54 protein-coding genes (1 of these 54 only partly in view) are annotated in these 56076 nt (G+C 64.7%); 32 read left to right on the forward strand and 22 right to left on the reverse strand.

Features of this window, described 5'->3' with window-relative positions; translation table 11 throughout:
* The first annotated feature begins 284 nt into the window (after positions 1-284).
* Positions 285-530 (forward strand): DUF6723 family protein, encoded by a 246-nt coding sequence (locus tag F6X39_RS11330; RefSeq protein ID WP_090809892.1) that lies wholly within the window; start codon positions 285-287, stop codon positions 528-530.
* Positions 531-577: 47 nt separating this feature from the next.
* Here F6X39_RS11330 and F6X39_RS11335 read toward each other — a convergent pair whose 3' ends face one another.
* Positions 578-814 carry a hypothetical protein gene (locus F6X39_RS11335; RefSeq protein WP_184035304.1) on the reverse strand — a complete coding sequence of 79 codons (237 nt, stop codon included), beginning with the start codon at positions 812-814 and terminating at the stop codon, positions 578-580.
* A 198-nt stretch (positions 815-1012) separates the two neighbouring features.
* On the opposite strand from F6X39_RS11335, the gene F6X39_RS11340 reads away from it, so the two are divergent.
* The 5 genes from F6X39_RS11340 to F6X39_RS11360 all read left to right on the forward strand — a co-directional run bounded on the left by F6X39_RS11340 (position 1013) and on the right by F6X39_RS11360 (position 5143).
* The gene (locus F6X39_RS11340) at positions 1013-1339 is read left to right on the forward strand and encodes a hypothetical protein (protein ID WP_187616692.1); all 327 of its coding nucleotides are present in this window, start codon (positions 1013-1015) and stop codon (positions 1337-1339) included.
* Between the two features lie 60 nt (positions 1340-1399).
* Positions 1400-1576: a hypothetical protein gene (locus F6X39_RS11345; protein WP_187616693.1), complete on the forward strand. Its 177-nt coding sequence runs from the start codon at positions 1400-1402 to the stop codon at positions 1574-1576.
* A gap of 53 nt (positions 1577-1629) precedes the next feature.
* Positions 1630-2175: a cupin gene (locus tag F6X39_RS11350; RefSeq protein ID WP_187616694.1), complete on the forward strand. Its 546-nt coding sequence runs from the start codon at positions 1630-1632 to the stop codon at positions 2173-2175.
* A 265-nt stretch (positions 2176-2440) separates the two neighbouring features.
* Complete coding sequence (tkt, locus tag F6X39_RS11355) at positions 2441-4522, forward strand: transketolase (RefSeq protein WP_187616695.1); 2082 nt, start codon at positions 2441-2443, stop codon at positions 4520-4522.
* 162 nt (positions 4523-4684) lie between these two features.
* Positions 4685-5143 (forward strand): bacterioferritin, encoded by a 459-nt coding sequence (locus tag F6X39_RS11360; protein ID WP_018425186.1) that lies wholly within the window; start codon positions 4685-4687, stop codon positions 5141-5143.
* On the opposite strand, the gene F6X39_RS11365 is transcribed toward F6X39_RS11360, so the two are convergent.
* Positions 5140-6204, reverse strand: coding sequence for a DMT family transporter (locus F6X39_RS11365; RefSeq protein ID WP_410450051.1), 1065 nt, complete (start codon positions 6202-6204; stop codon positions 5140-5142). The genes F6X39_RS11360 and F6X39_RS11365 overlap by 4 nt on opposite strands.
* On the opposite strand from F6X39_RS11365, the gene F6X39_RS36755 reads away from it, so the two are divergent.
* Positions 6125-6382: a hypothetical protein gene (locus tag F6X39_RS36755; protein ID WP_262413944.1), complete on the forward strand. Its 258-nt coding sequence runs from the start codon at positions 6125-6127 to the stop codon at positions 6380-6382. The genes F6X39_RS11365 and F6X39_RS36755 overlap by 80 nt on opposite strands.
* Positions 6383-6528: 146 nt before the next feature.
* Here the strand turns inward: F6X39_RS36755 and F6X39_RS11375 are convergent, their stop codons facing one another.
* A complete protein-coding gene (locus tag F6X39_RS11375; RefSeq protein ID WP_187616697.1) occupies positions 6529-7362 on the reverse strand; it encodes an oxidoreductase in 834 nt (277 codons plus the stop codon).
* A 154-nt stretch (positions 7363-7516) separates the two neighbouring features.
* On the opposite strand from F6X39_RS11375, the gene F6X39_RS11380 reads away from it, so the two are divergent.
* The 3 genes from F6X39_RS11380 (at position 7517) to F6X39_RS11390 (ending at position 11359) form a co-directional block, all read left to right on the forward strand.
* Positions 7517-8428 carry an AraC family transcriptional regulator gene (locus tag F6X39_RS11380; RefSeq protein ID WP_260321133.1) on the forward strand — a complete coding sequence of 304 codons (912 nt, stop codon included), beginning with the start codon at positions 7517-7519 and terminating at the stop codon, positions 8426-8428.
* Positions 8429-9744: 1316 nt separating this feature from the next.
* Entirely contained in the window at positions 9745-10161 is a 417-nt protein-coding gene (locus F6X39_RS11385; RefSeq protein WP_187616698.1) for a TadE/TadG family type IV pilus assembly protein, read from the forward strand.
* A gap of 10 nt (positions 10162-10171) precedes the next feature.
* A complete protein-coding gene (locus tag F6X39_RS11390; RefSeq protein ID WP_187616699.1) occupies positions 10172-11359 on the forward strand; it encodes a pilus assembly protein TadG-related protein in 1188 nt (395 codons plus the stop codon).
* A gap of 213 nt (positions 11360-11572) precedes the next feature.
* Here F6X39_RS11390 and F6X39_RS11395 read toward each other — a convergent pair whose 3' ends face one another.
* The 5 genes from F6X39_RS11395 to F6X39_RS11415 form a co-directional block, all read right to left on the reverse strand.
* A complete protein-coding gene (locus F6X39_RS11395) occupies positions 11573-11863 on the reverse strand; it encodes a hypothetical protein (RefSeq protein WP_187616700.1) in 291 nt (96 codons plus the stop codon).
* Between the two features lie 228 nt (positions 11864-12091).
* Entirely contained in the window at positions 12092-12520 is a 429-nt protein-coding gene (locus F6X39_RS11400; RefSeq protein ID WP_187616701.1) for a VOC family protein, read from the reverse strand.
* A 250-nt stretch (positions 12521-12770) separates the two neighbouring features.
* Complete coding sequence (gene zapE, locus F6X39_RS11405) at positions 12771-13871, reverse strand: cell division protein ZapE (RefSeq protein WP_187616702.1); 1101 nt, start codon at positions 13869-13871, stop codon at positions 12771-12773.
* Positions 13872-14109: 238 nt separating this feature from the next.
* Positions 14110-15945: a thiamine pyrophosphate-requiring protein gene (locus F6X39_RS11410; RefSeq protein WP_187616703.1), complete on the reverse strand. Its 1836-nt coding sequence runs from the start codon at positions 15943-15945 to the stop codon at positions 14110-14112.
* 96 nt (positions 15946-16041) lie between these two features.
* On the reverse strand, positions 16042-16944 hold the full coding sequence (locus tag F6X39_RS11415; protein ID WP_090809917.1) for a YihY/virulence factor BrkB family protein: 903 nt from the start codon (positions 16942-16944) through the stop codon (positions 16042-16044).
* 159 nt (positions 16945-17103) lie between these two features.
* Between F6X39_RS11415 and F6X39_RS11420 the strand changes: the two genes are divergently transcribed.
* The 8 genes from F6X39_RS11420 (at position 17104) to F6X39_RS11455 (ending at position 26310) form a co-directional block, all read left to right on the forward strand.
* Complete coding sequence (locus F6X39_RS11420; RefSeq protein WP_187616704.1) at positions 17104-18186, forward strand: ligase-associated DNA damage response exonuclease; 1083 nt, start codon at positions 17104-17106, stop codon at positions 18184-18186.
* Positions 18187-18196: 10 nt separating this feature from the next.
* Positions 18197-19870: an ATP-dependent DNA ligase gene (locus F6X39_RS11425; protein WP_187616705.1), complete on the forward strand. Its 1674-nt coding sequence runs from the start codon at positions 18197-18199 to the stop codon at positions 19868-19870.
* Positions 19871-20313: 443 nt separating this feature from the next.
* Positions 20314-20790, forward strand: a complete 477-nt coding sequence (locus F6X39_RS11430; protein ID WP_187616706.1) for a response regulator — start codon at positions 20314-20316, stop codon at positions 20788-20790.
* Between the two features lie 270 nt (positions 20791-21060).
* Entirely contained in the window at positions 21061-21927 is an 867-nt protein-coding gene (locus F6X39_RS11435) for a glucose 1-dehydrogenase (RefSeq protein WP_187616707.1), read from the forward strand.
* 87 nt (positions 21928-22014) lie between these two features.
* Positions 22015-22332, forward strand: coding sequence for a hypothetical protein (locus tag F6X39_RS11440; RefSeq protein WP_187616708.1), 318 nt, complete (start codon positions 22015-22017; stop codon positions 22330-22332).
* Between the two features lie 155 nt (positions 22333-22487).
* On the forward strand, positions 22488-23048 hold the full coding sequence (locus F6X39_RS11445; protein WP_090809927.1) for a (2Fe-2S)-binding protein: 561 nt from the start codon (positions 22488-22490) through the stop codon (positions 23046-23048).
* The gene (locus F6X39_RS11450) at positions 23045-24052 is read left to right on the forward strand and encodes an FAD binding domain-containing protein (protein WP_187616709.1); all 1008 of its coding nucleotides are present in this window, start codon (positions 23045-23047) and stop codon (positions 24050-24052) included. Before F6X39_RS11445 ends, F6X39_RS11450 begins: the two co-directional genes overlap by 4 nt.
* Positions 24049-26310: a xanthine dehydrogenase family protein molybdopterin-binding subunit gene (locus F6X39_RS11455; protein ID WP_187616710.1), complete on the forward strand. Its 2262-nt coding sequence runs from the start codon at positions 24049-24051 to the stop codon at positions 26308-26310. Before F6X39_RS11450 ends, F6X39_RS11455 begins: the two co-directional genes overlap by 4 nt.
* A gap of 71 nt (positions 26311-26381) precedes the next feature.
* Here F6X39_RS11455 and F6X39_RS11460 read toward each other — a convergent pair whose 3' ends face one another.
* On the reverse strand, positions 26382-26804 hold the full coding sequence (locus F6X39_RS11460) for a PRC-barrel domain-containing protein (protein ID WP_187616711.1): 423 nt from the start codon (positions 26802-26804) through the stop codon (positions 26382-26384).
* A 297-nt stretch (positions 26805-27101) separates the two neighbouring features.
* Here F6X39_RS11460 and glgX point away from each other — a divergent pair, with 297 nt between their 5' ends.
* The 3 genes from glgX (at position 27102) to F6X39_RS11475 (ending at position 31808) form a co-directional block, all read left to right on the forward strand.
* Entirely contained in the window at positions 27102-29315 is a 2214-nt protein-coding gene (gene glgX, locus F6X39_RS11465; RefSeq protein ID WP_187616712.1) for a glycogen debranching protein GlgX, read from the forward strand.
* A 151-nt stretch (positions 29316-29466) separates the two neighbouring features.
* Positions 29467-29643, forward strand: coding sequence for a DUF2934 domain-containing protein (locus F6X39_RS11470; RefSeq protein ID WP_184035182.1), 177 nt, complete (start codon positions 29467-29469; stop codon positions 29641-29643).
* A 95-nt stretch (positions 29644-29738) separates the two neighbouring features.
* A complete protein-coding gene (locus tag F6X39_RS11475; RefSeq protein ID WP_187616713.1) occupies positions 29739-31808 on the forward strand; it encodes an AI-2E family transporter in 2070 nt (689 codons plus the stop codon).
* A 61-nt stretch (positions 31809-31869) separates the two neighbouring features.
* Here F6X39_RS11475 and F6X39_RS11480 read toward each other — a convergent pair whose 3' ends face one another.
* Together F6X39_RS11480 and F6X39_RS11485 are read right to left on the reverse strand one after the other, a co-directional pair.
* Positions 31870-32043 (reverse strand): hypothetical protein, encoded by a 174-nt coding sequence (locus F6X39_RS11480; protein ID WP_187616714.1) that lies wholly within the window; start codon positions 32041-32043, stop codon positions 31870-31872.
* 63 nt (positions 32044-32106) lie between these two features.
* Positions 32107-33717 (reverse strand): FAD-dependent oxidoreductase, encoded by a 1611-nt coding sequence (locus F6X39_RS11485; protein WP_187616715.1) that lies wholly within the window; start codon positions 33715-33717, stop codon positions 32107-32109.
* 251 nt (positions 33718-33968) lie between these two features.
* On the opposite strand from F6X39_RS11485, the gene F6X39_RS11490 reads away from it, so the two are divergent.
* Positions 33969-36128, forward strand: coding sequence for a hybrid sensor histidine kinase/response regulator (locus F6X39_RS11490; RefSeq protein ID WP_187616716.1), 2160 nt, complete (start codon positions 33969-33971; stop codon positions 36126-36128).
* 151 nt (positions 36129-36279) lie between these two features.
* A complete protein-coding gene (locus F6X39_RS11495; RefSeq protein ID WP_184035170.1) occupies positions 36280-36564 on the forward strand; it encodes a hypothetical protein in 285 nt (94 codons plus the stop codon).
* A gap of 121 nt (positions 36565-36685) precedes the next feature.
* Here F6X39_RS11495 and F6X39_RS11500 read toward each other — a convergent pair whose 3' ends face one another.
* From F6X39_RS11500 to F6X39_RS11510, 3 genes are all read right to left on the reverse strand, one after another.
* Positions 36686-37705: a class I fructose-bisphosphate aldolase gene (locus F6X39_RS11500; protein WP_187616717.1), complete on the reverse strand. Its 1020-nt coding sequence runs from the start codon at positions 37703-37705 to the stop codon at positions 36686-36688.
* A gap of 97 nt (positions 37706-37802) precedes the next feature.
* Positions 37803-38222 (reverse strand): secondary thiamine-phosphate synthase enzyme YjbQ, encoded by a 420-nt coding sequence (locus tag F6X39_RS11505; protein ID WP_187616718.1) that lies wholly within the window; start codon positions 38220-38222, stop codon positions 37803-37805.
* Between the two features lie 15 nt (positions 38223-38237).
* Entirely contained in the window at positions 38238-38558 is a 321-nt protein-coding gene (locus F6X39_RS11510; protein WP_090809954.1) for a thioredoxin family protein, read from the reverse strand.
* A 172-nt stretch (positions 38559-38730) separates the two neighbouring features.
* Between F6X39_RS11510 and F6X39_RS11515 the strand changes: the two genes are divergently transcribed.
* From F6X39_RS11515 to F6X39_RS11535, 5 genes are all read left to right on the forward strand, one after another.
* Positions 38731-39027, forward strand: a complete 297-nt coding sequence (locus F6X39_RS11515; protein ID WP_090810532.1) for a DUF2628 domain-containing protein — start codon at positions 38731-38733, stop codon at positions 39025-39027.
* 78 nt (positions 39028-39105) lie between these two features.
* Positions 39106-39594 carry a hypothetical protein gene (locus F6X39_RS11520; RefSeq protein ID WP_187616719.1) on the forward strand — a complete coding sequence of 163 codons (489 nt, stop codon included), beginning with the start codon at positions 39106-39108 and terminating at the stop codon, positions 39592-39594.
* A gap of 235 nt (positions 39595-39829) precedes the next feature.
* Positions 39830-41173, forward strand: a complete 1344-nt coding sequence (locus tag F6X39_RS11525; protein WP_187616720.1) for a sugar efflux transporter — start codon at positions 39830-39832, stop codon at positions 41171-41173.
* A 216-nt stretch (positions 41174-41389) separates the two neighbouring features.
* Positions 41390-42424, forward strand: coding sequence for a phosphogluconate dehydrogenase (NAD(+)-dependent, decarboxylating) (gene gnd / locus F6X39_RS11530; RefSeq protein WP_187616721.1), 1035 nt, complete (start codon positions 41390-41392; stop codon positions 42422-42424).
* Between the two features lie 74 nt (positions 42425-42498).
* Entirely contained in the window at positions 42499-43197 is a 699-nt protein-coding gene (locus F6X39_RS11535) for an HAD family hydrolase (RefSeq protein ID WP_187616722.1), read from the forward strand.
* A 51-nt stretch (positions 43198-43248) separates the two neighbouring features.
* Here the strand turns inward: F6X39_RS11535 and F6X39_RS11540 are convergent, their stop codons facing one another.
* Positions 43249-43779: an ankyrin repeat domain-containing protein gene (locus tag F6X39_RS11540; protein WP_187616723.1), complete on the reverse strand. Its 531-nt coding sequence runs from the start codon at positions 43777-43779 to the stop codon at positions 43249-43251.
* Between the two features lie 463 nt (positions 43780-44242).
* On the opposite strand from F6X39_RS11540, the gene F6X39_RS11545 reads away from it, so the two are divergent.
* Both F6X39_RS11545 and F6X39_RS11550 read left to right on the forward strand, forming a co-directional pair.
* Positions 44243-46636 (forward strand): phosphoketolase, encoded by a 2394-nt coding sequence (locus tag F6X39_RS11545; RefSeq protein ID WP_187616724.1) that lies wholly within the window; start codon positions 44243-44245, stop codon positions 46634-46636.
* 13 nt (positions 46637-46649) lie between these two features.
* The gene (locus tag F6X39_RS11550; RefSeq protein ID WP_187616725.1) at positions 46650-47801 is read left to right on the forward strand and encodes an acetate/propionate family kinase; all 1152 of its coding nucleotides are present in this window, start codon (positions 46650-46652) and stop codon (positions 47799-47801) included.
* A 15-nt stretch (positions 47802-47816) separates the two neighbouring features.
* On the opposite strand, the gene F6X39_RS11555 is transcribed toward F6X39_RS11550, so the two are convergent.
* On the reverse strand, positions 47817-48071 hold the full coding sequence (locus F6X39_RS11555) for a BON domain-containing protein (protein WP_187616726.1): 255 nt from the start codon (positions 48069-48071) through the stop codon (positions 47817-47819).
* A gap of 195 nt (positions 48072-48266) precedes the next feature.
* On the opposite strand from F6X39_RS11555, the gene F6X39_RS11560 reads away from it, so the two are divergent.
* Positions 48267-48962 carry a YceH family protein gene (locus F6X39_RS11560; protein ID WP_187616727.1) on the forward strand — a complete coding sequence of 232 codons (696 nt, stop codon included), beginning with the start codon at positions 48267-48269 and terminating at the stop codon, positions 48960-48962.
* 49 nt (positions 48963-49011) lie between these two features.
* Here the strand turns inward: F6X39_RS11560 and F6X39_RS11565 are convergent, their stop codons facing one another.
* From F6X39_RS11565 to F6X39_RS11590, 6 genes are all read right to left on the reverse strand, one after another.
* Positions 49012-49530 (reverse strand): SLATT domain-containing protein, encoded by a 519-nt coding sequence (locus F6X39_RS11565; RefSeq protein ID WP_018425120.1) that lies wholly within the window; start codon positions 49528-49530, stop codon positions 49012-49014.
* 22 nt (positions 49531-49552) lie between these two features.
* Positions 49553-50596 carry a rod shape-determining protein gene (locus tag F6X39_RS11570; RefSeq protein ID WP_013091688.1) on the reverse strand — a complete coding sequence of 348 codons (1044 nt, stop codon included), beginning with the start codon at positions 50594-50596 and terminating at the stop codon, positions 49553-49555.
* 146 nt (positions 50597-50742) lie between these two features.
* A complete protein-coding gene (locus F6X39_RS11575) occupies positions 50743-51600 on the reverse strand; it encodes an IclR family transcriptional regulator (RefSeq protein WP_187616728.1) in 858 nt (285 codons plus the stop codon).
* A gap of 90 nt (positions 51601-51690) precedes the next feature.
* The gene (locus F6X39_RS11580; protein WP_018425118.1) at positions 51691-52419 is read right to left on the reverse strand and encodes an SDR family NAD(P)-dependent oxidoreductase; all 729 of its coding nucleotides are present in this window, start codon (positions 52417-52419) and stop codon (positions 51691-51693) included.
* A 13-nt stretch (positions 52420-52432) separates the two neighbouring features.
* Positions 52433-53734 carry an MFS transporter gene (locus tag F6X39_RS11585; RefSeq protein WP_187616729.1) on the reverse strand — a complete coding sequence of 434 codons (1302 nt, stop codon included), beginning with the start codon at positions 53732-53734 and terminating at the stop codon, positions 52433-52435.
* A 106-nt stretch (positions 53735-53840) separates the two neighbouring features.
* Positions 53841-54362 carry a 2,4'-dihydroxyacetophenone dioxygenase family protein gene (locus F6X39_RS11590; protein ID WP_187616730.1) on the reverse strand — a complete coding sequence of 174 codons (522 nt, stop codon included), beginning with the start codon at positions 54360-54362 and terminating at the stop codon, positions 53841-53843.
* A 327-nt stretch (positions 54363-54689) separates the two neighbouring features.
* Here F6X39_RS11590 and F6X39_RS11595 point away from each other — a divergent pair, with 327 nt between their 5' ends.
* On the forward strand, positions 54690-56076 hold the 5' portion of the coding sequence (locus tag F6X39_RS11595; protein WP_187616731.1) for a trypsin-like peptidase domain-containing protein. The gene runs 32 nt beyond the window's last position; only the first 1387 of its 1419 coding nucleotides appear in the window; it begins with the start codon at positions 54690-54692; its stop codon lies off the right edge, out of view.

The raw sequence follows: 56076 nt of genomic DNA on the forward strand, positions 1-56076 counted from the left end.
CGGCCCTTCTCGCGGCAACCCCAGTTCTGAATTTCATTCCAGGGGAATGCCCGCTATCGGCCGTCCCCTTGGGGGACGGCCGATAGCGGGCATTCGCACGTGCGTTCCATATGTAAACAGACCCTAGTCTTCGTTCAGACGCGCAATGCTCGTGCCGCATGCCGACGGATGTCGTTCGCCTGGAACGTCAATTGCTGGAACCCGGCACGCGCGCCGCATCGCGATGACCGCGCGCGCCCGGCTCACAGACATCGCCCACGCAAAGCACAGGACGAGGAGCGCATATGGCGCGACACAAGGCCGACGTTGCCGACGACGACTTCGAGATTTTCGCCAGCTATCACGGAACAGGCGACGGCCGATACATAGGTGGGCTGAAGGTTGTGAGGAAAGCGGACAGGCGGATTCTGTTCCCGTTCGAGGGCGCACCGCAGATCGGCCCCTATGCGACCGCCGACGAAGCACGCCGCGCCGCGATTGCGTACGGCCGCAAGCTCGTCGCGGCCGATCGTGCCGCGCCCGAAGGCTGAGCGGGCGCAGCCGGCTTGGCAGTGCTTCCGTGAGAGGCGCAGAGCCATCAGGGCAGACCGCCGAGCGATGGTGAAATCGTGCTGCCGCGCGCGGGATCGTCCGGATGTTCGTCGGGCACGGTGGGGCGCGCCGACAGCGGCGGATGATCGCGATAGCAGGTGTCGACCGAACCGTCGACGAGGCAGTTCTGGAACGCATCGGCGTCGCTCTTTTGCGCGAACGTGTACAGCGTGCGCTCGACCTGCACCTCGGTATCGGATACGCGAATTGTCGTAATGCTCATGAGGTTCTCCGTCGGGGGCGCGCCTTTTTTACAAAGCGAACGTGCCGTGCTACCGCCTTCGAGGTCGCAATGGCCGTGCCTGTTGCGCTGCGCGCGGACTTCTCCGGCAAGGCTCGAATGTTGCTGCGTGAACCAGATGCCCGTTCGAGATGGCGCGTGATGACGCGAATCGACGGCAGAACAAACGAGGAGGGCCCGATGCAAGATCCCCAATCGACCGACACCCCGCAGCAGAGCGCGACGCTAGGCGGCGAGCAGTCCGCGAGGCCAGATAACCGCGCCGCGCCCACGATGTCCGACGAAGTCAAAGCCCGCAACAAGCCGAGCGGCACGCACTACGTCGAGCCGAGTCCGCTCGGCATCGAACCGGTCGTGCAGACCGGCGTGGACAAAGCGACCAATCCGCCACGGTCGAGCGAGCGGCCGCGCCACGGTGCCGAAGTGCCGCTCGGCAGCGGCGAGCACGCCGAGCCGCCGGGCGGCGGCGGGCGCGAATCGCATCACAAGCAGCCGGGCGAGCAATGACACGGCGCGTTGCGTGCCAGCCGTGCATCCAATCCGTCAACACTCAACCGGAGAAAGCGCATGCAAGCGGACAATCCAACCCAATCGATGAACCCCGGCGACGAAGCGCCGCCCAACACGCCGGGCGCTGGCGAAGACCTGTGCGGCGCCTGCCACGGCACGGGCAAGGTCGAGGGCGCTCGCTGCGCGGTGTGCGGCGGCACGGGCAAGGTGCTGCAGGGCATCGGCGGAGGCTAGCCGGCTGCTCGTGCGCAGGTTCGCGGCAACCGCATCACAAGCCAGGAGCAACCATGTTCAACGAGTCCAGGCACGGCTTCGACGCCGCGCAGACCGAATACGAAGCGTTCATGCTGGAGCCGCACGACTGGGTGCCGAACAACAGCAAGCTGCCGGTCGTGTTGTACCGGCGCGCGCTGTCGCCCGGCAGCGGCAATCTGCCCGCCGCGTTCGAAATCCTCTTCGAGCGCAACGCATGGCCCGCGCAGTGGCGCAACGGCATCTTCGACTTCCATCACTTTCACGCGACCGCGCACGAGGTGCTCGGCGTGACAGACGCGAGCGCCGAGGTGATCGTCGGCGGGCCAGGCGGACGCGTGGTGACGCTGCACGCGGGCGACGTGCTGCTGCTGCCGGCCGGCACCGGCCATTGTCTGCAATCGTTCGAGCGGCATTTTCAGGTGGTGGCGGGCTATCCGTTAGGGCAGCAATGGGACATTCGCCGCGAAGCGCTGACGCCGCAGGAACTCACCGAGATGCTGGCGTTGCCGTTTCCGCCGCTCGATCCGATCGACGGCAAGCATGGTCCCGTCATCGAGTTTTGGCTGCAGTCGGCCTGAACTTCGTCGTTTGCGAAGCAACCGACCTGCCGCGGCGTGGCGTGCAGAGTTGCGCGGTTAGGCGCATCATCTGTGGGCTTTGCCGCGATTTTCCGGCGCGCTTTCGGCGGTGACGCTGGCACGTGGGCGGTTCGACGTGCGGCTTCGCGTCCTTATCGACATGCCCGGGCGCGCGCGATTCCATGTCGACACGATGCACCGATCCGTCCGCGCGCTCCGCGGCGCGCGTCGGCCGTCTTCCAAATTGCCGAACAAGGAGCGTCCCATGCAAAACGATTCCGCCCTCGATCAGTTGTGCATCAACACGATCCGCACGCTGTCGATGGACGCCGTGCAGAAAGCCAATTCCGGCCACCCCGGCACGCCGATGGCGCTCGCGCCGGTCGCGTATCACCTGTGGCAACACCATCTGCGTTACGACCCTGACGAGCCGCTGTGGCCGAATCGCGACCGCTTCGTGCTGTCGGCCGGGCATGCGTCGATGCTGCTGTATTCGCTGCTGCATCTGGCCAACGTGAAAGCCGTCGACGAACACGGCAAACCGACCGGCGCGCCGGCCGTGTCGCTCGACGACATCGAGCATTTCCGCCAGATCGACAGCAATACGCCGGGCCACCCCGAGTACCGGATGACGACCGGCGTCGAGACCACCACGGGACCGCTTGGGCAAGGGCTCGGCAATAGCGTCGGCATGGCGATGGCCGCGCGCTGGTACGAGAGCCACTTCAATCGCGCGGACGCGCCGCTGTTCGACTACCGCGTGTACGCGATTTGCGGCGACGGCGACATGATGGAAGGCATCTCGCACGAAGCGGCCTCGCTCGCGGGGCATCTGAAGCTGTCGAACCTGATCTGGATTTACGACAGCAACCGCGTGACGATCGAAGGCCATACGGACCTCGCGTATAGCGACGATGTGGCAAGCCGCTTTCACGGCTACAACTGGCACACGCTGCACGTCGGCGATGCGAACGACACCGCCGCGCTGGAAAAGGCGCTGGTCGAAGCAAAGAGCGTGACCGACCGGCCGTCGCTGATCGTGGTCCACAGCATCATCGGTTGGGGGGCGCCGCACAAGCAGGACACCGCGTCCGCGCATGGCGAAGCGCTCGGCGTCGAGGAAGTCGCGCTCGCCAAGAAGTTCTACGGCTGGCCCGAGGACAAGTTCTTCTACGTGCCCGAGGGCGTGCACGAGCGCTTCGCGCAGGGCATCGGCGCGCGCGGCAAGGCGGCGCGCGAACAATGGCAGGCGAAGTTCGACAGCTACAAAAAGCAGTATGCGGAGCTCGCGCGCGAATTCGCGCAGATCGAGGCGCACGAATTGCCGCAGGGCTGGGACAGCGACATCCCGAGCTTCAACGCGGACCCGAAGGGCATCGCGACACGCGAATCGTCGGGCAAGGTGCTCAATGCGATTGCCGCGCGTGTGCCGTGGATGATCGGCGGCGCGGCGGACCTGTCGCCGTCGACGAAAACCAACCTGAAGTTCGAAGGCGCCGGCAGCTTCCAGGCGGATCACTATGCCGGCCGCAATCTGCACTTCGGCATTCGCGAGCATGCGATGGGCGCGGTGGTCAACGGTCTTGCGCTATCGAATCTGCGCGCGTACGGCTCGACGTTCCTGATCTTCAGCGACTACATGAAGCCGCCGATCCGCCTGTCGGCGATCATGGAAGTGCCGGCCATCTTTGTGTTCACGCACGATTCGATCGGCCTCGGCGAAGACGGTCCGACACATCAGCCGATCGAGCAGCTCGCGTCGTTGCGCGGCGTGCCCGGCCTAACGGTGCTGCGTCCCGGCGACGCGAACGAAGCAGCCGAGGCCTGGCGCGTTGCGCTGACGCAGCCGCATCGGCCGGCGTGCATCGTCTTGTCGCGCCAGCCGCTGCCGACGCTCGACCGGAGCCGCTATGCGCCCGCGAGCGGCGTCAGGCACGGTGCGTATGTGCTCGCCGATGCGCCCGACGGCAAGAAGCCCGAGGTGATCCTGATGGCGACCGGCAGCGAGTTGTCGATCTGCGCCGACGTGTACGAGAAGCTGAAGAGCGAGGGCATCGCGGCGCGCGTCGTGTCGATGCCGTCGTGGGACATCTTCGAGCGCGAGGACAGCGCGTATCAGGAGTCGGTGCTGCCCGCGGACGTCGAGGCGCGCGTCGCCGTCGAGCAGGCTGCGTCGCTCGGCTGGGATCGGTATACAGGACGGCTCGGTGCGCAGGTCGTCATGCATACGTTCGGCGCGTCGGCGCCGATCGCGGATCTGAAGAAGAAATTCGGTTTCACGCCGGAAGCCGTGTATCAGGCGGCGAAGCAGCAGATCGAGCGGGTGAAGAAGGGCAAGGGCACTTGAGCGTGCGGCGCTCGACGAGGTCGTGAACGCTTGATGCGAAAAGCGGTGGGCCGGCGGGATCTATCCGTTTCGATCAGGCGTGCGGCCACCGTTTGCGGCCGCTTGCCGGCCTACCCGGTCGCGAGGCCGGACGCCTCGCCACGCCATGAAAGGAGACTTCAAATGGCCGAGATCAATAAGGAAGACGTCGTTGCGGTGCTGAACCGGATTCTCGAATCCGAGTTGGCCGGCGTCGTCCGATATACGCACTATTCGTTCCTTGTGTTCGGATTCGGACGCATTCCGATCAGGTCGTGGTTGCGCGCGCAGGCCGATGAATCGTTGTTGCACGCACAGCAGGCCGGCGAATGGATCACGACTCTGGGTGCCTATCCGTCGCTTGCGATCGGTCCTCTGCTCGACTCGCACACCTTCGATATCTCTTCGATCCTCCGCGAGTCGTTGCAAGCCGAGAATCTTGCGTTGCAGTTGTATCGCGACCTGCTGGCGCTCGTCGAGGACCGCTCGGTTGCACTCGAGGAGTTCGCCCGTCAGATGATCCACGTCGAGGAGATGCACGCGGGCGAAGTCGACAAGATGCTGCGCCGCCCTGGGGAAATGACGACGTCGGAGGACAGCTAGTGCTGATGCCGATGATGGATATCGGGGAAATGCGCGTGCGAATGTGTAATGGGCAGATGCACGTGGGGATGCGTGTGCGGCTCTTCACCGGCATAAGGAAACTCATGCGCGTGCTGATGGTGCTCGTCATGGCGATGCCGGTGCGTGTGTTCAAGAAACTCATGGCTGTGCTCATGCTCATGCCGCTCGCGCACATGTAGCCAGATACCCAGCGCCATCAGGGCGGCGGCAATCCAGAAAGACAGATTGGGTAGCGCGGGCCATATGATCAGCGAAAGCATGACACCGAAAAGCGGCGCAACGGAAAAGTACGCGCCTGTACGCGCCGTACCGAGATGGCGAAGTGCAACAACGAACAGCACGAGGCTGATGCCGTAACCGCCAAGCCCGGTCAGCATCGCTGCCGCCATGGTTCCTGCTGACGGAAGCGAAGCGCCCGCCGCGATCGCAATGCCGAGATTCACGGGACCGGCCACCATCCCTTTGAGACACGCGATCACCATCGCGTCGTTCGCCGAGACCTTGCGCGTCAGGTTGTTGTCGATTGCCCAGCACAGACACGCGCCGACGATCAGTAACGCACCCACCGGCACGCCTGACTGTCCCGGATGCCACGACAGAAGCACGCCGCCCGCAACGATTGCCACCATCCCGAGAAAAACCTGAATGTCGACATTTTCCTGGAAGACCACCCAGGCAATCACTGCGGTCGACACACCCTCAAGGTTGAGCAATAACGAACTCGTTGCCGCTGGTGTGGTGGACAGGCCCAGCATCAGCAATGCGGGGCCGGCGACGCCACCCATCGCTATCGCCCCGATCAGCCAGGGCAACTCGCCTTTGGTGATGCGGTGGTCCGCGGCGGACTGAAGCCCGCGCGATCGGAAGGCACGCCACGCGATGCCGACCCCAAGCCCCAGGCCGCTACCGAGATAAAACAGTCCTGCGAGCATGAAGGGGCTGACTGAGCCGAGCAGCGCCTTGGCCAACGGTGTCGCGGCGCCGAACAGCGCCGCGGCGATTAAGGCGGTGAATATCGCGCCGTATCCTGATCTCACCACTCCAACCTCTTGTCCGCAGCAGAAGGGACAGTTTACAGACCATCGCGGGGGTGACGGACGAAATTCGCCGTTCGGCGCGGCAGCGGTGAACCTGGTCGTCACCGACACGCGGCTCGACTATCGCGGCGGTCACAGCCTGCGCGTCGACAACTACGAGATCGACCAACGGGCGCTATAACTTCACGCCGGCGCTGATCGCGGGAGTCGGCTACATCTTCAGTCCTGTTTTGACGTCTGCGTCGCTTCCCGTCCCAGCTTTGCCCTGTCGGTCCAGGCCTTTCATTGAGGATACGGTTCTCGACAGCTTGTCGGCCTCGGCGCTCATCAGCCGTCCGTCGAAACGGTGGTAGCCTCCCATGCATCGATTTCCACGTTCAATGCCGACAACTTGTCTCGAACAAGCCCGAGTGCGTCGCTACCGAGCAAAAGACGCGTGGGCGGATGATCCGCTGCCATGGCGGCCAGCATTGCGCGCGCCGCTTTCCTGGGATCTCCCAATTGCTTGCCGCTTTTTTCCTCGCGGGCCTGGCGGATGGGATTGAAAATATCGTCGTAATCCGAAATCGAGCGGGGGGTCCGCGTCATCGAGCGACCTGCCCAGTCAGTGCGAAATGAGCCCGGCGCCACGGCCGTCACGGCAATACCGAAGGGCTTGACCTCTTTGCCAAGCGCCTCGGAGATGCCCTCCAACGCAAACTTGCTCCCGCAGTAATAAGCGATTCCCGGCATCGTGATGTAGCCGCCCATCGATGTGATATTCAGAATGTGGCCGCGGCGGCGCTCACGCATGAACGGCAGGACGGCCTTCATCATGGCGACCGCACCAAATACATTCACATCGAACTGTCGGCGCATATCCGAGAGCGGCGATTCCTCCATGATGCCCTCGTGGCCGTAGCCGGCATTGTTGACCAGCACATCGACTGGTCCGACGCCAGCCTCGATTTCCGCCACGACGCCGTCGATCGCGTCGAAGTCGGTCACGTCGAGCACGCGTCCCCAAGCAGCATTCGCGGATACGGACTCGAATTCACGCTTTGCCTGGGCACTTCTCACCGTACCGACGACCTTGTGACCCACCGCCAGCGCTTCCTGTGCGAGCGCGCGGCCAAAGCCGCTGCTGACGCCGGTGATGAGCAGAGTTTTGCTGATTGCCATTGAAGCTTCTCCCGAATGTCGATTGGAGAGTGCATACTAATCTGACCAGCGAGGCAAATTAAGCCGAATTCCGCTGATTTTCTTGCATAAAACTATGAACACGATACGCGCTTTGGCCCAGCATCCAGCTCTATCCTCTCGAAGCCAGAAACGCATGATTGTCCTGCTACGCGCGTTGGCGCCCGACGAGGGCTACAACCTGACGGCACTGCCGAGCGTCCGCATCTTGCGGTCGAACCGGGCGCTATCGCGCACGCCCGTTCTGTACGATCCCGGTATCGTGATCGTCTGCCAGGGCCGCAAGCGAGGTTATTTCGGCGACCAGCTCTACCTGTACGACGAGCGTCACTACCTGGCCGTGTCCGTGCCCGTGCCGTTCAGCATGGAGACCGACGCAACCGAGGAGCGCCCACTGCTCGCGCTGTATCTGCACCTCGATTTCGCATTGGCCGCCGAACTTGCGGAGCGGATCGACCGCGAAGGCGTGGGGGAGTGCGCACCAGCACCTCAAAGCATGATGTCGACGCCGATGGATGACGCAATGCAAGCGTCCGTGCTGCGCTTCCTCGAGGCGATGCATCGGCCACTCGAATCTGCTGTGTTGGGCGCCGGGCTGCTGCGTGAACTGTATTTCCGGGTGCTCACCGGAGCCCAGGGAGGCTCGTTGCGCGAGGCTTTGGCGATGCGAGGACAGTTCGGACAGATAGGCCGCTCACTCCGCCTGATTCATGCAAGCTATGCGCAGCCCCTCGACGTAAGGCAACTGGCCGACGAAGCGGGTATGAGCATTCCGAGTTTCCACAGCCACTTCAAGGCAATTACGCAGGTGTCGCCGATGCAATATGTGAAGTCGACGCGCCTTCATCAGGCTCGCCTGTTAATGGTGCGCAAGGAGCTAACCGCGGAGGCGGCGGGACACGCTGTGGGTTATGCGAGCCCGTCCCAGTTCAGCAGGGAATTCAGGCGTCTGTTTGGCTTGACGCCGGCCGCAGAGGCAAAGCGTATGCGCGAGAGCTTCGCGATCCCGGCAGTATTCGCTGATACGGCTTATGTCTCGTCGCACTGAATTTGCCGCGGTTCGGTTCGATCGTAGATCAGTGATCGGACATCCACGAATGTCTGCTAGACGGTGAGAAGCATGCGCCCACAACGTCGTCATGGAGGACGGTTACTTTTGACGAGGGAGGCTGTCAGCGCAGGTTGAAACCCGCCGCGAGTAACCGTCTTCGCTGGCCGCGGGTTGCCAGACGGCCGGCCCCGCGTCGTAATCGAGGCAGCGCTGGATCACAACCGGCACCGGTGAGCGCGATTGTTCGATATCGCACCGATTGTCCGAAAGTTAGGGGGGATACTGGGACGGCGGCCGTTTTCAAGCGGCGATGCAAACCACCGAGCCAACGGATCAACTGACTGCATGAAGGACTCGATCAACAACACACCGCTGGTCGCTCGGCTGCGCGACGTAGAAACCAAATGGAAACGATCCCATGCCCAAGATCTTTTTCGAGCGGCCTGGTAAAGGCCCGTGTTGACCGCTTCTCTTGACGACGAATACACAATCGCGGTCACGCGCCCAGATGGCTGTGCGTGTGTGGATGACGAAGCACGAACGCGTCGGGCCATGTGCCTGCGTGAGGGTTCGCGAAAACGTCGCAAGGCTAAAGTTCTTGCACAGCGACGACTCGAAACTCGCGGGCAGATGCGATTGGTGGAATCACTATCGCTCCCATTCGCCGGAGTCTTCTTGAATCGAAGCCTGCGCGATAAACGCAACTCAGCTATGTCTGACTGCGCGAGAGCAGCCGCGGCCGGAGTTGTCGAGGCGCTGCGGCCGGGTCAAGCCACTTTCTCATCCACCGCGATGCAGTAACGTCGATCTCATTGAGCATGAGGCATCTGAAGCAATAAACCGGGCGGCCAGGATCAAGCGTAGCGAGATAAACTAATCCAATGTGTCGTCTTCAATAGCCGTTTTGCCTTTATTGCTGAAGAATTGTCTGGAAGCGCACAGATTCCCCCGATATGCCTCGTATGCTTTAGCGCTATAAGCGAAGCCAAAATGACAACCAGATGGCTTCTCGAGGCCCTTCGCATTCAACAATCACATGCGGAGTGTGGCACTCAACGTCGGGGGACACCATGAGAAATCAAGCGAACAGCACCGTCGCGATTCCATCATATTTCAAGCGTGCCACGTCATCGGTGTTACCTCGATGTGCGCTGGCTCGTTACTGTTCACGCCCACTTCGATTCCCCGGCGCTAGCCGCGCCTTTGCGAAATTCAGGATCGCGTCCACCGAATCAGCGTCCAGAGCAGAGCGCAAGCTTTAGCCAACGAGGTGCTGTCGGTGACTGTTGCGTGAGCGCATACGGAGTCAAATAATGAGCCTGAAAAAAAAGCAAAAGGGCGTGGTGGCCGTTGAAACCGCGCTCGTACTTCCGATCCTGCTGCTGATCGTGTTTGGGATCGTCGAGTTCGGCCTGGCGCTGTACGACCAGGCTGTCATCACCAACGCCGCCAGGGAGGGCGCGCGGGCGGGCATCGTGCTAACAAGTCCCAGGCCCACGACGACAAACATCACCAACGTGGTGACCAACTATACGTCCTCGTACCTGATTTCGTTTGCGACGAAAAACCCCACACCGTCGGTCTCGGTGACCAACGCAGGCGGGTCGTTCGGCACCGCGTTGGCAGTCAAGGTTTCGTACACGTTCACAGGGTTGCTGCTCGGCCCCCTGATGAACCCGTTGACTGGGCCGATCACCTTGAGCTCCACGGCCACGATGAACAACGAATAAGAAGAACATCATGCGTAACATCCATACCATGCGTACTCAGCGCCGCGCAAAATCGATGAAGAAGCAAAAGGGTACGGTGGCCATCATGGTCGCTCTGCTGCTGCTTATGCTCCTGAGCTTCGCGGCGCTCGCGATTGACATTGGCAACCTGATGCTCGCCCGCACTCAGGCACAGACCGCCGCCGACGCTGCGGCGCTTGCAGGGGCACAGTGCCTATATGCCCAAGCCAACAACCCTGGCTGCAACAACGCGAACGCCGCGAATCCGGATTGGAACGACTCGCAGACCGAGGCTGTTTCGTTCGGACCGGATAACAACGTCCAAGGGGCAGCCGTGCAACTGCATTCGTCGGATGTCACTACCGGCTATGTGAATGTCAGCAATGTCGCGGCTGGTGTATCCCAGGCAACCGTGCCGGTAGCAAGCGGAAACATCGTGCCGGCGGTTCAGGTGACGGTCCACAAGGACGGGACCGACTCTAACGGGGTCGTTCCGGTGTATCTGGCACAAGTGCTGAACATCAAATCGCTGAAAACGAGTGCGACAGCGACTGCGGTCGTGGCTAGTCCTGGAACCGCTGAAGTTGGGGCACTGTTCCCGATTGTCATGTCGAAATGCCTCTACGACACCTACTGGAATTCGGCGACCAATTCACCCGATCTTGCTACCAGTACAACCGACCCCCAAGCGGCGAACAACGGCACGCCAATTCCGCAGACGATCGGCCAACCGTACATCTTCGCGATCAGAGCGTCGTACCAGGCCGCCAATTGCAACGCAGGGCAATGGACTTCCCTCTCATCGGCGAACAGCCAGCTTGGTTCCAGCGCCATAGTCGGGTTGATGACGAGTGGAAACGCGAGTCCGATGTCTATCGGCGAACCGATCTATCTTGAAACGGGCCTAAATAGCAATGCGTTCCACGGTGTTGCAACGTGTAGTCAGATCGCGGCGGGTTCGGCGGGTAGTTGTGCCTGGGTGACGGTAGCTGTAGTGAGTAACGTCACGGGGGGACAAGGGAGTACTCCGCCGATAGTCGCATTCGGGTGCCTGCACATCCTGAACGAGACGGGCAGCGGGTCCAACGCAGTCATCACCGTTCAGATGGGCAACGATCCCAACTACTGCAAAAACAACCAAATGGACGGCATCGGGCCCAACTATGGGACGATCATGATGCCCCGGTTGGTTCAGTAGCTTTGCAATCGAGACGTCGTGGCAATCAGGGCCGACACGTTGGGGCGAACTTGGCCTTCTGGCGCGTTTATGACCGGCCAGTCACACCAACTTTTTTCTACCGTCGCGATCTGTGTTGGCAGTCGCGGCTATTCGGTCACGCTACGCCCGATGAAATTGAACCGCCTGGTCGCTTTGCGCTCATTTGCGCCCGGTTGCCAGCCTTGATTGCTCTCATTGGCCGGCTGGCGACTTTGTGGTTGGGGTCGCAAGCGAGTTGTTAACCCCGTAAGCGGGGGGGCGGGACGTCGAGCTACTGTTCGCGCTATTCGGCTGGCCCGAGGTCGGCGACCCGGAGCCGCTGTCCGTGTTGGTGGCACCAGGCGTGCCGTAGCCACTCGTTGCAGCAGCGGCCGGCGACTGTGTGGTCGGAGTCGCCAGCGTGTTGTTGCTTTGTGCATATACGCCGCCCGACAGCGTGAGTGCGGCGACGGCCGCGATCAATGTGGTGGTTGCCTTGTTCATGACACGCGTCTCCTTGGTTGGACTGCGATTTCGACGCAAACGATGCTTTCGTACTGTTTCCGTCGTGCTCGCCTAATGCCAAGTTTAGGAAAGCGATGGCTGATAGTTACGCGCATTATTCACAATGGTGAATATCGATTTTCGGCGCTAACCGGGTAACCTGACGCGCGCTGGTGCCGATCTGAGGCTATCAGTCAACGCGCGCAAGACTGCCACTGTGGTTGCCCATCATTTCTGTTCCCGCAGCCATGGCGTAAACGTGATTCCGACCAGCAATCCTTCCGGCCCGATGAAGCGACTGACCGTCTGGCCCCACGGCTCAGTCCGGTTCCTGACCAGCATCCGATACCCTTGCGATTCAAGTTCCGCCGTTGCCGCCTGGACGTCGTCGACATCAAACTCGATCCAGGCTTGCGGGATGGGTACGTCGCGAGGCCACGAATCCGTGCCGAAGCACGACTGGGAGGCGTGGGAGAGCGGCCACAAGGCGAAAGAGTTTGCGCCGTTCAGACCCTCTGTATGGAGATAGCCGCCGTTCTCCTCCTTGAAGGGGATACCGAAGGCCCGACCGTAGAGATCGCGGCTTGCCTGGGCTTCAATCACAATCGGGCCAAAACCTGCGATGAACAAGGCCGTGGCTTTTGGGCTCTTTTCCATGGCTTCTCCTTTGCCGCGAAAGAGCGGCGCGATGAAGAACGAACAGGTTCGCCCACGCCCATCGAACTGATCTGGCGGCGAGTTTTCCGGTACCGCGGGGCATGGCATGGTTGAGTGTAGGCTTGTTTCGGGTGGCCGGCGATGCATCGCCCGGCGCCGTGGCGCGTGCGTCGACGCGAAACGGCGTTGGCACGCTTTACCGTCGCTTTGCAAGAATTGCAGAAATGCGCGCGGGTCCGATACCCGGCCATCATGCCTTGGCGTTGATGCCGTCTTGCGCGTTGTCCTCGCCGCCTCGTTCAAGCGTGCTGCGATATGCGCGCGACTGCATCTCGGCAAGCCGGCTCAGCGTACGCGACAGATCATGCGCGCCTTCGAGACCGATCAACGCGGTCTCGATCGGCTGATCGGAGGCGATGAAGAGCGCACGCTTGCGGTCGTAGAAGATGTCGATCAGCCAGACGAGGCGCTGCAGCGTATGCGGCTGCCTCAGCGCTTCAGTATGCAGACGATCGACGATCAAGACTTGCCATTGCTCGGCGAGATCGAGGTAGTCGAGGTGCGAGCGGCTTGCGACGCACAATTGCTCGAAGTCCGCCCACAGCAGCACGCGGCCGGCTGCCCGCGCTTCGAGCGGCCGGTCCGCCGCGCTCAGCCTGACCGGCTCGATCGCGGCGTCGCGTTCATGCCTCGTGAAGATATCGCGCAACGCGGCCTCGCTCGACGCGTCGAGCGGCGCGAAAAAGCGCGGCACCTCGGCCGCTTCGCCGCCGAAGCGGTAATCGCGCACGCCGTCGAAATGGATCACCGTGAAGCCGCGTTTGATCTGCGCGATGGTCGGCAGAAAGCGCTCGTGAAACTCGGGGTCGGGCAACAGATCGTCCGGTGCGTAGTTCGACGTCAGCACGATACGCGTGCCCAGGTTGATCGCGGTGTCGAGAAAGCGGCCCATCAGGAACGCGTCGGCGATATCGTGCACATGGAATTCGTCGAAGCACAGCAGCTCGATACCGTCGAGCCATTGCCGCGACACGTCGCCGAGCCGGTCGTCGCCACGCGGCGCGTGCACGAGCCGGCGGTTCATCTCGCGCAGGAACTCGTGGAAATGCAGGCGCCGTTTGCGGCATGGCGCAAGCTCGAACAGCGTATCGACGACGAGGCTCTTGCCGCGGCCCGGCAGTCCGTGACAGTAGACGCCTTGCGGCCCGAACGCGGCGGTGGACCATGCCTGCCGCGCGCGCTGCTGCGCGCCGACCAACCCGACGAGCGCGCCGATGGCCTCGCGCTGCCGTGCATCGGCAGAGATGCCGCGCGCGGTCAATGCGCGCGCGATGCGGGTTTCGTCAAGCATGGGCAAGAGCGTCCATGCCTGATGACGCGAACGACGCGAATGATGTGACTTGCGCGAATGACGCAGTATGGGCCGCCGCGAAAACGGCGAGGATGTGTGTGAGCATGAGATAACGGCCGACGTGATAGCCTGCGGCGAAACAGACCCAATGAGCGCGTGCACGGAGCGCGCGCCATTTTACCAGCCACGTTCTGCGTCGAACGTTGGCGCGCACACGCGTCGTCGAGCCGCTACCGCGTCATTTGTCGTGATGCCCCGGCAGCACGGCACCGAGCACCTGCTTCGCCGTTTCGACCACCACGTTGCCCTGATCGGGGTCGCCCTTCATCAACGTCTCGACGAACGCTTTGGCCTGCGCGAGCGTAACGTGCGGCGGCAGCGGCGGCACGTTCGGATCGGCCTTCACCTCGATCACGACCGGACGATTCGACGCGAGCGCGTCGTCCCAAGCGGTGGCCATCTGATCGGGATTGTCGACATAGATGCCCTTCAGACCGATCAGCTCCGCGAAGCGGTGATACGGCACGGACGGAATGCTCTGCGAGGCCTCGAACTTCGGATCGCCTTCCATCACGCGCTGCTCCCATGTGACCTGATTCAGGTCGCCATTGTTGAGCACCATGCAGATCCAGCGCGGATCGCTCCAGCCTTGCCAGTACTTCGCGACCGTGATCAGCTCCGCCATGTTGTTCATCTGCATCGCACCGTCACCGACGAGCGCGATCACGGGCCGCTCGGGGTACGCGAACTTCGCGGCGATCGCATAGGGCACGGCCGCGCCCATCGACGCGAGCCCGCCCGACAGCGAGCACATCATGCCGCGCTGCACTTGCAGATCGCGTGCGTACCAGTTCGCGACCGAGCCCGAATCGCTGGTGACGATCGCGTTCGAGGGAATGCGCTTCGACAGCTCCCATACCGAGAGCTGCGGATTCAGGCCATCTTTCGCGGGTTCGTGCGCACGTTTCTCCAGCGTCTTCCACCAGTCGGACACCCAGCCTTCGATGCGCTCGCGCCACAGCCGATCCTTCTTTTCCTCGAGCAGCGGCAGCAGCGCGCGCAGCGTCTCGGCGCTATCGCCGACGAGGTTCACTTCCATCGGATAACGCAGGCTCAGCATGTCGGCCTTGATGTCGATCTGCACGCCGCGCGCGTCGCCTTCCTTCGGCAGAAATTCCGAGTAGGGGAAGCCCGAGCCGATCATCAGCAACGTATCGCAATGGGTCATCATGTCGTAGCTCGGCTTCGTGCCGAGCAGGCCGATCGAACCGGTCACCCACGGCAGATCGTCGGGCAGCGCGGCCTTGCCGAGCAGCGCCTTGGCGACGCCGGCGCCGAGTTTCTCGGCGATCGCGATCACTTCGTCGGTCGCGTGCAGCGCGCCCGCGCCGACCAGGATCGCGACCTTGCGGCCCGCGTTCAGCACGTCGGCGGCCTGGCGCAATTGCTCGTCGCTCGGCACGACGCGCGGGCGCGCGTAACCGATGCCCGAATGCAGCGTGCCGTGCTTGCGCCCCGGCGGCTCATAGGGGATGTCCTGCAGATCGTTCGGCAGTATGAGCGCTGTGACCGCGCGCTCGGCGAGCGCGATGCGCACCGCGCGATCGACCAGATGACGGACCTGCGCGGGCATCGTCGCAAAGCCGACGAACGAGCCGGCCACGTCCTTGAACATCGCGGGCAGATCGAGCTCCTGCTGATAGTGTCCGCCGATCGCCGCGCGCGCTTGCTGACCAGTGATCGCGAGCACCGGCATGTGATCCATGCGCGCGTCGTACAGCCCCGTCAGCAGATGCGATGCGCCCGGCCCCGAGGTGGCGATGCACACGCCCAACTCGCCGGTGAATTTGGCATGCGCGGAGGCCATGAACGCGGCCATTTCTTCGTGACGGACCTGAATGAATTCGATCGGGCCCGGCTGATCCGTGCTTTTGTGGCGTTTCTTCGCTTCGCTCTGCGCGCGGTTCAACGCGCCGAACACGCCGTTGATGCCGTCGCCCGGATAGCCGTAGATTCGCCGCACACCCCATGCGTGCAGCCGCCCGATGATGAAGTCGCCGACGGTTTCAGCCATGATCCTCGCTCCTCGATAGCCAGTCGATGCCGCCCTGCGAAATGGGCGGCCGTCGTCGGTATCGGCGAGCAAGGCTTGTTCCTTGCGAATGGCTTGCTACCCGGTCTTGATCCTCGGCTGCGGCGCGTCGAGCGGTTCGTGGCCGAAGCGCTCGTATTGCGATATCACCTGCGCGCCGAACAGCAGCAGTGTCGCGAGCCATTCGAAGCTGAGCAGGATCACGATCGCCATCGTCAGCGAACCATAGACGACGCTGACCTGCGACAGCGTGGCGAAATACCAGACCAGCACGTGCCGCGTGATCTCCCACAACGCGCCGGCCACCACGCCGCCGATCAGCGCGTGTTTGAGCGACGGCCGTCCCACCGGCATCACCAGATACACCGAGGTCAGCACGAAGATTTCGCCGGCGAGCCCGAACAGATACAGCATCACTCGCGAGAAGCCCTGCAACGACACGTGCAGGCCGAACAGTCTGAGTCCTTCGGCGCCGATCGTGTCGAGCGCGCTCGACACGAACGTGACGATCAGCAGCCCCACGCCGAGAAACAGGATGTAGCAGTACGGCAGCAGCGCCGAGATCAGGAAGTGGCGCCGCTTCACGACGACCCGATGCACGAAGATCAGCGACATCGCGTTTTCGAGCACGGTGAACGCGAGCGAGCTGAAGAAGATCATCGTCAGCAGCAGCACCCAGCCGATTACCGCGCGATGCAGCAGGAAGTTCGACAGCTCGCGCACGAGCGCGGCCGATTGTCCGGGCACGAGCCAGCGCAGCAGATGCGCAAGCGCGTCGAGCACCAACTGCTGCGGCACCACGCGCGACAACACGATGACGATCAGGATCAGCAGCGGCACGATGGACAGCAACGCGTAGTACGCGACCGCGCCCGCGAGCAGCAGCCCCTGGTTCGCGCGAAACGCTTTCAGCGTTTGCAGCAGGAAGCGCCAGGGATGTCTGGCGATATACAGCGCTTGCTGGTCGAGCAGGATCGGCATGAGGCCTCGCGGTGCGCGCCGGGCACTGCCGGATGGCAGCCGCTCTCGACACGCCTGTGTGCTTTATATACCGTAAGCAGAAACGGGGCCATCGATGGCGCGGCATATAGTTTGCTTGGCCGCGTTCGCAAGATCGCGTTCCCTTGCCGAGGACAGCCGATGGATCAGTCGCCGCGTCAGACCGACACCGCGCCGCAAGCCAACGATCTGGTGATCGCGCGGCCGGAGGGACTGTATTGCCCGCCCGGCGATTTTTACATCGATCCGTGGCGGCCGGTCGAACGCGCGGTGATCACACATGCGCATTCCGACCACGCGCGTTTCGGTCATCAGCGCTACCTGGCCACGCGCGCGGGCGCGAGCGTGCTGCTATCGCGGCTGCCCGGCATCGCGCTGCACACGCTCGACTATGGCGAGCCATTGACAATCGGCGCGGCGCGCGTGTCGCTGCATCCGGCCGGGCACGTGCTCGGCTCGGCGCAGGTGCGCATCGAACACGCGGGCCGCGTGTGGGTCGCATCGGGCGACTACAAGCTCGAAGCCGATCCGACCTGCGCCGCGTTCGAACCGGTGCGCTGCGATACGTTCATCACCGAATCGACGTTCGGTCTGCCGATCTACCGCTGGGATACGCCGCAAAGCGTGTTCGATTCGATCGATTCATGGTGGCGTCACAACGCCTCCGAAGGGCGCGCGTCGGTGCTGTTCTGCTATTCATTCGGCAAGGCGCAACGCGTGCTCGCGAGTGTCGATGCGGCGATCGGGCCGATCTTCTGCCACGGCGCGCTCGAGCCGCTCAATCGCGCGTATCGCGACGCGGGCGTGCGTCTGCCGGCGGTCGGTCTGGTCGGCGAGATTGCCGCGAAAGACAAGGGCGTATTCAAACAGGCGCTGATCGTCGCGCCGCCGTCCGCGCAGAACAGCGCGTGGCTCAAGCGCTTCGGCGACTACAGCGATGCGTTCGCGTCGGGCTGGATGCGCCTGCGCGGCGCGCGTCGCCGGCGCGGCGTCGATCGTGGCTTCGTGCTGTCGGATCACGCGGACTGGCCGGGTTTGCAAACGGCGATACGCGAGAGCGGCGCCTCCCGCGTGATCGTCACGCATGGCTCGATCGAACCGATGGTGCGCTGGCTCAACGAGCAGGGCCTGCACGCCAGCGCGTTCGAAACGCAATACGGCGACGATACCGTCGAAGCCGATGCGGCCGGCGCCGACGAAGCGCCGGCGGCGAGCGAATCATGACGGGCACCGTATGAAACGCTTCGCGGCTCTCTACACCGCGCTCGATGCGACCACGTCGACGCACGACAAGCTCGCGGCGCTGACCAGTTATTTCTCGGTGGCCGACCCCGAAGATGCGGCATGGGCGTCGTATTTCCTCGCGGGCGGCAAGCCGCGTCAACTCGTGCCGACGCGTTTGCTGACCGAAATCGCGCGCGAGCGCGCCGGCTTGCCCGAGTGGCTGTTCGAGGAGTCGTATCACGCGGTGGGCGATCTGGCCGAGACCATCGCGCATATCCTGCCGCCCGCGTCGCGCAACTCCGAACTGGGTCTCACGCAATGGATCGAGCAACGCATGCTGCCGCTGCGCGGCCTGCCGCCCGACGAGTTGCGCAGGCGTCTGCTCGGCTACTGGGACGAACTCGACTGGGGCGGTCGTTTCCTGCTGACCAAGCTGATCGGCGGCGGCTTTCGTGTCGGCGTCGCGCGGCAACTAGTGGTGCGTGCGCTCGCCGAAGTGGCCGGCGTCGATCACAAGCGGATCGCGCAACGAATGGTCGGCTGGACCGATTCGCAACAGAAGCCCGATGCGGCGCGCTATCTGCGTCTGATCGCGCCGCAGACCGACGACGATACGCAAGCGCACGCGCCTGAACACGATAGCGACCTCGGCCTGCCGTATCCGTTCTTTCTCGCGCATCCCTTGCAGAGCGATCCGGCGACGCTCGGCGATCCCGCGCACTGGCTGATCGAGTGGAAGTGGGACGGCATACGCGCGCAACTCGTCAAACGCGGCGGCCGCGTGTGGTTGTGGTCACGTGGCGAGGATCTGATTACAGAACGTTTTCCCGAAGTCGCGGCATTGGGCGAGTCATTACCCGATGGCTACGTGATCGATGGCGAGATTCTCGCGTGGGAGCCCGGCGCGGCAGCGCCATTGCCGTTCGCGCGGCTGCAACCGCGCATCGCGCGCAAGACGCTGACGCGCAAGATACTCGCGGATTCGCCCGCCGCGCTGCTCGCATACGACCTGCTCGAAGCGAACGGACAGGACCAGCGCATGAACCCGCTCGCTGAACGGCGCGCACGCCTCGATGCGCTGGCCAGCTCCGTCGATGGCACGCTCGCGCGTGGTCTGCTGCGCATATCGCCGCTCGTCCTTGCAGCGGACTGGACCGCGCTCGCGGCGTTGCGCGACGAGAGCCGCGCGCGCGGCGTCGAAGGTTTGATGCTCAAGGAGCGCGAGTCGATGTACGGCGTTGGTCGTACCAAGGCGTCGGGCACGTGGTGGAAATGGAAGATCGAGCCTTATGCGGTGGACGCTGTACTTGTTTACGCGCAGCGCGGTCATGGCCGTCGCGCGAGTCTTTACACGGACTACACGTTCGCGGTGTGGGACGAGGCCGACGGCGTGCGCACGTTGGTGCCGTTCGCGAAGGCCTATTCAGGGCTCACGGATGAAGAGATGCGTCGGGTCGATGCGATCGTGCGCAAGACCACCGTCGATAAATTCGGCCCCGTGCGCAGCGTGACGCCAACGCTCGTGTTCGAGATCGGCTTCGAAGGGATACAAGCAAGTTCGCGTCACAAGTCCGGCGTGGCCGTGCGTTTTCCGCGCATGCTGCGCTGGCGCACCGACAAACACATCGACGCCGCCGATACGCTTGCGATGCTGAAAGGGTTCATCGATAATCGTGCGGGATAACCCGCAGAGCACAAACCCCTAACGTGTCGAGCATTTTTTTATCGGCATCGTCGCTTATTCTTTTGATAAGACCGCGTCATCGATTCGCGCCATAAGTGCGATAGCGGCATGCATTGCGTGGCCCCCTCAATCCGTTGAAATACCGATATCGTGCGACGCCTCTGAACGAGACGGACCGCACAAGGACAGAGCGTCGATCGATGTTGCGCAGCGCGCACATCGCAGGCGCCGTCATTCAAACGCCGTGATGAATGGGCACGCTCAATCCCGCATTCCAACTGATTGCAACGTCGGAATGTGCGACGAGGCGTGCTGGCCGCGGCATCGTCCGAGCGAAGCGGAAATAACAAACAACCGGTCGTAGTCCGGCAGACGCAATGGGATCGAATCTTGCACGTGTGGCGCGGATGCCCTTCAGGGCGAATGTAAAAGGGTGTGAACTAATGACAGTGTTCAACGACAGCGTGGACAGCAGCGACGACGTGCTCGTATGGCGGCCGATCCGCTATGCGATGGCCGCGCATCGTCGCGTGCTGGTAGTTGACGATTACCGGGAAGCGGCCGAAGCGCTGCAAATGCTACTGATGGCCGACGGCTTCGAATGCCGCGCGCTCGACGATCCGTTTGCCGTGTGTGAGACCGCGCGCGAATGGCAGCCGTTCGCGGTGGTGCTCGACATCAAGATGCCTGGACTCGACGGGCTCGAACTCGCGCGGCGGCTGCGCGCGCATCCGCAGACTTCGCACATGCTGCTGATCGCGTGTACCGCGTTTGCGTCGCGCGACGATCGCGCGCTCGCGAAGGCCGCTGGCTTCGACGCGCACTGCGCTAAACCATTGACACCCGAGCGTCTGCTGCGCGTGCTCGAATCGGCGGCGGCGTTGCACGCGGCGGAGCCATCATCTGAATCACGCTGTTAGCGAAAACTTACTGACAGTTCTGTTATTTCTGCACGGTCGCCGCCAGAAAATCGCACTCGTCGCTCTGCGAATCTGTTTGTCATCGATCTGCCATCTATCTGCCATCTGTCCGCCACCGTTCTGTCCGGCGCAGTTTCTTTAGCCATGCGTGTCCTGCGCACAGGAGTTTCCTCTCGCTATTGCGCGCAGGCCCACTCGTTGCTGAAAGACCGATGATGCGGCGCGCTCGTGCGCGCCGCCCATGGTCATTCGCACCGAGGGAGATCCGACATGAGCGACACGCAACGTCCGGCACCGCCGTTTCCTGAACAGCAGCAGGACCAGAGGCCCGGCCGCACGGCCGGCATGAACCCGCAACCGGATCACGGCGAGAAAACCTATGAAGGATCGGGGCGTCTCGCAGGCAAGGCGGCGATCGTGACCGGCGGCGACAGCGGCATCGGCCGCGCGGTCGCGATCGCGTTCGCGCGCGAAGGTGCGGATGTGCTGATCGCCTATCTCGACGAAGACGACGATGCGCGCGAGACCGCACGCTGGGTCGAGGACGCGGGTCGCAAGGCGGTGCTGGTCGGCGGCGATATCCGCGATCGCACGCATTGCGATGCGATCGTCGACAAGGCGATCGAGGCATTCGGCCGGCTCGACGTGGTGGTCAACAACGCCGCGTATCAGATGAGCTATCCGTCGCTCGATGCGATCAGCGACGAAGAATGGGACAAGACCTTCGATACCAATATCGGCGCGATGTTCAGGATCACGCGCGCGGCGGTGCGCCATATGAAGCCGGGCGGAGCGATCATCAATACGTCGTCGATCAATGCCGATCATCCGAATCCTGGTCTGATCGCGTATGCGACCACCAAGGGCGCGATCCAGAATTTCACCGGCGGCCTCGCGCAATTGCTCGCGGACAAGGGCATTCGCGCGAACTGCGTGGCGCCGGGACCGATCTGGACGCCGTTGATTCCATCGACGATGCCGGCAGACAAGGTCGAGCAGTTCGGCAAGCAGGTGCCGATGAAGCGCCCCGGCCAACCGGCCGAACTGGCCGCCGCGTACGTGATGCTCGCGTCGGATGAAGCGAGCTACATCTCGGGCGCGACGATTGCGGTAACGGGCGGCGCGCCGATTATTTAGGTTGTCGAACTGATGGCGGCATGGCCGCCTGCGCTCACGTACGAGGTTCGCGCAGTGGGTTTTCATAACGTCATAAGGGAGAGTGCCATGAAGATCGATGTATCCGCCAAACTGGCTGCCGCGCTCGTTTCAGGCTGCCTCGCGCTAGGCTTTGCGCAGGCGGGCTTCGCGCAGACCGGTACCAATCCGTCCATGCAAAACAGCAAGTCTGCCGCGCAACCCGGCGCAAGCCAGGAAGAGTCGCGCACGCCGGATACGACCAGCGCGAACAACGCGAACGGCAATGTCGGCGAATCGGGGGGCGCCACCAATGGCGTCGCCGGCAGCGGCAATGGCCGCACCACCACCCACAAGCGCTTCAAAGGCGCGACGCCGCCGCGCGCGGGTAGTGGGGCGGGGCAATGAGCGATCCGTCGAGCGCGTCGGCCTGCCTCGCGACGCGCCGGACGCCGCGGCGGCATCGCGCTCGCGCGCTGTCGCCGCTTTGCATTGGTTTGCGTTGCGTTGAGTTCCGTCGCGCGCCGCACTGCTTGCGCGATGCCTTGTGAGGAGGAAATCCGATGGCTACCCCCGATGCTGAGACCGCCCGGGCCGACGCGCCCGCGTCGCATGCATTGACGTTCGAGATCAACGGCGAGACGCGGCGCTTCGACGTCGAAGCGTGGACCTCGCTGCTCGATCTGCTGCGCGAGCATGCGCACCTGAGCGGCACCAAGAAGGGCTGCGATCACGGTCAATGCGGCGCTTGTACGGCGATCGTCAATGGCCAGCGGATCAATACCTGCCTCGCGCTCGCGGTCGTGTACGACGGCGCATCGATCACGACGATCGAAGGTCTCGCGAACGGCGACACGTTGCATCCGCTGCAGCAGGCGTTCATCGATCACGACGCGTTCCAGTGCGGCTACTGTACGCCCGGACAAATCTGCTCGGCGCACGCGATGCTCGAAGAAGGACATGCGCGCTGCGCGGACGACGTGCGCGAGCAGATGAGCGGCAATCTGTGCCGCTGCGGCGCGTATCCGAACATCGTCGCGGCGATTCTCGACGCTGCGCATTTCGGTGACGATGACGCAAGGCAAGACAGTGCGGTCGCGAATAAATCTGGAGCGCGGCCATGAACCGCTTCTCATACACGCGCGCCGATGCGGTGCAGGATGCGCTCGAACGGCATCGCTCGGACAGGGGCGCCGCGTTCATCGCGGGCGGCACGAATCTCGTCGACCTGCTGCGCGAAGACGTGGCGCGCCCGGCTTTGCTCGTCGACATCAACCGTTTGCCGCTCAGGCAGATCGAAGTGTCGGCGCAGGGCGGCCTGAAGATCGGCGCGCTCGTCACCAATAGCGCGCTCGCGTATGACGATACCGTCGCGACACGCTACCCGCTGCTCGCGAAAGCGATCCTGGTGGGCGCGTCGCCGCAGATTCGCAACGTCGCGACGGTCGGCGGCAATCTGCTGCAACGTACGCGCTGCTACTACTTCTACGACGTGGGCACGCCGTGCAACAAGCGCGAACCCGGCAGCGGCTGTCCGGCGCTGCACGGCGTGAACCGCATTCACGCGATCCTCGGTGCCAGCGAGCACTGCATCGCCGTGCATCCGTCCGATATGTGCGTCGCGTTGGCGGCGCTCGGCGCCACCGTGCATCTGATCGGCAACGACGGCGCACGCACGCTGCCGTTCGCGGATTTTCACCGGCTGCCCGGCGATACGCCGCAGATCGACACCAACCTGCGCGACGACGAACTCGTGACCGCGATCGAACTGCCGCCGCAAGGCTTTGCCGCGCATCACGCGTACGTGAAGGTGCGCGACCGCGCATCGTATGCGTTCGCGCTGGTGTCGGCCGCGGTCGGTGTCGAACTCGATGACGAGTCGCGCATCGTCGACGCGCGGTGCGCGCTCGGCGGGGTCGCGCACAAGCCGTGGCGCGATCCCGCCGCCGAAGCCGCACTGCGCGGCGAGACGCTGAACGCGCGAACGTTGCGCGATTTCGCGGCGACGCTGCTGCGCGGTGCGCGCCCTCAGCGCGACAACGCGTTCAAGATCGAACTCGCGGCGCGCGTGATCGTGCGCGCCTTCGGCGAGGCCACACAACGTTCGTTCGAGGAGGCCGCGCGATGAACCGTGCCGAACCCTTGCCGTCGACAGGCAGCCCGAAGCCTGCCACCGGCGTGCCGCATTCGCGTGTGGACGGGCCCGTCAAAGTGACCGGCGCCGCGCAATATGCCGCCGAGTTCTGCGTCGAAGGGCTCGTGTATGGCGTCGTCGTGTCGGGCACGATCGCGGCAGGCAAGATCGTGTCGATCGATAGCTCGGCCGCCGAGGCGCTGTCCGGCGTGCTGCTCGTGCTCACGCATCGCAAGCGCCCGGCGCTGCCGTCGGACGTCGACGCGTTCAAGGACATGGTCGCGCCCGGCGGCACGCCATTGAGGCCGCTGTGGGACGAGCGCGTGTGGTACAGCGGGCAGCCGGTCGCGCTGGTGGTCGCGCAATCGCTGGAACTGGCGCGCTACGCGGCGTCGCTGGTGCAGGTGCGTTACGAGGCCGGCTCGCACCAGACCGATATCGAAGCAGCGTTGATGAGCGCCGTGCCGCCGTCGGCCGAGAAGGGCGGCTTCGATCCGCCTCCGCCCGAGCGTGGCGACCCACGCAAGGCCTTGGCCGATGCAAAGGCGCGCGTGGACGCGTTCTACACGACACCACCGGAGTATCACAATCCGATGGAAATGCACGGATGCACCGTGGTGCCCGATGCGCAAGGACGCTTGACCGTCTACGAAAAGACTCAGGGCGTCGTCAATACGAAGGGCTATCTGACGCGTGTGTTCGGTTTGAAAGACGACGAAGTGCAGGTGGTGTCGCCGTTCGTCGGCGGCGCGTTCGGCTCTGGCTTGAGGCCGCAATATCATCTGGCGCTCGCGGTAATGGCCGCGCGCGAACTGAACAAACCCGTGCGCGTCACGCTGACCCGGCAGCAGATGTTCACCTTCGCGCATCGTCCGCAAACGGTGCAGCGCGTCGCGCTCGGCGCGTCGGCGGATGGCCGCCTGCAGGCGGTGATCCACGAGGCGGTGTCGGAAACCTCGCGCTACGAGGACTACTGCGACGTGGTGGTCAACTGGGCGGGGCAGCTGTATCGATGCGACAACGTGTCGATGGGCTACAGGGTCGCGAAGCTCGACGTGCCGACACCGGCCGACATGCGCGCGCCCGGCGCGACACAAGGGCTCTTTGCGCTCGAAGTCGCGATGGACGAACTGGCCGAGGCATTGCGGATGGACCCGCTCGAATTGAGGCTCGTCAACTATGCGGAGCGCGACGCGAACAGGAATCTGCCGTTTTCGAGCAAGGCGCTGCGCGACTGCTATCGGGAAGGCGCGGCCCGCTTCGGCTGGGCGGGGCGGCCGCTCGAGGCGCGCGCACGCCGCGACGGCAACGAGTTGATCGGCTGGGGCATGGCGACCGGTGCGTGGGACGCGATGCAGAACGAAGCGGCCGCACGCGCGGTGTTGACGCCCGATGGCCGCGTCAGCGTGTCGAGCTCGACCGCCGATATCGGCACCGGAACCTACACCGCGATGACGCAGATCGCCGCCGATGCGCTCGGCGTGCCGCTCGGCGACGTCAGCTTCGAACTCGGCGACACCCGGCTGCCGAAGGCGCCGATCGAAGGCGGATCGTGGACGGTGTCGTCGGTGGGCAGCGCAGTCGATGCCGCGTGTACGCGCCTGCACAACCGTCTGGTTGAACTGGCGCGCGAACATGGCGGGCCACGGTTCGCGTCGGCGACTCGCGAACACGTACGGCGCGAGCGCAACCGGCTCGTGTGCGGCCCACACGAGGACGACTCGATCGCGATTGCGACGCTGTTGCAGCGCGCCGGGCTGGACGAACTCGAAGAGCAGGCCAGCGTGAAGCCGCACGAAAAGCAGCAGGCGTATTCGATGGGCACGCATTCGGCGGTGTTCGCCGAAGTGCGCGTCGACGAAGCGCTCGGCACTGTGCGGGTGACGCGCGTGGTCAGCGCGGTCGCGGCGGGACGCATCGTCAATCCGAAGACGGCGGGCAATCAGGTCGCGGGCGGCGTCGTGTGGGGCATCAGCATGGCGCTGCACGAGCACGGCCAGTTCGATCACGCGCTCGGGCGGCAGATGAATCACAACCTGGCCGAATATCACATGCCGGTGAATGCCGACATTCACGAGATCGACGTGCTGTTCGTCGACGAGCGCGATGACATCGTCAATCCGCTCGGCGTCAAAGGTGTCGGCGAAATCGGCGTGGTGGGCGTGGCCGCGGCAGTGTGCAACGCGATCTGGCATGCGACCGGCAAACGCATCCGCGATTTGCCCATTACGCCCGACAAGCTGCTCGGCTGACTACGCCCCTGAACGGATGTGCATGGATGGCCCGTTGCCGGGTCGATCGATTCGACGCGGCAACGCCGCGCTCAATTCGCGTACTTGAACTCCGGCAACGCCTCGAGCGATTTCTTCGTCGCCTCGGGCAGCACGACGCGCCGGTTGTCGATCTGCAGATCGTTGAACGGCACGGCGACCAGATGCTTGCCCATGCCGAGAAAGCCGCCGACCGACAGGATCGCATACGTGGTGCGCTCGGTGCCCGGCGACACGATCAGATCATCGAGCGTGCCGATGTTGTCCTTGTTGCGGTTGTACACGTCCGCGCCCGACAGCTTCGACGCGCGATAGCCGCTCGCGAGCTGCACGACGTCCGTGCGTTTTTCGGTGATCGCCTGCGGCGCGCCTTGCGCGAACGCGCTGCCGCACGTGCCCAACGCGGAAATCAGCGTAATGGCGGCGAGAAGCGATGCGGAAGCGGCCAGCGGTGTGATCTGCGTGTTGCGCATCATCTGTGTTCTCCCGGTTTGGTGTCGTGGCGTTTCGACGGCGCGCAATGCGTGCGCCTTGCCGGTATGCTGCAAATCTCATGCCGCGACTTTGAGCTGAGGGAAAGCGCGGCGGATCAGGCCCATAAGTTGCTACACACGCACCGGCGCGCTGCTTGCGCGCGGGTGCAATGTCCGGCGCGCGGGCCTCGAATGCCTACACTGGAACAATGAGCAGCAAAGAACACGTGGAAAGGCAGTTGAAAAAAACACATGCATGACCCTGAGATACCAACCTCCTTGCAGCCACTGAGAACACCTATGTCATCCCCAGCCAGCTACTCGACGCGCATTGCCGAAGGCACGCCTTTTCCGCTCGGCGCGACATGGAACGGCAGTGGCGTCAACTTCGCGTTGTTCTCCGCGCACGCAACCAAAGTCGAACTGTGTCTGTTCGATGAAACTGGCCAACACGAACTCGAACGGATCGAGCTGCCCGAATACACCGACGAGGTATGGCATGTGTTCGTACCGAATCTGAAACCGGGCGCCGTCTATGGATATCGCGTGCATGGTCCCTACGAGCCCGAAAACGGGCATCGCTTCAATCCGAACAAGCTGCTGCTCGATCCATATGCGAAGGCGCACATCGGCGAGCTGAAATGGGCGCCGGAAATCTTCGGCTATACGCTCGGCTCGGAAGTGCTCGACCTGTCATTCGATGAACGCGACAGCGCGCCTTTCGTGCCGAAGTGCAAGGTGGTCGACGCGAATTTTTCGTGGAGCCATCCGGAGCGCAACGCGCTGCCGTGGGAGCGCGTGATTCTCTACGAGACGCACGTGCGCGGCTACACGAAACGTCATCCGCGGGTGCCCGAGCGTCTGCGCGGCACGTTCGCGGGTCTGGCGCAGCAGTCGGTGCTCGACCATATCCGCAGCCTTGGCGTGACCTCGGTCGAGCTGATGCCGATCCAGACTTTCGTCAACGACAGCCATCTGCTCGACAAGGGTCTCACGAACTACTGGGGTTACAACACGATCGGCTTCTTCGCGGCCGATCCGCGCTTTTTCGCGTCATCGACCGAGTCGGTCGGCGAATTCAAGGAGATGGTCGACCGCTTTCACCAGGCCGATCTCGAAGTGATACTCGACGTCGTGTACAACCACACGGCCGAAGGCAACGAACGCGGCCCGACGGTCTCGTTCAAGGGCATCGACAACGCGTCGTACTACCGGCTGATGCCCGACGAGCCGCGCTACTACATCAACGACACCGGCACCGGCAATACGCTGAACCTGTCGCATCCGCGTGTGCTGCAGATGGTGACCGACAGCCTGCGCTACTGGGTCACCGAAATGAAAGTGGACGGCTTCCGCTTCGATCTCGCGACGATCCTCGGCCGCGAAGATCACGGCTTCGACGAGGGCGGCGGCTTTCTCGACAGCTGCCGCCAGGACCCGGTCCTCTCCAGCATCCGGCTGATCGCCGAGCCGTGGGATTGCGGCCCCGGCGGCTATCAGGTGGGCGGTTTTCCGCCCGGCTGGGCCGAATGGAACGATCGCTTCCGCGACACCGCGCGGGCGTACTGGAAGGGCGACGAGGGCACCGCCGCCGATCTCGCGACGCGCGTCACCGCGTCGGGCGACAAGTTCAATCATCGCGGCCGGCGGCCGTGGGCAAGCGTGAACTTCATTGCCGCGCACGACGGCTTCACGCTGAACGATCTGGTCTCGTACAACGACAAGCACAACGAGGCAAACGGCGAGGACAACCGCGACGGCCATTCGGACAACAAGTCGTGGAACATGGGCGTCGAAGGACCGACCGACGACGCCGACATCCGCCAGCAACGCGAGCGCCAGAAGCGCAATCTGCTCGCGACGCTGTTGCTGTCGCAGGGCACGCCGATGATCCTCGCCGGCGACGAATTCGGCCGCACGCAGCAGGGCAACAACAACGCGTATTGCCAGGACAACGAGATCAGCTGGGTCGATTGGGATGCGATCGACGACGACGGCCGCGCGCTGACCGAGTTCGTGCGCAATCTGACCACGCTGCGCCACCGTTTGCCGGTGCTGCGGCGCGGCCGTTTTCTGACTGGCGAATACAACGAGACGCTCGACGTGACCGACACGCGCTGGCTATCGCCGGACGGCACCGACATCACGGGCGAGCAGTGGGCCGATCCGGCGATGCGCTGCTTCGGCCTCGTGATCGACGGCCGTGCGCAGGCGAGCGGCATTCGCCGTCTCGCGTCCGACGCGACCTTGCTGCTGGTGCTGAACGCGTATCACGACGTCGTCAACTTCACGCTGCCCGACATTCCCGAGGGCGATTTTTGGACCTGCCTCGTCGACACCAACATGCCGGTGCGCGCCGAGCTGCCGCAATTCAGCGCGGGCGATGCCTACCAGGTGACCGGCCGCTCGCTGCTGCTGTTCGCGCTCGAAGCGCCGAGCCGCGCGACGCAGCGCGTGTTCGACCGCCTCGAAGAGCAGTTGACTTCCGACGAAGGCGACTCCGCGCCAGGCTAGTGCAGGCTGGCGAGCGACGCCAGCCCCGTTGCAAAAGCGGGCCGCAGCACAGGTACAAGGTTTGCTCCTTCTGTCGTTGACGATACGCACGCGTCTGCGATCTTCGCCACGGCAGACGCGCGCACGCAAACGGCCAAGCTGGAGTGAACAAATGGAACAGGAACCGAGCGTCGAGGAGCAGATCCGCACGCGCGCCTACTATCTGTGGGAGCAGGCGGCCGAGCCGAAGGGCACGCCCGAGCAATACTGGGAGCAGGCCCGCAGTGAGATCGAGAAGGAGGCACCACCGGTCGAGAGCGGGCCGGTGTCGGGCGATTCGATGAAATAGACATTGCTCAATGGTATTGAGTAATAAGACTCCGAGCCGGCGAACCGCGTGCGGCTCAGGGACCGTTTTTCCATGCCCGATCTTCGCTCCGCAACATGAACGACACACCCGAGCCGCGCGGCACGAGTGCCGCCTCGCGCATTCAGGCGGCCTCCACCGCATTCGGTATCGAGGGCCTCGTCACGTTCGGCGTCGGCGTGATCGCGGTCGCATGCCTGTACGTCGCGAGCGCGGTGATGATTCCGATCACGCTCGCGATCCTGTTGAGCTTTCTCGTCGCACCGCTCGCCGATGCGCTGACCCGGCTCAAACTCGGCCATGTCGCGTCGGTGTGCGCGGCGGTCCTGATCTCGGTGTCGGTCATCGCGCTGCTGTGCGCGGTAATCGCCACACAGCTGACCGATCTCGCGGTCGGCATGCCGCGCTATCAGGCGACCATCCAGCACAAGATCGACACCGTGCACAGTCTGACGATCGGCAAGCTGAACCGTTTCGCGAGCGAGGCGGGGCAGGCATTGCAGCGCGCGACGCTCGAGCCGCCGCAGCCGCGAGCGCCGAACGGCGCGGCGGCCGCGGCGAGTCCGCAGGCGTCGACGGCGGTGCCGGTGGAAGTGCGCGAGCCGGTGCCGACGCCGTTCGAGCTCGCGCGACGCGTGCTGTCGCCGGCCATCAGTCCGTTGGAAACCGCGTTCATCGTTTTCGTCGTCACGATCGTGATCCTGCTGCAACGCGACGACCTGCGCGATCGCGCGATCCGGCTGTTCGGCTCGCGCGACCTGCATCGCACGACCACGGTGATGGACGAGACCGCGCGGCGCCTGAGCCGCTACTTCGTGTCGCAACTCGGCGTCAACACCGGCGTCGGCGTCGTGATCGGGACGGGGCTGTTTCTGATCGGCGTGCCGAGCCCGATCCTGTGGGGCGTTCTCGCCGCCCTGCTGCGGCTCGTGCCCTACGTCGGCATCTGGATCGCGGCGATACTGCCCACCGCGCTCGCCGCCGCGGTCAGTCCCGGCTGGGCGATGGCGATCTGGTCGCTGGTGCTGTTCGTGGTCGCGGAGCTGGCGGTGGGGCAGGTGGTCGAGCCGCTGCTGTATGGGCGCAGCACCGGCCTGTCGCCGTTTTCGGTGGTGGTCGCGGCGATCTTCTGGAGCTGGATCTGGGGGCCGATCGGGCTGATCCTGTCGACACCGTTGACGCTGTGTCTGCTGGTGCTCGGGCGGCACGTGCGGCGTCTCGAGTTTCTCGACGTGCTGCTCGGCGATCAGCCCGCGCTGACGCCGGTCGAAAACTTCTATCAACGCGCGCTCGCCGGCGATCCGGATGACGCGATCGAGCAGGCCGAAGTGCTATTGCGCGACTGCTCGCTGTCTGCCTATTACGACAAAGTCGCGATCCAGGGCTTGCGGCTCGCGGCCAACGACGTGACGCGCGGCAGCGTGACCAGCGCGCAACTCGCGCGCATCGAGTCGACGACCAACGACCTGGTCGACGGCCTCGACGGTTACGAGGATATCGAGCCCGCGCCGCTCGCGACGCAGGCGAACCGGGGCGCAGTGGGGCCGCTCGCGCCCTCAGACGAAACGCAGGCCGCGCGGGCGATGCCGCGATCGGTCGACGCCGCGAACAGCGGCATCAGCACCACTGCGGTCACGCCCGAACAGATCCACGGCCCGGAGCAGGGGGCGTTCAGCCAACCGTCCGCTGCCGCGCCCGTATTCGCGTGGCATGCGCCGACGAGCCGCGTGTTGTGCCTGCCGGGCCGTGGCCCGCTCGATGCGCTCGCGACGATCATTCTGCTGCAGTTGCTCGGCAAGCACGGCTTCGCGGCGCGCTCGCTGCCGCACGAGGCGGTGTCGCGCGCGTCGATCGACAGCCTCGTGGCGGACGACGTGGGCATCGTCTGCCTTCTGTATCTGCAGATCGACGGCATTCCGTCGCATTTGCGCAATCTGATCCGGCGCATCCGCACGCGCTTGCCGAAGGTGGCGATCGTGGTCGGCCTTTGGACACCCAAGGATACGCAGCAGTGGAGCGCGGAACAGCAGGAATCGCTGGAAGCGGAGTGCTCCGTGACGTCGTTGCAGCAGATGCTGGCCGCGTGCCGTCGCATCGATGCGACGCGAACGGTGATCGCGGAGCCGCAGTTCGAGGATGGCCGATAGGTGGTTTTCCTGAGCAATCAATCGTTGCTGATGCGTCCCGGCATCGCGGCTTGTTATCCGCCTATTGACCGGCGGGCTTGTCGTGCCTGCCCTTCGACTTGTCCTGCTCCGGCTCGATCTTCGTGGTGCCTCCCGTCGAAGGCGGGTCGCTAGCCGGGAAGCTGTCTTCGACCTGCTTGTCGATCTGCTGCTCGCTCTTTTCCGAGTGCGGATGCTTTTCCTTGTTTGTCGTCATGGTGGCTCCTTGCTCCAGGTTGAACGTCAAGACATCGGATCGCGCGAGTCCACGTGCGCATCGTCACGACGCCGCCGCTTCCGGCGCGCCGATGATCGCGAGCGCGTCGGCCCGCGACAGCCCGCCGCGCATCGCGTCGGAAAGCCGCGCGGTCAGCGCTTCGCGCTCGCAGGCGAACACCGCGTCGACGTGGCCGTCGCGCACGTACAGGGCGATGAACTGGTGATGATCGAAGTCGCCATCGACGACGATCTCATCCCACTCGCTCGCGTGGCCGAGGTATTCGAAGTTCTTGCCGTAGTGATAGGTCCAGAAGAACGGCACGTCGGCATAGCGATTGCGCAAACCGCACATGTTCTGCGCGGCGATGCGCGCATGCTGCTGCGCGACGCGCCAATGCTCGATACGCACCGGCTCCTGGTTCTCATGCAGCGTGAACACGGCGATATCGCCGGCCGCATACAGACCGCACGCGGCGTTCATGCCGGCATTGACGACCACGCCGCCGTCCTTCTGCAACGGCAGTCCTTCGACAAACCCCGTAGCCGGCTCAACCCCCGTGCCCAGCAGCACGACATCGGCCGCGATGGCCTCGCCGCCGGCGAGCATCACCGTATGCACATTGCCTTCCTCGCCCTCGAGCGAGGCGACCTTGGCGTCGAGATAAAACTTCACGCCATTGCTTTCGTGCAGCGCGCGAAACATCTGGCCCGCGCGCTCGCCGAACTGCTTCGCGAATGGCACCTTGTCGCGCGAAATCACGGTGACGGGCACGCCGTGCTTGCGCAACGCGGACGCGACTTCGAGGCCGATGAAGCTGCTGCCGAGAATCGCGACGCGGGTTTGCGATGCATCGTCGCCGAGCGCGTCGATCAACGCGGCGGCATCGTCGAGGTGTCGAAGCACATGCACGCCGCCGAGTTCGCAGCCGGGCATGTCGGGCACTTTCGGCACGCTGCCGGTCGCGAGCAGCGCGGTGTCGTATTTCAGCGGCTCGATGCTCTGCTCGCTACCACCCGCGCCGGCTTCGAAATGGATCGTGTGCGCAGGCACGTCGAGCCGCGCGACCTTCGCGACGATGCGCTCGATGCCGTGCGTGTGCAGCCAGTCGGTCGGCAGCAGCGGCGGCACCTCGGCGGGCGTCATTTCAAACGAGGGGACGAATTTGCTCAGCGAGGTGCGGTCATAGGGTGCGTGCGCTTCGTCGCCGATCAGCGTGATGCGGCCCTCGAAGCCGAACTCGCGTAACGCGGCACAGGCAGCGGCGCCGGCCGCGCCCGCGCCGATTACCACGTAGTGCTTGTCTTGCGCGGTGGCATCGGGCGGGGATGTGTGCGCCGCCGGTTCCGGCGCTGCGATTTTTTCCGCCGACACGAGCACGTCGTCGCCATCGAGCGTGACCGGGTAGCGATCGAGCGGCAGCAGCGCGGGCGGCTCGAGCACGTTGCCGGTCGCGACGTCGAACGTACCCTTGTGCCATGGGCAGATGATGCGGCCGTGGCACAGCGCGCCCTCTTCGAGCGGGCCCCCGGCATGCGGGCAATCAGGCGAGTACGCCCGCACGGTGTCGCCATCGCGCACGAGCAGAATCGGCGTGCCGTCCACGATCACGCGCACCGCGCGGTCCGCTGGCAATTCCGGGAGCCGCGCGACGCGGCGGGCAGTCGTGGACATGGTGAGGCCTCGCGCAAGAAAGAGCTCGCGCAGCGCACGCAAACGCGTCGCGAGCGGTGACGGAAGTACGCTTGCCATCAAGCAGCGATAAGGCAGCAATCGTCGTGCCCGGACGCGTCGGCGGAGTGATGCCGTGAAGCTGCTTGGGAAGATAGGCCGAGTTGCGGTAAATTTCGAGACAGGGGAATTAGCGCGCGAACAGCGGCGTGCGAATTCACAGGCAATGCCTTCCCTGACCGTATGCAACTTTGATGGAGCAGGTGACCGTGCAGCGTGCAGAACGTGTCGCAGTCGATGTGCCGATGCCGTCACGCAACTTCGCCGCGACGCGGCGCATGCTGCTGATCTTGCTGGCCGTGTCGATCGTGTTTCCATTGGCCTGCCTCGTGGGCTATGGCTACTTCGACTACCAGCGCCGCATCTCCGATGCGAACGATATGATCGACCGCATCGCGCGCGTGGCGCAGGAGCAGGCCGTCAAGGTGCTGGATTTGAACCGGCAGATGGCCTCGCGCGTGATCGAACTGCTCGGCAATTCCGACGACGCGCAGATCCGCGCGCGCGAGCGCGAATTGCACGAGCGTCTGCAGAGCATCGGCGGCGACTTTCCGCAGGTGGCGTCGATCTCGCTGCTCGGCGTGAACGGCCAGTTACTTGCGTCGAGCCTCGCGTATCCGGCGCCGGCGATGACGATCGGCTTGCGCGAGGACTTTCTCGCCGCGAAGGCGATGCGTCCGCAGCCGTATTTCTCGCTGCCGATGTTCAGCGCGCTGTCGAAGATTGACGTGTTCACGACCGCGATCGCCCGCACGGGTACGGACGGTCAGTTTCTCGGCGTGGTCACGGTGGCGCTGCGCAACGAATATTTTTCGCGCTTCTATCGCGAGCTGACCAACGGCGATCCGTCCCTCGCGCTTGCGCTGTACCGGCAGGACGGCAATCTGCTGGTGCGCTATCCGCCATGGCCGGCCGGCGCGCGGCCGTCGATGCACAGCGCGTTCATGTCCGCGTTGCGCGACAAACAGCTGTTCGGGCACGTGCATCTGAATTCGACCGTCGACGGTGTCGAGCGGCTGCTCGCGTTTCGCCGCGTCGGCGACTATCCGTTGTATGTGATGAGCGCGTACGCGATGTCATCGATCGTGGCGGCGTGGCGCACGCACTTTATGTTGATCGCGGCGCTGACGGCGGTGCCCTGCATCGCGATCTGGTGGCTCGTGCTGTATTCGCTGCGTCAGCTCGAGGCGGAGCGGCGCGCGTGGGAGCGGTGGCAGGGCGAGGTCGCGATGCGTCTGTCGGCCGAGGCGTCGAGCCGGCAACTGCAGCGCATGGGCGCGCTCGGCAATCTGGTCGCGAATGTCGCGCACGATTTCAACAACCTGCTGATGGTGGTGTCGGCGAACACCGAGCTCGCGCGCCTCAAGCACTACAACGATCTCGAGAAGGAAGTGCATGCGGTCGAGCGTGCCACGGCCACGGCCGAAGCGCTGACGCGGCGTCTCTTGAGCGTCGCGCGCAAGCAGCCGCTGAAGCAGGAGCCCGTCGAGCTTGCGCGCTGGCTGCCGGCCGCCGTGCCGCTGATCAACGCGGCGCTCGGCGACACGGTCGAACTGGCGTTGCGCATGCCGGAGAACCTGTGGCAGGTGCTTGTCGATCCAACCGATCTCGAGTTCGCGATCGTGAACATCGCGATGAACGCGCGCGATGCGATGCCGCGCGGCGGACGCTTCGTGATCCGCTGCCAGAACAATCGGCTGGTCGGCAGCGATACGCTGCTGCCGGACGGCGAGTACGTGCTGATCGCCTGTTCCGACGACGGCGAAGGGATGCCCGAATCGGTCGCGCGACGCGCGTTCGAGCCGCTGTTCACGACCAAGCTGCGCGGCTCGGGCACCGGCCTCGGGCTCGCTCAGGTGCTGTCGATGTCCGAGCAGGCCGGTGGCACCGCGAAGATCGACAGCGTGCTGGGCAGCGGCACGACGGTGCGGATGTTTTTGCCGCGCTATCGTGAGGGCGCCGCGCTGGCCGGCGCCGATGCGCGCCAGCCGCTGCCGACCGCGGCCGGGGCCGTGCTGCTCGTCGAGGACAACGAGGACGTCGCTGCCGGCGTGACCGCGGTGCTCGAAACCTTCGGCTGCGAGGTGCATCACGAGCCGACCGCCGACCAGGCGTTCGACGTGCTGAACGCTGGCGAGCGCTTCGAGCTCGTGCTGTCGGACATCCAGATGCCGGGCAAGCTGAACGGTATCGACCTGGCGGAGAAGATCCGCAGCGCGTGGCCGTCGCAGAAGATCGCGCTGATGACCGGTTACGCCGACGAGCTCGACCGCGCGCGTCGGCTCGGCATTGCGATACTCGCGAAGCCGTTCAATATCGACGAACTGCATGCGCTGCTGGCTTGCGGCACCTGAAGCCGCGGCACCGTTCGTCTATCGCGTCCATGGGCTTTTCCTGGCGTGCTGTGCTGCGGCACAGCCCTTGCTGAAAAGAGCGCGAGGTTTGCGCGTGCGGTCACCGCGCGCCCACTTCCTTTCGACACTCTCGACACCGAGGAGAATCGCCATGAAGATCAGACACGCAGTGCTCGTTTCCATCTTGCTCGCGGCTTCGTCGCTCGCAATGGCGCAAGGGGCCGGCGGTGGCGCAGGCGGCGGGGGGCCGGCCGGCAACGACCCGAACACCAACGCCGCGACCTCGACACGCGAGGGCGGCGATGCGGGCGCGACCGGGACGGCCACGCCTTCGACTCACCATCACATGAAGAAGCATTCGAAGTCGAAGAAGCCCATGACCGACTCGACGAATACGCCGGGCGCCGACGCGAGCAGCGATACGAAGGGGCAGTAAGCGCAGCGTATCAAGGCAGAAGGGCGGCTGGAGTCGCGCGTCGGGTGTGACCCGGCGTGTCGGCTCCCGCCGTTTTGTACATAAACGTGATTACTGGCGATTCGCAATCGCTCGCCAGCGGTCAATCCTTTTCCATCGCCGCGTCGTACTTGCCGAGCGCGGCCGCGCCGTTCAGACGCGCGCGCTTGAGCAACGCCTGCTGCGCTTCCTTCACGTTGGCCGGCTGTCCGCGCCACGCATTCAACGGCGGCTCCTGCAACGCGCGCCCGTACGAAAAGCTCAGATTCCACGGCAGCGCGCCGAGCCGGTTCATCGCACTGAGATTGGCGGTAGCCTCCTCGGGCGACTGTCCGCCCGACAGGAACACGAGACCGGGAACCGAAGAGGGCACCGTACGCATCAGCACGCGCACGGTTGCCGCCGCGATATGCGCCGTGCTCGACTGCTGCTGATGCTCGGAGCCGGCCAGCACCATGCTCGGCTTCAGCACGATATGTTCGAGCACCACGCGATGCCGATGCAGCGCATGAAACACCTCGTGCAACACGGCCTCGGTGACTTCCGCGCAACGCTCGATCGTGTGCTCGCCGTCCATCAGCACCTCGGGTTCGACGATCGGCACGATGCCGGCTTCCTGGCTGATCGCCGCGTAGCGCGCGAGCGAATCGGCGTTCGCCTCGATCGCGAGCCGGCTCGGCAGGCTCGCCGTGATGTTGTAGACCGCGCGCCACTTCGCGAAGCGCGCGCCTTGCCGCTTGTAATCGGCGAAGCGTTTGGCGAGACCGTCGAGGCCTTCGGTGATCTCGTCGCCGGGAGCGAGCGCGAGCGGCACCTTGCCGAGGTCGACCTTGATGCCGGGCACGATGCCGTTTGCCGCGGCCACCTGCGGGAACGGCGTGCCGTCGTCGGCTTTCTGGCCGAGCGTTTCTTCGTAGAGGATCACGCCGCTCACGAACTCGCCGAGACCGGGCGTCGTCAGGAGCAGGTTGCGATACGCGCGACGGTTTTCCTCGCTCGAATCGAGGCCGATCGTCTTGAAGCGTTTGGCGATGGTCGGGCCGCTTTCGTCGGCGGCGAGAAGACCCTTGCCCGGTTGAACCATCGCCTTGACGGTGGCTTGCAGCTCGCTACGGGTGTCCATGAGGTGTGCTCCCTTGGGTAGGCTCCGTTCGATGCAGTGTGCGGAGAAGTGCCGGTGACAGTTTCCTTTGCGTGACGAGTGGGTGCGAAAGCGGACTTCATTCGCCGAGCAGATGCAACACGATATCGCGCGGCTGCGGGTGACGCCGATGTTCGAACAGATACAGCCCCTGCCATGTGCCGAGCACCATCCTTCCATGCTCGACGGGCACGGACAACTGCACCTGGGTGAGCGCCGTGCGCAGATGCGCGGGCATGTCGTCGGGGCCTTCGGTGTCGTGCTCGTAGCGCGTGTCGTCCTCGGGCGCGAGGGTCTCGAAGTAGCGCTGCAGATCTCGCCGCACGGACGGATCGGCATTCTCCTGAATCAGCAGCGACGCCGACGTGTGCCGGCAAAACAGCGTCAGCAGACCGGTACGGATGTCCGTATCGTCGACGAAGCGGCGCGCGTCGTCGGTAAATTCGACGAGGCCGCGGCCGCGGGCCTGGATACTCAGATGATGGATGACCTGGCGCATGACGGAGCTCGAATCTCAGAGCGACGCGAACGCGTCGTCGATATCCTCGGCGCTGCGTGGCCGCACCACGCGCGCGACCTCGGCGCCGTCGCGCATCAGCACGAGCGTCGGCCACAGCTTGACCTTGAACGAGCGGCCGAGCGGGCGGCCGGGGCCGTCCTCGATCTTCAGATGCCGCAGGCCCGCGTGCGGCGCGAGCGCCTGCCGGATCGATGCCTGCGCGCCCTGGCAATAGCCGCACCAGTCGGTGCCGAATTCGACGACGGTGACGCCGGGCAGCGAGTCCAGCTCGGCGCGGGTCGGTCCTTTCGGGGAATAAGCTGTCGGCGAGGTCATGCGTGCTCCGCTGCTGATCGTGATCTGCCAAGGGTAGCAGCTATGCCGCGGATCGTCAGCGCAGCAGCCGTATGCTGCCGATGCGCGCGGTGTCACCGCGGCATGTTAAAAAGCGGTGCGCGCGTGCTCGACCGATCGACGCGCCGCGTCATCGCACGGAACCTCGCAAAACATGAACGCACGAATCTATCTGCAGCATCCGCAACACAAAGACGCTATCGCGGTCGCGACCGGCTTCAGCTGGGGCGCGTGCCTGCTCGGCTTCATCTGGGCGCTGTCCAAGCGAATGTGGTTCGCCGCGTTCGTGATGCTAGGCATCAACGTGATCCTGCTGGGCATCGGTCTGTGGGGCGAGACGGCCGATCTGATCGGCTTCGTGCTGTCGATCGTGTTCGCGTTCGCATGCGGCGCGTATGGCAACCGGTGGCACCGCTGGACGCTCGAACAGCGCGGCTACGTCGTGGTGTGATGCGTTCGCGCTGGAGCGGGGATTGCTGCGCGCAGGGGTGTGATCGAAGTTGAGTTCAATCCGTCATGGAGGCGTTTTATGCCCATTGCATCGGCAGTCGCTGGTCTTTCCGCTGATCGGCTTTCGACGCGCGGCGCGCGGGCGGTCGCGCTGGCTGCATCGTTGGTCATGTTGGCCATCGCGCCGCTCGCGCACGGCGCCGACGCGGCGCCCCCCGCCACGATTGCGGCCACCCCAGCCACGGCAGCCTCCGCCCCCGCCGACGACACCTTCCTGCTGACGATCTTCCTGCGCCACGACGAATCGAAGCCGCTGCCGAAAATCAACGATCAACTGCGCGAGCAGGGCTTCTTCAAGACCTTCCCGCCGCCAGGCATCGAAGTCGTGTCGTGGTACGTGATGATGGGCATCGGGCAGGTCGTGACGCTGCGCGTGCCCGCGAGCCGGTTGCGTGAAGTGAACCGCGCGATCGAATCGACCGCGTGGGGCGGCTATCACACCGAGTTTTATCCGACCTACGACTACAAGGCGCAGGCGCAGCAAATGCGCGCAACTGAGGGCAAGTAGCGTTGAGCGTGCCAGCAGCTTGCCGCTAACGGCACGCATCGGCACGGCGCGGCGCGAGTCGCCGGATGCATCCGCGCGCGCCTCACGGATTTGGGACAGCTATTAGCGGGTTTACGCGAGCCGCGCTCCGGGTCGATAATGCCCCGGTCGTTCCGGCCCCCTGCCTGCGACGCCTAACGTGCCTTCGAGCGCTTCGCTGCGTATCGAGGCCCGCTCCACCTGACCCACCGTCCCCGTGTTGAAAACTGCGCGTTTTTTCGACCTGCTTCGCATTCCTGGCTTCAAGCCGCTCGCCGCCGCCACCCTGATGCTCGGTGTGGCAATGTCCTTCACCGCCCCGTATCTGTCTCTGTTCGGCATCGAACGCGCCGGCATGACGCCGTTCCGGCTCGGCGTATTCATGACGCTGATCGCCGCGAGCGGCGTGCTCGCGAGCACGGCGGCGGGGCGCTGGAGCGACCGGAGCGGGCGGCATCGACCGTTATTGCTGGCGGCGCTCATCGCAGCCGCGCTCGGCTACCTGTGTCTGTGCGTGGTGCGCGATTACCGGCTGCTGCTCGTGGTCGGCATCGTGTTCATCGGCGCGGGCGGTTCGGCGATTTCGATGGTGTTCTCGTTCAGCCGCGCGGCGCTGCCGGTGCCCGACCCTGCCGAGCGCGTGTTCGCGAGCGCGACGCTGCGTACGATCCTCTCGGCCGCATGGGTGTTCGGGCCGGCGGTCGGCGCGCTGGTGCTCGCCGCGACGAGCTTCACCGGACTCTTCCTGTTCGCGGCCGCCAGCTTCGCGACCTGCGGCTTCATCGTCTGGCGCATGCAGGAGCCGCAGAGCCATCTCGGCGATCACACGGTCGAGGACACCGCGTCGGAGCCGTCCGCGTCGATCACGGTGCCGCCGCTGAGGCAGCCCGGCGAGGACGCGCACGAAACGCTGCCGGTCGCGTCGGCGAACGACATCCTGCGCTCGGTGACCGCGCTGACCTTGCTCGGCCTCGCCGCGAACGCGACGATGATCGTACTGCCGCTGTACATCGTGCATGGGCTCAACGGCACGCATCTCGACGTGTCGGTGATGCTCGGTCTCGGCGCGCTGACCGAGATCCCGATGATGCTCGCGCTCGGCGCGAAGTCGTCGTCGCTGCACAAGCCGAACTGGCTTGCCGCGTGCGCGGCCGTGCATGCGGTGTACTTCGTCGCGATGTCGCTGGCGGGCAACGTCAGCGAGCTGATCCCGATGCAGATGCTGAACGCATTCGTGGTCGCCGTGACCTCGTGCCTCGGCATGACCTACGTGCAGGATCTGATGCCGCATTCGCCCGGGCGCGCGACCGCGCTGTTCTTCAATGCGGCGCGGGTCGGCTCGATCCTGTCGGGCGTGCTGTCGGGGCTGCTCGTGCAGGCGTTCAGCTATCGCGGCACGTTCCTGTTCTGCGGGCTGCTGGGGCTGTGCGCGCTGGTGCTGTTCGCGGTGCCCGGCTATCGCTATCCGCTGATGTGGCGCGCGGTCAAGCGCGTCGCGGCCGAGCAATACGCGAAGCTGGCCACCCGCCGCGGCACGCGCGTGCCCGAGCGTAGCGAATGACACGTGAGCCCGCCGCGTTCGCTTTCGTGCGGATGCGGCGCGCCTCCAGTTGCGAGGAACTTTGAGCCGCGCTGCGCCTCTGCAAAAAAGTGCGGCTTGCTTCGATACCTGCGGCGTAGCTCGCGACACAGCGTCTATGCTTAAGGGCAGCCACGCCGCCGCAACACGGCGACCGGAAAATCGGGCAGCGCAACGCAGCATCTTTCGGAGCGAGCCATGCAGCTAGGCATGATTGGATTGGGACGAATGGGCGCCGACATGGTGCGGCGCCTGACCAGGGGAGCTCAGCAGTGCATCGTCTACGACGTGCAGCCGGCGGCGGTCGACAGGCTGAAGCAGGAAGGCGTGGCCGGCGCGAGCTCGCTCGAAGACCTCGTCGCGAAGCTCGACAAGCCGCGCGCCGTGTGGCTGATGGTGCCCGCCGCCGTGGTCGACGCGACGCTCGACAAGCTCGTGCCGCTGCTCGAGCCGGGCGACGTCGTGATCGACGGCGGCAACTCCTACTACCACGACGACATCCGCCGCGGCCAGCAACTCGGCGCGCGCCAGCTTCACTACGTGGACGTCGGCACGAGCGGCGGCGTCGCGGGGCGCGAGCGCGGCTACTGCCTGATGATCGGCGGCGAGGCTGAGGTCGTCAAACGGCTCGAACCGATCTTCTCGACGTTGGCGCCCGGCGCGGGCACGCAGAGCGCGACACCGGGCCGCGCGGCGGGCGCGAGCACCGCTGAGCAGGGCTTTCTGCATTGCGGCCCGCAAGGCGCGGGGCATTTCGTCAAGATGGTTCATAACGGCATCGAGTATGGGCTGATGGCCGCCTACGCCGAGGGTCTGAACGTGCTGCGCCACGCCGACGCCGGCCGCCACGCGCGCGAGGCCGACGCGGAGACCTCGCCGCTGCGCCGTCCCGAGCTGTATCAGTACGATCTGAATCTCGCGGACATCGCCGAGGTCTGGCGGCGCGGCAGTGTGATCGGCTCGTGGCTGCTCGACCTGATCGCCGGCTCGCTCGCCGGCGACACCGAACTGAAAGGCTACGCGGGCCGCGTATCGGATTCGGGCGAGGGGCGCTGGACCGTCACGGCGGCCATCGACGAAGGTGTGCCGACACCGGTGCTCAGCGCGGCGCTGTTCGCGCGCTTCAGTTCACGCGGAGAAGCCGATTTCGCGAATCGCGTGCTGTCGGCGATGCGGCACGATTTCGGCGGCCACGCGGAAAAACCCGTTGCGCCGGACGGCGGGCTGAAGTAGCCGAGGCCATCCACGCGTCCGCTATCACGCCGATCCGCCGAACCGTCCCGCCGAACTTGCCACAAGGAACCCCGATGCCAGTCAGCTCCGCCACGCCGCACGACGTCGTGTTTCTGTTCGATTGCGACAACACGCTGCTCGACAACGATCACGTGCTGCAGGATCTGCGCGCGCACATGATGGGCCAGTTCGGCGAAGAGAACAGTGCGCGCTACTGGGAAATCTTCGAGAACCTGCGCACCGAACTCGGTTACGCCGATTACCTCGGCGCGCTGCAGCGCTACCGGACCGAGCATCCACGCGACACGCGCCTGCTGTTGATGTCTTCGTTCCTGATCGAGTATCCGTTTGCGAACCGGCTCTATCCGGGTGCGCTCGACGCGCTGCGGCATCTCGGCAAGCACGGGCCGACGGTGATCCTGTCGGATGGCGACGTCGTGTTCCAGCCGCGCAAGATTTCGCGCTCGGGCCTGTGGAACGAAGTCGACGGGCGCGTGCTGATCTACATCCACAAGGAGTTGATGCTCGACCAGGTGATGGAATGCTATCCGGCGCGCCATTACGTGATGGTCGACGACAAGCTGCGAATTCTGAGCGCGATGAAGAAGGCATGGGGCGCGGAGCTGACCACCGTGTTCCCGCGCCAGGGACACTATGCGTTCGATGCGAAGGAGATCGCGAGCAATCCGCCCGCGGACGTGACGGTCGGGCGGATCGGCGAGTTGGCGGAGATCGACGTGGAAACGCTGTTGCGTAGCGCGAAGGGCAACTAGGCGGCGCCGCGCGTGGTGTGCGGGCGCCGTTTCATGGGTGACATCGCGGGCTCACGCGCCCAGCGCTTTCAGGCGCGCCTCGGTATCGGCCGCGCCCATCCGTGCGGCGGCATCGGCCGCGCTGACGCCGTTCGCGTCGCGCGCATGCGGGTCCGCGCCGTGCGCAAGCAGCAGATCGACGATCGCGGTGCGGTTGAACATCGCCGCGATCATCAGCGCGGTACGGCCATCGGGCGATGCGCCTTCGACGTCGGCGCCATGCGCGAGCAAGGTTTCGATCACCTTGTCGAAGCCCTTGAACGCGGCGCCCGCGATCGGCGTCTGGCCCGCGTCGTTGCGCAGGTTCGCATCGGCGCCCCGGTCGAGCAGCGTGCGCACCGCGTCGACGTGGCCGTGGTAGCTCGCGAGCATCAGCAGGCTGTCGCCGCGCTCGTTGCGCAAATTCGGCGGCACGCCTTTCTCGATGACGGCCGCGAGCATCGTCGCATCGCCGCGCCGCGCGAGGTCGAAGACTTCGCGCGCAAGCGCCTGCAATTCGAGATCGGGTTGCGATGCGGGCGGGTTGTCGGTGTGGTCGGTCAAGGCACTCTCCTTGCGATGAATGAGCGGCGCATTGCCAATGCCGCGCCCGGTCTTTCAGCGAGCATACACATTCCGTGGCGCTCGCGTTCGCATGCTGGCAGCCGCGCCGCTGTGCTAGACGTGACTGAACAGCTTGACCAGCAGCCCGAATATGCCGATCGGTATGGCGACAGCCAGGCATGTGAACACGAGCGTAAGGACCAGGACCACGAGCACTTTGAGCGCACTGGGAGATGTCGACATGGCGGCCATTGACCTGAGACAGAAAATCACGAAAAGAAAGCAGACAGCGCAACGAGTTGCAGCACGAATGCCACATTCAGCGCGACATACTGGGAGGAGTAGAAAGCATTCGCCCCCGTTTGAGCAGCTTAGTACATTCGACTCGCACCGCCCGGCTTCGTTTCGAGTGCGCCGCATCATCCGCCAACCAGCCTGACAGTTCTTTTCGAGGAGTGACGCCATGGCCGAAGCAACCTCGCATCCCACCCCACCGCAAGTTCTGGATCCCGATACGCTGCGCAACCTCGATCGCTACTGGCGCGCATGCAATTACCTGTCGGTCGGCATGATCTATCTGCGCGACAACCCGTTGCTGCGGAAACCACTGAAGGCCGAGCACATCAAGAACCGGCTGCTCGGCCACTGGGGCTCCGACGCCGGCCAGAGCTTCGTGCTCGTGCATCTGAACCGGCTGATCCGCAAACACGATCTCGACGTGATCTTTCTGTCCGGCCCCGGTCACGGCGCCCCCGCGAGCCTCGCGCACTGCTACCTGGAAGGCCACTACTCGGAAATTTATCCGGACCGCAGCGAGGACGAAGCCGGTATGCGGCGCTTTTTCCGGCAATTCTCGTTCCCGGGCGGCATCGGTTCGCATTGCACGCCCGAAACGCCGGGCTCGATTCACGAAGGGGGCGAACTCGGCTACAGCCTGTCGCACGGCTACGGCGCCGCGTTCGACAACCCCGAGCTGATCGTCACCGTGATGATCGGCGACGGCGAAGCGGAAACCGGCCCGCTCGCCACGTCGTGGCATTCGAACAAATTCCTGAACCCGATCCGCGACGGCGCGGTGTTGCCGGTGCTGCATCTGAACGGCTACAAGATCGCCAACCCCACGCTGCTCGCGCGCATTCCGCGTGAGGAACTCGAAGCATTGATGGTCGGCTACGGGCACAAGCCGTATTTCGTCGAAGGCGACGATCCCGACACGATGCATCAGCAGATGGCCGCGACGCTCGAACAATGCATCGACGAAATTCGCGCGATCCAGCAGCATGCGCGGCAGAACAACGACACCACGCGGCCGCGCTGGCCGATGATCGTGCTGCGCTCGCCGAAGGGCTGGACCGGGCCGAAGGAAGTCGACGGTCACAAGGTGGAAGGCTCGTGGCGCTCGCATCAGGTGCCGGTGGCCGATGCGGTGAGCAATCGCAAGAGTCTGCAGATCGTCGAAGATTGGCTGCGCAGCTACGGCCCCGAAACGCTGTTCGATGCGAACGGCCGGCTCGTCGAAGAACTGCGCGCGCTCGCGCCCGAGGGCGCGCGCCGCATCAGCGCGAATCCGCACGCGAACGGCGGGCTGTTGTGCAAGATGCTCGACATGCCGCCGTTCCGCGACTACGCGGTGGCCGTGAAGAAACCGGCGGCGGCGTATACGTCGCCGACCGCGGTGCTCGGCACGTTCCTGCGCGACGTGATGCGCAACAACATGTCGAACTTCCGGCTGTTCGGTCCCGACGAAACTTCGAGCAACAAGCTGCACGCGGTCTATGAAGCGTCGGGCAAGACCTGGCTCGCCGCGCTCGAACCGGGCGACGCGGACGGCGGCGAACTGTCGCCCGATGGCCGCGTGATGGAAATGCTCAGCGAGCACACGCTCGAAGGCTGGTTGGAAGGCTATGCGCTGACAGGCCGTCACGGACTCTTCGCGACCTACGAAGCGTTCGTGCACGTGATCGACTCGATGTTCAACCAGCACGCGAAGTGGCTCGAAAAAGCCAAGCGCGAGCTCGGCTGGCGGCAGCCGGTGCCGTCGCTCAATCTGCTGATCACGTCGATCGTGTGGCGCCAGGATCACAACGGTTTCACGCACCAGGACCCCGGTTTTCTCGACGTGGTCACCAACAAGAGCCCGGACGTCGTGCGCATCTATCTGCCGCCCGACGCGAACTGTCTGCTGAGCGTCGCCGATCACTGCCTGCGCTCGCGCGACTACGTGAACGTGATCGTGTCCGACAAGCAGCCGCACCTGGACTATCTCGACATGGACGCGGCCGTCACGCATTGCACCAAGGGCATCGGCATCTGGGACTGGGCGTCGACCGATCAGGGCGTCGAGCCGGACGTCGTGATCGCGTGCGCGGGCGACATCGCGACGATGGAAGCGCTCGCCGCCGTGCAGATCCTGAAGGAGCGCTGCCCGACGCTGAAGATCCGCTTCGTCAACGTGGTCGATCTGTTCCGCCTGATGCCCGAGCATGCGCATCCGCATGGACTGTCCGACCGCGATTTCGATTCGCTGTTTACGACCAGCAAGCCGGTGATCTTCAACTTCCACTCGTATGCGGCGCTCGTGCACAAGCTCACGTACAACCGTCAGAATCACGGAAACATGCACGTGCATGGCTATAACGAGAAGGGCAACATCAATACCCCGCTCGAACTCGCGATCATCAACGGCGTCGACCGCTTCACGCTGGCGATCGATGCGATCGATCGCGTGCCGTCGCTGCGCGGCGTCGGCGATCATACGAAGGAGTGGCTGCGCGGGCAGATCATCGAGCATCTCGCGTACGCACACGAGGAAGGGATCGACAAGGAGGAAATCCGCAACTGGACGTGGAAAGGCTGAGCGAGGAGGCGCCATGCACGACCACGATCAGGAACGGACGATCCTCGTGCTGAACAGCGGGTCGTCATCGCTGAAGTTCGGGCTGTTCGCCCATTCGGCCAACGACGAAACACTGCTGCTCGAAGGCGCGGCCGAGGGCATCGGCCGCGACGACGGCCGCCTGCGGATCAGAGCGGCCGATGGCCGCGTGCTGTTGCAGCAGGAGCACTTGCTCCAATCGCAGACCGAGGCGTTGCAGGCGCTCTCGCAGGTGCTCGTGCAACAGCATCATGCGCGGCCCTCGGCGGTGGGGCATCGCGTCGTGCATGGCGGTCCGCATCTGCGCACGCACCAGCTCATCACCGACGACGTGCGCCGTCAGTTGCGCGACGCGCTGCACTTCGCGCCGCTGCATATCCCGCCGGCACTCGCGCTCATCGATGAAGCCACGCAGATCTTCGCCGACGCGCCGCACTATGCGTGCTTCGACACCGCGTTTCACGCGACGCTGCCGCCGCGTGCGGCGCAGCTCGCGTTACCGGGCCGTTACGCGGACGCTGGTGTGATCCGCTATGGCTTTCATGGACTGTCGTACGAATCGCTGGTCATGCAGCTCGGCGCGGCGTTGCCGTCGCGAGCGGTGTTCGCGCATCTCGGCAATGGGGCGAGCCTGTGCGCGCTGCTCGACGGCCGCTCGGTCGATACGTCGATGGGCCTGACGCCGACCGGCGGCATCCCGATGGGCACGCGCTGCGGTGACCTCGATCCGGGCGTGCTGCTGTATCTGCTGCGCGCGGAACGGCTCGACGCCGATGCGCTGGAAGCGCTGCTCAATCGCCGCAGCGGGCTGGCCGGTTACGCGGACGGCGAAAGCGACATGCAAGTGCTCGAAAAACGCGCGGCGGCCGGCGACGCGCGGCCGTCGCTCGCGCTCGATGCCTTCGCGACCGCGGTGCGCAAGACGATCGGCGGGTACGCGGCACTGCTTGGCGGCATCGATCTGCTCGTGTTTACCGGCGGGATCGGCGAGCACAGCGCCGAGGTTCGGCGGCGCGTATGCGATGGGCTTGCGTTTCTTGGGCTCATCGAAAACGATCCGGCGGGCAAGGTGAGGGTGTTGCACACCGAGGAGGAAAGGCAGATCGCGCGGCATTGCCGGGAACTGCTGCAAGCGGGCGGGAGCTGACTCGCCTGACTCAGGTCAGTCCTTGCGGACGACGGTCCGGTCCGCGACTGAAGTGACGCCGAACAGACGCGTCACGTCTTCGAGCATCGCGGCGCGCTGTGCTTCGCGCTGAAGCTCGCCCGACAGCGTGATGCGCCCCCGCGCGACCTTCACGCGCACGGCGCGCGGCGGCACGGCCGAATCCCACGCGAGACGGCGCGCTGCTTCGGCGGCGATCTGCGCGTCGGTCAGGCGGGCGGATTCGCTCGATCTCGAGCTTGTGGACCGCATGGCGTCTCCGCGAAACAGAATGTCGATCAACTCACACTAGCAGATGTGGCGGGTTTTGCCGGCGTGCGCGCTTCGCCGGCAGCGCAGATTCGCTCGCCGCGCCGGGCTCGCCACGTTTATCATAGTGCCCACCTGACAGAACGCGCCGTCCAGCCGCGAACGGCGCGCGCATCTTCCACGAGACCTCGCAATCCCATGAATTCGACTCCCGACGCTCCTTCCCGACCCTCGCTGCGCGCGCTGACTGCGCTCGAAGGACGTGTTCTCGGCGTGCTCGTCGAAAAACAGCACACGGTACCCGACAGTTATCCGTTGTCGCTGAACGCGCTGACGCTCGGCTGCAATCAGAAGACCGGCCGCGCGCCGGTGATGAGCGCGACCGAGGCCGAGGTACTGACCGCCGTCGACGGCCTGAAACGCCTGAGCCTCGTGTTCGAGGGCAGCAGCAGCCGCGTGCCGCGCTTCGAGCACAACATGAACCGCGTGCTCGGGCTGCCGGGACAGTCGATCGCGCTGCTGACCACGCTGCTGCTGCGCGGCGCGCAAACGGCCGCCGAATTGCGCCTGAACAGCGCGCGCCTGCATGGCTTCGCCGATATTTCGTCGGTCGAGGCGTTTCTCGACGAGTTGGCCGCGAACGATCCGCCTCGCGTCGTCCGGCTGCCGCGCATGGCGGGCGAGCGTGAGAATCGCTGGATGCATCTGTTGTGCGGCGAGCTCAGCATCACCGAAGCCGCGCAGTCCGCGCTCGCCGAGGACGACAGCGTGCCGCTGTCGACATTCGAGGCGCTGAAGGCCGAGCAGAAGCGTCTCGCCGATGAAGTCAGCCGTCTTCAGGCCGTCGTGCGGCGCATGGCGACCGAGCTGGGTATCAGCGCGGACGATCTGTGATCTGAAACGGAAACGAAAGCGAAGGCGAAGGCGCACCCGGCCGCCTGTTTCACGCATCACGCCGACGCGGCCTGTCCGCCAGCAACGTGCGCTGCGTGCGATAGAAGATCCGCGGCGGCACGTTCGGCGAGTCTTCGGCGAGACGGTCGAGTTCGGTACGGATCCCGGTGAGGTAGTGCGCTTCGCGCGCATCGGCGTCGCCGGCAAACACCGCTTCGAGCCGCCGACGCACCGCGCCATAGCGCGCACCGGCCGCGCGATGCTTCTCGGCACGCTCCGCATAACGCAGGAACGTCTGCAACGCGGCCGACATCGCCGCCGCCACGCTGACGAGCCCAACGACTATCCGCATCTCGATCGACACCGGCGGCGCGCTCAACGACGCGAACACCGCCGTGCCGACGAACGCGGTCAGCGCGGTCACGAGCCAGCCCATGCGGCGCTCGCGCGCCGACAGCAGATCCGCCATGTCGTAATGGCTCATCTGCGATTCGCGCGCGCGGCGAATCCATTTCAACAGCAGCTCGGTTTCGTCGACGGGCGGCTCGTAGGCGGGCAGGGTCGTCATCGTTCAGCGTTCGGCACGCGCATCAATCGTAGGAAAACGAGCTGCCGAACTTCTCGATCCGCTCCAGCGCCATGCCCGAGCCGCGTACCACGCAGGTCAGCGGCGCCTCTGCAACGAACACCGGCAGGCCGGTTTCCTCGGCGAGCAGACGGTCGAGGTCGCGCAGCAGCGCGCCGCCACCCGCGAGCGTGATGCCGCGCTCGGCGATGTCCGCGCCGAGTTCCGGTGGCGTCTGTTCCAGTGCGATCTTCACCGACGACACGATCTGATTCAGCGGATCGGTCAGCGCTTCGAGGATCTCGTTGCTCGACACAGTGAAGCTGCGCGGAATGCCCTCGGACATGTTACGGCCTTTGACTTCCATCTCCATGACCTCGGAGCCCGGAAACGCGGAGCCGATTTCCTTCTTGATCGCCTCGGCGGTCTGCTCGCCGATCAGCATGCCGTAGTTGCGGCGGATGTAGTTGACGATGGCGTCGTCGAACTTGTCGCCGCCGACGCGCACCGAGCCTTTGTACACAATGCCGCCGAGCGAGATCACGCCGACCTCGGTGGTGCCGCCGCCGATATCGACGACCATCGAACCGGTTGCATCCGACACCGGCAGGCCGGCGCCCGTCGCCGCGGCCATCGGTTCCTCGATCAGATAGACCTGCGAGGCGCCCGCGCTATGCGCGGCCTCCTTGATCGCGCGGCGCTCGACCTGGGTCGAACCGCACGGCACGCAGATGATGATGCGCGGCGATGGCGCAAACAGCCGCGACTCGTGCGCCATCTGGATGAAGCGCTTGATCATCTGCTGGGTGATGTTGAAATCGGCGATCACGCCGTCTTTCATTGGGCGGATCGCCTCGATGTTGCCCGGTACTTTGCCGAGCATCTGCTTCGCTTCGCGGCCCACGGCGAGGATGATCTTCTTGCCGTTCGGCCCGCCTTCCTGGCGGATCGACACGACCGACGGCTCGTCGAGAACGATGCCCTTGCCGCGCATGTAGATCAGCGTGTTCGACGTACCGAGGTCGATTGCCAGGTCGTTGGAAAAGTAGCCGCGCAGAAAACCGAACATGCGTATTCCTGTCTTTGCGAAGGCGGGCGCGTGAGCGCCGCCGGGAGCTTGTCGGGGTCTGCCGCTTGCACGCGGCGGGCGGCCAGAGCGGCCGCGCGACAGCAAGAATAGCAGTTTATCGGCGGGCGCGGCCGCACTATCGTCCGCTATCTGCCGCTCGCCGGCCCCAGCCGCGCCGCGATCGTGCGGCATGCCGCAAGCAGCGGCTCGATGTAAGTGGCTTGCACATCGTCGCGGCGGCGGAAGGTCGGCATGCTGATGCTCACGCAGCCGGCCGCGCGGCCGTCCGGGCCGCGGATCGCGGCGCCGTAGCAGCAGATCGATACTTCGTTCTCCTCGCGGTCTTCCGCGTAGCCCCGCTGCGCGGTCGCGTCGAGCTCGCGGCGCACGGCGTCGAGGTCGGTCAGCGTGTGCTCGGTGAAACGCTCGAGCGGCGCGTTCTTCAGCAGCGCCTCGCGCTCGGCCACGCTGAGTGTCGCCAGATACGCCTTGCCGACCGAACTCGACGTCAGCGACACACGCGTGCCGATGCGCGATGCCATGCGCACCGCGTGCGGGCTTTCGAGCTTTTCGATGTAGACCATCTCGCCCTGGCTGGGCACCGCGAGGTGGATCGTCTCCGATGTGAAGTCGCGCAACGCCATCAACGCATCGACGGCCGCGAGCCGCAGGTCCGAGCGCTCCCAGCTATGGCTCGCAAGGTTGATCAGGCGCGGTCCGAGGCCGAAGGTGTTGCCGCTGCCGCTCGCGACGATCAGCCCTTCAGCCTGCAAAGCCGCGACGATGCGATGGACGGTCGGGCGCGGATAGCCGCTCGCCGCGCTCAGCTTCGCGACGTTGGGCGGCGTTGGCGCATCGGCGATCAGTTGCAGCACCGCGATGAACTTCGAGAACGCGGCCGCGCCGGCGACGGCCTTGGAGTCGGCTTTGTCGTCGGCGTGCCCGACAGCGTCATGGCCGGCGGCGCCGGCGTGGGAACGGGGTTTGGAAGCGGAACTCGACATCACACAGAGGCAGGGCAGAGCAGGGACACGCAATTATGCCTTTATCGATGGCGTCGAACGACGGCGGCGCCGCTTCACGCGACGACTCGATCACGCGACGAGATATCCGCCGTCGACCGGCACGATTGCGCCCGTCATGAACGACGCCGCCGGCGAGCACAGGAACACCGCGACCTGCGCGACTTCCTCCGGCGTGCCCCAGCGACGCAGCGGCGTACGTTCCAGAATCGCCAGCGAGCGTCCATCGTCGTCCTGCAACGCCTGGGTAAGGGGCGTTGCGATCCAGCCCGGCGCAACCGCATTGACGCGAATGCCGTCGGCGGCATAGGCGATCGCGAGCGACTTCGTTAGCTGCGCCACCGCGCCCTTGCTCGCGCTATAAGCGGGCACGAGACCGCCGCCGAAAAAACTCAGCATCGACGCCGTATTGACGATGCAGCCCGCCGACGCCTTCAACGAATCGCGCGCGGCGGCGCACACGCGCATCGTGCCGTTCAGATTGATATCCATCACGCGTTCGAACACGTCGAGCCGATGTTCTTCGACGCGGCTGATCACGCCGGCGCAGTTGACCACGATGTCGAGACGCTCGAACGCGTTCACCGCGGCCGTGACGGCGTTGCCCGAGCGGACATCCAGCGTGACGCGCGCAATCTCGCGATTGAGCGTATCGGGCGTGCCTTCGGGCAGCGGCAAACCAGCCGCCACCGTGTGCGCGCCAAGCTGCGCGAGCGTGTTGGCGATCGCCGCGCCGATACCGGACAAGCCGCCGGTCACGAGCGCGGTCTTGCCTTCGAGGAGCTGGTTCTGGAACGTCATGGGAGAAGCCGCCTCAGGTGGGTTGGGTCTCGATCGAGTTCGCGAGCGGCGCGGGCGCCACTTCCTGGACGACGAACAGATAGACGAGCGCCGCCGCGAACGCGACGGCCGCGCTGATCAGCAGCGCGTTGACGAACGAATGCGTCCGATCGACGACAATGCCGGTGATCACCGGCGCGAACGAGCCGCCCAGATAGCCACCGAAGTTCTGCATGCTGCCGAGCGACGCCACCAGATGTCGCGGCGCGGCGACGCTGACGAGCGCCCATGCGCTGCCGCTCGACAGGTTCACGAACAGCATCGCGAGCGAGACGTAGACGATCGCGAGTGTCGTGCTCGGTGTGTAGGCGGCCGGCACCGTGAATGCGGCCGCGCCGACGAGACCGACGCACAGCGGCCACTTGCGGCTGCGGATCGGCGCCATGCCGCGCTTCAACAGATAGTCGGCGATCACGCCGCTGCTCGCCATGCCGATCGTGCCGAACACATACGGAATCGCGACGAGCCAGCCGGTGTGCGCGATGCTCAGATGACGCTCACGCTCCAGATAGCCGGGCAGCCACGTCAGATAGAGCCACACCATGTAGATCACGCCCATGAAGCCGAAGATCATGCCCCACGTGTTGCGCAGCTTGAACAGCGCGCCCCATTCGGACCAGCTGAGGCCCTGCGGATTCTCCTGGCCGCTCGCGCCTTCGTTCAGATGCGCGGTTTCTTCTTCGGTCAGCGCGATATCGCTGCGATTGCGATAGACGAGGTACCACGCGAGCGCGACGACAATGCCGATCACGCCCATGATGACGAACATCGTTCGCCATCCGAAGGAAAGCATCAGCACCGTGAGCAGCGGCGGTGCGATCATCGGCGCAATGGTGGATGACGAGATGAAGATGCCGATCGGCGTGCCGCGCTCGCGTACCGCGAACCATTCGCTGACGACTTTCGCGCCGGCCGGAAACAGCGGCGCCTCGGCGATGCCGAGCACGACGCGCGCCGTGAGAAAGTGATTGAGCGTCTGGATGAAGCCGCCCGCGACCTGGGCGATCGACCACACGAGCATGCCGAGGCCGAGCATCACGCGCGATCCGAAACGGTCCAGCAGCGCGCCGACCGGCAACTGCGCGAACGCATACGACAACGAGAACGCGGACAGCAGCAGCCCCATCTGCGAAGCGGACAGATGCAATTCCTCGCTGACCAGATGATTCGCGATCGACAGCGTGCTGCGGTCGAGATAATTGACGACGCCCGCCACCGTCAGAAAGACGACGGCGACTACCTGGATACGTTTCAGACGCTGCGACTTCTGAAGCATGTTTGTCTCCTGCGCAATGGGTCCTGCTGTGTGGGAATGGTGTTGCCGTGCCTGTCGGTATTGCGGTGTCCTGGCTGTTGGTTCCGTTGGGGGCTTGCGCGGCGTTTTACCGGACGAACTGGTCGACGTAGTCTTCGCCGAGGCCCACCGCCGCGTAGTGCTTGCGGCACATGTCGATCTTCGTGAATACGTCTTCGTAACCGGTGTAGTTCCCGTACGGATCGCAATAGAACATCACGCCGTTGACCTGGAAGTACGTGATCATTTCCTCGACGTCCTCGGGCACATATAACGTATGCGTTTCGCCCGGCGGTTCGTACACGTAGCTGCCTTCGGTCGCGACCCAATCATGCTCGAGATAACGCCAGCGGCCCTTGAGCACCATGCCGTGCACGGCCTGCGGATGACGGTGCCGGCTCAACACACCCGAGCGGCGTACGCGCAGCAGATTCATCCAGTATCCCTGCGACGCATTCAGGCACAGTGGGCGGAACGACACGTTTTCTGCCTGCGGGACCCACACGCGTTCGTCGGTCGGAATCGCGAAGGGCACGACGATTTCCTTTTGCGCTTCCTTCGGGAACGGTAGCTGGTACGGCGTCAGGTCGGATTGATTGGCCTCTGGCATGGGAAATTCCTCGCGCAGTGTGCGGAAAAAAGCAATGTCCATATTGTGGATAAAAAGTCCACAATATGGTTATTATCGGAACCGCTTTGGGCGGGGTCAATCCTGGGGAAATTACTGGTCAGGCACGATAAAGCGACGCCGCACTCGTTCTCGAATCGCGCGAAAGATGCACGTGTTGCTATCTCATAAAACCCGCACGACACGCAAAAAGCGCCTAAAGCAAGGCCTGCGCGCGCATTCTGATCGAACACCATCTTTAAGTCTGCTTTAAGTGGAGGCCACTACATTACGCATCCACCACGTAACCCTCCGCAAGACTCCCTGACTATGACCACCAAAAACTATTGGCGCGGTAGCGCTGCGATCTGCGTCGTCCTCGCAATCGGCGGCGCGTATGCGCTCAGCCATCGAAATGCCGATGCGTCGGTGAACGACGCGCAGGGCCCGACGTCGTCGCTGCACGCGGCGGCGGATGTCGTCGGCTCGCGCTCGTCGGCACCGGACTTCTCCAGCATCGTGACGCGCTATGGCCCGGCGGTCGTGCATATCGGCGTGAAAGAAGCCGCGTCGGTCGACGAGAACGGTCAACGCAAGAGCGGCGGCGAAGCGCTCGGCTCGGGCTTCATCATCAGCCAGGACGGGTACATCCTGACCAACAATCACGTCGTCGACGGCGCGACCAGCGTGACCGTGAAGCTCACCGACGGCCGCGAATTCCACGCGCGCGTGATCGGCAAGGACAAGGCCACCGACGTCGCCGTCGTCAAGATCGACGCGACCAATCTGCCGACCGTGAAGATCGGCAACCCGGACAGCAGTAAGGTCGGCGAATGGGTCGTGGCGATCGGCTCGCCCTACGGCTTCGACAGCACGGTGACCTCGGGCATCATCAGCGCGAAATCGCGCTCGTTCTCCGACGATAGCCCGATCCCGTTCATCCAGACCGACGTGCCGGTCAACCCGGGCAACTCGGGCGGTCCGCTGTTCAACCTGAACGGCGAAGTGATCGGCATCAACTCGATGATCTACTCGCGCACCGGCGGCTTCCAGGGACTGTCGTTCGCCATCCCGATCGACGCGGCGATGCACGTGAAGGACCAGCTCGTGAGTACCGGTCACGTGAGCCGCGGCCGCATCGGCGTGGGCGTGCAGCCGCTCAGCGCCGACAAGGCCAAGGCGCTCGGCCTCGACGCGACGGGCGGCGCACTGGTCGGCTCGGTTGATCCGAATGGTCCCGCGCACGCAGCCGGTCTGCGCCAGGGCGACGTGATCGTCGGCGTGAACGGCAAGCATATTGGTAACACGACCGAATTGATCGGTCAGGTCGCGCAACTGTCGCCGGGCAGCAAAGCGACGATCAGCGTGTGGCGCAACGGCGGCGAAAGCAAGCTGGCGGTGACGGTGGGCGCGCAGCGAGCGTCGGACATGGCGTCGGCCGCGCCACGCGAAGAGCAGCAGGAACAACCGCAGCAGCAAAACCGTCCGCGTCTCGGCGTCGCCGTGCGTGCGCTGACCCAGGACGAACAGCAGCAAGCGCAACTGCCGGGCGGCGTGGTGGTGCAGCAGTCCACCGGTCCGGCCGCCGAAGCCGGCATTCAGGCGGGCGACATCATCGTTGCCGTCGACGGCAAGGTGATTCACGGCGTCGAGCAACTGCGCCGCATGATCGCTCAGGCGGACGACAGCGTGTCTGTCACCGTGGTGCGCGATGGTG

Source organism: Paraburkholderia sp. UCT2, assembly GCF_014397665.1.
In the GTDB taxonomy this organism is placed as follows: Bacteria; Pseudomonadota; Gammaproteobacteria; order Burkholderiales; family Burkholderiaceae; genus Paraburkholderia; species Paraburkholderia tuberum.

What these genes read in the sequence shown, in the direction of transcription:
- F6X39_RS11330 (WP_090809892.1), top strand. Translation starts at nt 285, where the DNA reads ATGGCGCGACACAAGGCCGACGTTGCCGACGACGACTTCGAGATTTTC.
- F6X39_RS11335 (WP_184035304.1), bottom strand. Translation starts at nt 814, where the DNA reads ATGAGCATTACGACAATTCGCGTATCCGATACCGAGGTGCAGGTCGAG.
- F6X39_RS11340 (WP_187616692.1), top strand. Translation starts at nt 1,013, where the DNA reads ATGCAAGATCCCCAATCGACCGACACCCCGCAGCAGAGCGCGACGCTA.
- F6X39_RS11345 (WP_187616693.1), top strand. Translation starts at nt 1,400, where the DNA reads ATGCAAGCGGACAATCCAACCCAATCGATGAACCCCGGCGACGAAGCG.
- F6X39_RS11350 (WP_187616694.1), top strand. Translation starts at nt 1,630, where the DNA reads ATGTTCAACGAGTCCAGGCACGGCTTCGACGCCGCGCAGACCGAATAC.
- tkt (WP_187616695.1), top strand. Translation starts at nt 2,441, where the DNA reads ATGCAAAACGATTCCGCCCTCGATCAGTTGTGCATCAACACGATCCGC.
- F6X39_RS11360 (WP_018425186.1), top strand. Translation starts at nt 4,685, where the DNA reads ATGGCCGAGATCAATAAGGAAGACGTCGTTGCGGTGCTGAACCGGATT.
- F6X39_RS11375 (WP_187616697.1), bottom strand. Translation starts at nt 7,362, where the DNA reads ATGGCAATCAGCAAAACTCTGCTCATCACCGGCGTCAGCAGCGGCTTT.
- F6X39_RS11380 (WP_260321133.1), top strand. Translation starts at nt 7,517, where the DNA reads ATGATTGTCCTGCTACGCGCGTTGGCGCCCGACGAGGGCTACAACCTG.
- F6X39_RS11385 (WP_187616698.1), top strand. Translation starts at nt 9,745, where the DNA reads ATGAGCCTGAAAAAAAAGCAAAAGGGCGTGGTGGCCGTTGAAACCGCG.
- F6X39_RS11390 (WP_187616699.1), top strand. Translation starts at nt 10,172, where the DNA reads ATGCGTAACATCCATACCATGCGTACTCAGCGCCGCGCAAAATCGATG.
- F6X39_RS11395 (WP_187616700.1), bottom strand. Translation starts at nt 11,863, where the DNA reads ATGAACAAGGCAACCACCACATTGATCGCGGCCGTCGCCGCACTCACG.
- F6X39_RS11400 (WP_187616701.1), bottom strand. Translation starts at nt 12,520, where the DNA reads ATGGAAAAGAGCCCAAAAGCCACGGCCTTGTTCATCGCAGGTTTTGGC.
- zapE (WP_187616702.1), bottom strand. Translation starts at nt 13,871, where the DNA reads ATGCTTGACGAAACCCGCATCGCGCGCGCATTGACCGCGCGCGGCATC.
- F6X39_RS11410 (WP_187616703.1), bottom strand. Translation starts at nt 15,945, where the DNA reads ATGGCTGAAACCGTCGGCGACTTCATCATCGGGCGGCTGCACGCATGG.
- F6X39_RS11415 (WP_090809917.1), bottom strand. Translation starts at nt 16,944, where the DNA reads ATGCCGATCCTGCTCGACCAGCAAGCGCTGTATATCGCCAGACATCCC.
- F6X39_RS11420 (WP_187616704.1), top strand. Translation starts at nt 17,104, where the DNA reads ATGGATCAGTCGCCGCGTCAGACCGACACCGCGCCGCAAGCCAACGAT.
- F6X39_RS11425 (WP_187616705.1), top strand. Translation starts at nt 18,197, where the DNA reads ATGAAACGCTTCGCGGCTCTCTACACCGCGCTCGATGCGACCACGTCG.
- F6X39_RS11430 (WP_187616706.1), top strand. Translation starts at nt 20,314, where the DNA reads ATGACAGTGTTCAACGACAGCGTGGACAGCAGCGACGACGTGCTCGTA.
- F6X39_RS11435 (WP_187616707.1), top strand. Translation starts at nt 21,061, where the DNA reads ATGAGCGACACGCAACGTCCGGCACCGCCGTTTCCTGAACAGCAGCAG.
- F6X39_RS11440 (WP_187616708.1), top strand. Translation starts at nt 22,015, where the DNA reads ATGAAGATCGATGTATCCGCCAAACTGGCTGCCGCGCTCGTTTCAGGC.
- F6X39_RS11445 (WP_090809927.1), top strand. Translation starts at nt 22,488, where the DNA reads ATGGCTACCCCCGATGCTGAGACCGCCCGGGCCGACGCGCCCGCGTCG.
- F6X39_RS11450 (WP_187616709.1), top strand. Translation starts at nt 23,045, where the DNA reads ATGAACCGCTTCTCATACACGCGCGCCGATGCGGTGCAGGATGCGCTC.
- F6X39_RS11455 (WP_187616710.1), top strand. Translation starts at nt 24,049, where the DNA reads ATGAACCGTGCCGAACCCTTGCCGTCGACAGGCAGCCCGAAGCCTGCC.
- F6X39_RS11460 (WP_187616711.1), bottom strand. Translation starts at nt 26,804, where the DNA reads ATGATGCGCAACACGCAGATCACACCGCTGGCCGCTTCCGCATCGCTT.
- glgX (WP_187616712.1), top strand. Translation starts at nt 27,102, where the DNA reads ATGTCATCCCCAGCCAGCTACTCGACGCGCATTGCCGAAGGCACGCCT.
- F6X39_RS11470 (WP_184035182.1), top strand. Translation starts at nt 29,467, where the DNA reads ATGGAACAGGAACCGAGCGTCGAGGAGCAGATCCGCACGCGCGCCTAC.
- F6X39_RS11475 (WP_187616713.1), top strand. Translation starts at nt 29,739, where the DNA reads ATGAACGACACACCCGAGCCGCGCGGCACGAGTGCCGCCTCGCGCATT.
- F6X39_RS11480 (WP_187616714.1), bottom strand. Translation starts at nt 32,043, where the DNA reads ATGACGACAAACAAGGAAAAGCATCCGCACTCGGAAAAGAGCGAGCAG.
- F6X39_RS11485 (WP_187616715.1), bottom strand. Translation starts at nt 33,717, where the DNA reads ATGTCCACGACTGCCCGCCGCGTCGCGCGGCTCCCGGAATTGCCAGCG.
- F6X39_RS11490 (WP_187616716.1), top strand. Translation starts at nt 33,969, where the DNA reads ATGGAGCAGGTGACCGTGCAGCGTGCAGAACGTGTCGCAGTCGATGTG.
- F6X39_RS11495 (WP_184035170.1), top strand. Translation starts at nt 36,280, where the DNA reads ATGAAGATCAGACACGCAGTGCTCGTTTCCATCTTGCTCGCGGCTTCG.
- F6X39_RS11500 (WP_187616717.1), bottom strand. Translation starts at nt 37,705, where the DNA reads ATGGACACCCGTAGCGAGCTGCAAGCCACCGTCAAGGCGATGGTTCAA.
- F6X39_RS11505 (WP_187616718.1), bottom strand. Translation starts at nt 38,222, where the DNA reads ATGCGCCAGGTCATCCATCATCTGAGTATCCAGGCCCGCGGCCGCGGC.
- F6X39_RS11510 (WP_090809954.1), bottom strand. Translation starts at nt 38,558, where the DNA reads ATGACCTCGCCGACAGCTTATTCCCCGAAAGGACCGACCCGCGCCGAG.
- F6X39_RS11515 (WP_090810532.1), top strand. Translation starts at nt 38,731, where the DNA reads ATGAACGCACGAATCTATCTGCAGCATCCGCAACACAAAGACGCTATC.
- F6X39_RS11520 (WP_187616719.1), top strand. Translation starts at nt 39,106, where the DNA reads ATGCCCATTGCATCGGCAGTCGCTGGTCTTTCCGCTGATCGGCTTTCG.
- gnd (WP_187616721.1), top strand. Translation starts at nt 41,390, where the DNA reads ATGCAGCTAGGCATGATTGGATTGGGACGAATGGGCGCCGACATGGTG.
- F6X39_RS11535 (WP_187616722.1), top strand. Translation starts at nt 42,499, where the DNA reads ATGCCAGTCAGCTCCGCCACGCCGCACGACGTCGTGTTTCTGTTCGAT.
- F6X39_RS11545 (WP_187616724.1), top strand. Translation starts at nt 44,243, where the DNA reads ATGGCCGAAGCAACCTCGCATCCCACCCCACCGCAAGTTCTGGATCCC.
- F6X39_RS11550 (WP_187616725.1), top strand. Translation starts at nt 46,650, where the DNA reads ATGCACGACCACGATCAGGAACGGACGATCCTCGTGCTGAACAGCGGG.
- F6X39_RS11555 (WP_187616726.1), bottom strand. Translation starts at nt 48,071, where the DNA reads ATGCGGTCCACAAGCTCGAGATCGAGCGAATCCGCCCGCCTGACCGAC.
- F6X39_RS11560 (WP_187616727.1), top strand. Translation starts at nt 48,267, where the DNA reads ATGAATTCGACTCCCGACGCTCCTTCCCGACCCTCGCTGCGCGCGCTG.
- F6X39_RS11565 (WP_018425120.1), bottom strand. Translation starts at nt 49,530, where the DNA reads ATGACGACCCTGCCCGCCTACGAGCCGCCCGTCGACGAAACCGAGCTG.
- F6X39_RS11570 (WP_013091688.1), bottom strand. Translation starts at nt 50,596, where the DNA reads ATGTTCGGTTTTCTGCGCGGCTACTTTTCCAACGACCTGGCAATCGAC.
- F6X39_RS11575 (WP_187616728.1), bottom strand. Translation starts at nt 51,600, where the DNA reads ATGTCGAGTTCCGCTTCCAAACCCCGTTCCCACGCCGGCGCCGCCGGC.
- F6X39_RS11580 (WP_018425118.1), bottom strand. Translation starts at nt 52,419, where the DNA reads ATGACGTTCCAGAACCAGCTCCTCGAAGGCAAGACCGCGCTCGTGACC.
- F6X39_RS11585 (WP_187616729.1), bottom strand. Translation starts at nt 53,734, where the DNA reads ATGCTTCAGAAGTCGCAGCGTCTGAAACGTATCCAGGTAGTCGCCGTC.
- F6X39_RS11590 (WP_187616730.1), bottom strand. Translation starts at nt 54,362, where the DNA reads ATGCCAGAGGCCAATCAATCCGACCTGACGCCGTACCAGCTACCGTTC.